The organism is Neobacillus ginsengisoli (genome assembly GCF_030813055.1).
Map to the genome: position 1 here is coordinate 461,374 of NZ_JAUSTW010000002.1, position 56,462 is coordinate 517,835.

Here is a 56,462-nt window from a genome sequence, read left to right on the forward strand (position 1 = left end):
AAGGAAAGCATACTCGCTTGCATTAGAGGAGGATTTAAAAGCAGTAATAGTTCCGGTAGATGAACAAGAGCATTTACCATATGCTGCAAATGGGAATTAACGAAAAAAACTGTCTCAAATTTTTATTTGAGCAGTTTTTTTATGTGATATTATTAACAGTTTAAAAAGTATGAGCGTGTTATTCTAGCACTTGTATAGATTTCGCAATTTAGAATTTAAATCTCTGTACATGTTTGAGGGGCAAAGGGGAAAAGTAAATTGAAAAATTAAATAAATATATTTTCTCTTTTAGCGATTTAGTTGACTAAAAGGCGTAAATTATTGTATAAGTTAATGAGGTAAGAAAGAAATTTTTTTTCACATTATTTGAATTTTAAAGGAGTTTGATTGAGCATGGCAGAAAAACAATTTAAAGTAATCGCGGAAACAGGAATTCACGCAAGACCTGCGACCTTGTTAGTGCAAACTGCGAGTAAATTCGATTCCGAAATCAATTTAGAATATAAAGGTAAAAAAGTAAACTTAAAATCAATTATGGGTGTTATGTCACTAGGTGTCGGTCAAGGTGCTGATATTAACATCACAGCTGAAGGCAGTGACGCAGAAGAAGCATTAAGAAGTCTTGAGGAGACATTGACAAAAGAAGGTTTGGCTGAATAATGACTTTTTTACATGGAATTGCTGCATCAAATGGTATTGCGATTGCAAAGGCGTATCGCCTTGTCGAACCAAATTTAGCTTTTGAAAAGATGACAATTGATGACACCACAACTGAAGTTGAACGCTTCCGTGCGGCGTTAAAAAAATCTAATACTGAGCTTGAAGCTATCCGTGACCGTGCTAACGTAGACCTCGGAGCTGATAAAGCTGCTATTTTTGAAGCGCATCTTCTTGTTTTAAATGACCCTGAATTAAATGGGCCAATAGAAGATAAGATTCAATCGGAAAAAATGAATGCGGAAGCTGCACTAAAAGAAACAGCAGATATGTTCGTTATGATGTTTGAACAAATGGATAATGAATATATGAGAGAGCGTGCGGCAGACATCCGTGATGTTACAAAGCGGGTTCTTTCCCATTTATTAGGTGTACAATTAGTAAATCCAAGTATGATTGCTGAAGAAGTTATCATAGTTTCCGAGGATTTAACGCCGTCTGATACTGCACAATTGAACAGACAATTTGTTAAAGGGTTTACAACAAATATCGGTGGAAGGACATCGCACTCAGCCATTATGGCTCGTTCAATGGAGATCCCTGCGGTAGTTGGAACAAAGACAGCTACAGAAGAAATTAATAATGGCGATTTAGTTATTGTTGATGGTCTAAAAGGTGAAGTCCATATTAATCCAACGCCGGAACTGGTTGAACAATACCGTAAAGTCCATGAGGATTATGAAGTTCAAAAAGCTGAGTGGGCGAAGCTTGTGAATGAAAAAACAGTTTCTGCTGACGGTCATCATGTAGAATTAGCTGCGAACATCGGTACTCCAAATGATTTAAAAGGGGTAGTTGAAAATGGCGGTGAAGGTGTAGGATTGTACAGAACCGAATTTCTTTACATGGGCAGAGACCAACTCCCTACTGAGGATGAACAATTTGAAGCCTACAAAGCTGTATTAGAAGGTATGAGTGGAAAACCGGTGGTTGTCCGCACCTTGGATATTGGCGGAGATAAAGAACTGCCATATTTGGATTTACCAAAGGAAATGAATCCATTCTTAGGGTTCCGTGCAATTCGTCTATGCTTAGAAGAACAAGGAATTTTCCGTACGCAGCTTCGTGCGTTACTCCGAGCAAGCAGCTATGGAAATCTAAAAATTATGTTCCCGATGATTGCTACCTTGGACGAGTTCCGTGCAGCTAAAGCAATTCTTGAGGAAGAAAAGCAGAAGCTAGTGTCTGAAGGACAAAAAGTAGTGGACAAAATTGAATTAGGGATTATGGTGGAAATTCCATCAACGGCTGTGCTAGCCGATCAATTTGCGAAGGAAGTTGACTTCTTTAGTATTGGGACGAACGACCTAATTCAATACACAATGGCTGCTGACCGAATGAATCAGCGTGTCTCTTACTTATATCAACCATATAGCCCATCCATTCTACGATTGGTCAAAATGGTTATTGATGCTGCTCATGCTGAAGGTAAATGGGCAGGTATGTGTGGAGAAATGGCAGGAGACGAAACAGCTATACCGGTTTTACTTGGCCTTGGACTTGATGAATTTTCGATGAGTGCAACTTCAATTCTTAAAGCACGTTCATTAATTAATAACTTGAATAAGTCAGACATGGAGAAACTCTCTCAAGAAGTTCTTAACATGCAAACAACTGACCAAGTTATTGAAGCTGTAAATGTGGCAACTACAAAATAAATAAACTCTTTTTACTAAAGAATTGGTCGACTGTGTAATCAGTCGGCCTTTTTCATTTTTTTAAATTGTTTCCCGTAAAATTCAGATAATTAAGTTTTTTTTGAGAAGGAAGTTAAATGTAACAAAAGAATAATAATAGGTAAGTAAATAGGCAAAAAGGCATATGATAAACGTAGGAGTCGGGGGAGGTGATAGAAAATATGGAACAAAAACCGATACATTATGATGGTAGTTTTCAACTTGGTCAAGCTGCAAATGAGTCAGTGATTAATGAGCCATTCACAATGACTGATGAAATGAGGACCAACATTGGTCGAAATCCTTATTCACTTGACGCAAATGATTAATTTGATACATAACTGGATTTGTCAGGAAACAAATCCAGTTTTTTAATAAAATAATGAATATTTTAGAGGTAATATCTTTGACATTCAGAGAAATATTTAATACAATTATCTCGAATTAAAAATATTTAAAATCAAGACTTATTTAATTCTTGGTTATTTCATTGATTTTTGATTCAAACTAAAATGTCTAAATACACAATCAGAAAGGTGATAAGAAATGGCAAAAGTATTGTACATTACAGCACACCCACACAACGAAACTCAATCGTATAGTATGGCGGTTGGGAAAGCATTTATCGATACCTATAAGGATGTTAATCCAAGCGATGAAATTGTTCATATTGACTTGTATAAAGAAAACATCCCACATATCGATGCCGATGTATTTAGCGGTTGGGGAAAACTACAATCTGGACAAGCATTTGATGCACTTACTTCCGAAGAAAAAGCAAAGGTTGGCCGTCTAGGCGAACTAAGCGAGCAATTTGTAGCGGCAGATAAATATGTCTTTGTTACTCCATTATGGAATTTCTCCTTTCCTCCAGTGATGAAAGCTTATCTTGATTCTGTTTCTGTTGCTGGGAAAACCTTCAAATATACAGAACAAGGCCCTGTTGGACTTTTAACAAATAAAAAAGCATTGCACATCCAAGCTAGAGGGGGTTTTTATTCTGAAGGCCCTGCGGCTCAAATGGAAATGGGACATCGTTATATAAGTGTGATGATGAGTTTCTTTGGTCTCCCTGCACTTGAAGGTTTATTCGTAGAAGGGCATAATGCGATGCCGGATAAAGCACAAGAAATCAAAGATAATGCCATTGCCCGTGCTAAAGACCTTGCCCATAATTTCTAATACTTTAATAACAAAGAGATAAATCCATTCTCGGATTTATCTTTTTTTCTGCCTTGAATTTTTAACAATACAATTTTTTTTTGTATAATTAGAAAGATAGAAAAGGAGGAATAGATAACATATGAATTTGAATCTAAGTGGTAAAACAGCATTAGTTGTTGCTTCCAGTCAGGGTTTGGGTTTTGCCATTGCTGAACGGCTAGTGAAAGAAGGCGTAAATGTCATGATTTCCGGTAGGGACGAGTTTAAGCTAAAACAAAAAGCAGATGAACTGGAAGCAATCGGTGCAGGTAAAGTTGCTTATCAAAAGACAGATATTACAAATGTGGAAGAAATTAAACAGCTTGTTTCCAAAACAATTGTAACCTTTAGTAGTATCGATATGCTCGTCAATAATGCCGGCGGACCGCCTGCAAGCTCATTTGAAGATTTAACCGATGATCATTGGTATCAGGCATTTGAATTAAATTTACTGTCTTATGTTCGGATGATAAGGGAAGCCCTGCCATATTTAAAACAACAAGGTGGAAAAATACTCAATATCGCTTCTTCTTCAATAAAAGAACCCATTCCGGGGCTAATACTCTCAAATACATATAGAACAGGAATTGTTGGGCTCTCAAAAACACTGGCTTCTGAGTTGGCACCGTATAATATTTTAATTAATACAATCGCACCCGGTCGCATTGCCACGGAACGTGTGAAACACTTGGATCAAATTAATGCAGATAAGCAGGGGATTAATCGGGAATCAATTGAGTTACAAGTTAAGGAAGGAATTCCTTTAAAACGATATGGGACACCTGAGGAATTTGCCAACGTTGCTGTGTTTCTGCTTTCTGATGCTAATTCATATATGACGGGTAGTTCTTTTCTAGTAGATGGTGGAATGATAAAGTCTATTTAGTCGTTTAATTACTACTACCTTAATTAACCGCTTCTTACGTTTATTACCAAGATGTTTTGGCTATGGTAAAAACATAAAGGAGTGTTCATATGTTTAGAAATTTTCGACATAATCTTGTACTAGTGGCAGTGATATTTTTTTCATCAATTATTTCCGGATGTGGGATTCCTTTCACAAATGAGATAATTGTAAACCGCTATGCGGATGCTTTGCTTACAAAAAATAATGAACTTCAATTTCGTTTTCGGATTAATAATGAAATTTTAGCCGGTCATCAATTATATAAGGTAAAAATCACGATTCACAATGACCAATTAGCTGCAGCCATCGGGAAACGTGAAATTGTTTACGGTGACGATCAGGTACTTAACGGAGAATTTTTAGAGGTAAAAGACAAAAGTGAAAAGTATATTTTTATGGCACCAATTCCTTTAAAACGAGATTTACATATTTATCAGCTTGAAAAGATGATTGAAAAAAACAAAGCGGTTTCTATTGAAGTGTTTAATAATCAAGAGGTCCTTGGACGTGCCTATTTAACAAACTTTTCTTCAGAACTTTAATTCGAGTTTATCTTTGGAGGAGCAAGGACACAATAAAAATGTGCATAAATTTGGAGATGGAGCACTCTACCGGAGCGATTAAACGTTCCGGTATTTTTATGAATTCTTTTCCTAAACAATATACAAGTGCTAAAATAAAATAGAGAAATGATAGGAAGGAAAGATAAATTTGTTAACTCCAAAAAATACGGTAATTGGATTTATAGGAATCGGTGTAATGGGAAAAAGCATGGCAGAACATTTAATGACCGCCGGCTATTCTATGGTTGTTACAAGCAGAACAAAGGAAAAGGCGGAAGCGCTACTTAATAAAGGTGCACAATGGGCGGAAACAGCAAAAGAAGTGGCTGAAAAGGCAACGGTAATTATCACGATGGTAGGCTATCCAAAAGATGTGGAAGAAGTATATTTTGGGGAAAATGGATTGATTCCCAATGGGAGAATAGGAAGTTATTTGATTGATATGACGACTTCCGCTCCTTCACTTGCTGTGAAAATATATGAAGAAGCGAAAAAGAGAGGAATTCAGGCATTAGATGCTCCCGTTTCAGGTGGAGATGTTGGAGCTAGGGAAGCAAAGCTTTCGATAATGGTCGGTGGTGAAAAAGAAGCATTTGAAGCTGTTCGCGTACTCTTAGAGCACCTTGGAACAAATATTGTTTATCAAGGAAGGGCGGGTTCCGGGCAACACACTAAGATGAGCAATCAAATAGCGATTGCCTCCAATATGATTGGTGTCTGTGAGGCTATTATTTATGCCGAAAAAGCAGGTTTAAATTCGGAAAATGTATTAAAAAGTATTACAGCCGGGGCTGCGGGCAGTTGGTCGTTAAGCAATCTTGTTCCAAGAATGTTGAAAGGGAATTTTGAACCCGGTTTTTACATAAAGCATTTTATAAAGGATATGAAAATTGCCATTGATGAAGCAGAGCACATGGGTATGGATGTACCCGGATTGTCTTTAGCTAAATCTTTATATGAACAATTAGTTGAAAAGGGCGAAGAAAATAGTGGAACGCAAGCTCTTTATAAATATTGGCAGAACTAAATCACTATGAATAAATTCCTCCTCAATTCAAGAAACTATCATAGATATCTGATTGGGAGGAATTTTGATGGCAAAACGTACGAAAAAGAATGATCCGGAACAAAAAAATAAAAAGGGCTTTGATTCTGCAAAATTAAATGAAGAATTTGCCCATGAAATGGGTTCAGCGGCTACAAATAAAATTCATAAAGATAAAGCTAAGAAGGAAAAGGCACCGAAAAATAACGGAAAATATAATGGACAATAAATGGAAACACCCTCATTAAAGTGAGGGTGTTTCCATTATTTTTTTAGGTACTTTTCAATACGGTCCAGTCCGAGTTCTAAAGTTTCCATGGAACAGGCATATGATAATCGAAAATAACCTTCACCGTATTCAGAAAAGGCACTTCCCGGAACGACAGCCACTTTTGATTTATTAACAAGCTCAAGAGCAAAATCAAAGCTGTTTAATGGGATAGAGCTTGGAATCTTGACAAAAAAATAAAAAGCGCCATCAGGCTTGATCACAGATAGGCCCATGGAATGAAGGCGGTCAAAACAATAGTCTCTTCTTCCTTCGTATTCTTTTTTCATTGGAAGAGCATCATCGATTCCCTTTGTTAATGCTTCAAGTGCAGCTTTTTGAGCAATCGAATTGGCACAGGATACATTATATTGATGAACTTTTAATATATGTTTTGTAATGTTTTCCGGAGCAAACAAAAAACCAATCCTCCAGCCTGTCATTGAATGGGATTTAGATAAGCCATTGATGACAATCGTCTTCTCTTTTAGAAACGAAGCAATGGATTTATGTGATTGATCAAAAGTGAGTTCACTATAGATCTCATCGGCGAGAACAAATATATTTCGTTCCTGTAAATAGCTCGCTATCTCTTGAAGCTCCTTTTCCGTGAGACTTACACCGGTTGGATTTGAAGGGTACGGGAGAACGATGCAACGTGTTTTATCGTTAATAAATGGTTTAATCATTTCTAATGTGAAACGAAATTGATTTTGTGTAACATCCACATGGACAGGAATTGCACCGCAAAGGCGAATAATCGGTTCATAACCGGGGTAAATAGGACCCGGTAGAATTACTTCCATTCCTTCTGTTAAAATAGTTCGGAAAGCAATATCAATTGCCTCACTGGCACCCATCGTAACAATTACTTCCGATTCAGGTTTATAATGTATCCCATATCTTTCTGCTACAAAATTGCATGCAGCTTCTCTTAATTCAAGGATTCCAGCATTGTGCGTATAGGAGGTAAAGTTATCCTCAATCGCCTGTATCCCTGCTTTTTTCACGTGTTCCGGAGTGGGGAAATCAGGCTGCCCGATTGTAAGTGAAATCAGATCATCTATATGGGATACTAAATTGAAAAATTTTCTAATTCCTGAGATTTCTAAATCTCTAACCTTTTGATTTACTAAGTGTTCCACCTTGTTCATCCTTCCCTTAAACTCAAATTACTGACGTACATTTTCCAAGAATAATACTGATTATAGACTGATTTAGAAAAATATTCTACCATGTTTAGTTATTTACAAGGTAATGGCGTTGTTTTGGGAATAGATTGAGAAATCAAAAAAAAAACGGTCTGAATTTATATCAGACCGTTTTAGGGGGAAGGGGAGTTATATATCAAATAAGAGAGCTAAATTACTAACAATTAATATCCGTAGTCCCAGTCAACCTCGTCTTCATGCCAGAAAACCGGTGACACAGCTCCGAAATCTACTACTTTATTTTCGAGACTGCAGCTGCAATGTTTACAGCCGCATTGATCTTTTATTTCTTTGAAAACTGATTGATCAATGTCTTCGATATACATGATATTTTGCTCTTGAAAAAGAATTGCTGTTCCTTTCATGATAAAAGCACCTCTTTTAAAATTTACTACCTCGATTTTCGTTATTGTTTCCTCTTTATGATTTCATTGTAAGATTGTTTTTCTTGTGAGTCTATATCTTTGTGATAGTGTTCACAAAAACATCACGAACTTGGGGAGATATAATGAAAAAGCCGGAAAATCCCGGCTTTTTCATTATATTAGGAATATCTTTCACCTAATTTTTTGAAGATTGGTTTTTGGTAAGTGCGCTGATTTCGGTTGTTATTTGATGGAGGTTTGGATTCTGAGATACCGGTATAGGATTGTAAAATCGCTTTTGCTTGATTTAATGATAGTGTTGCCTTTGGGTTTCTAACACGCCCATCCAATTTACCTAAATGAGGAAGTTCAGTAAAGTCTACTCGAATAGGAGGGATATGAAAGGTGTATCTTCCGCATTCTACTAGCACATCAGACTGCTGTTGACTATTATGCGGGTTTTCTGAGAAATGAAGCCCTATTTTTTTGGCTTTACCTTCGTCAATCAATTTTTTTAATGATTCATGCTTTAATTTATATAAAAACTTGGGATTTGGTGCTGTTTTTGCGTGACGATTCACAATAAATACAGCTTGAGCGAGGTTTTCGATGGTTAGGTCAAAATTAATTCGGGGGCGATTCTTATCGTGACTCAAAATTTGTTCTCCTTTCTATCTTAAAACACCATCATTATACCATTTTATTTCCCAATTTAAAAATATTCTAAGAAATTTTTTAAAAAATGTTGTTGCAGCTTATAAAATAAGGGAAAAAGATTTCCTGAATGAAAAATCCTTATCACTATTGTGGATAAGGATTTTTCATTCGGTATTTTCTGATTTCAATGTAAAAACGGTTAGTTCAGGCTTAGCCATAAACCGAAACGGAAGCCGGGTTGTCCCAATTCCTCTGTTTACATACAAGGATAAAGGCTTGATTTCGCCGATGGAATAGATCCCCTCAGGATACTTTCGTGCAAATGGGGGTTTTACGAGTGCGCCAACAAACGGAATCTTTACTTGTCCTCCATGGCTGTGCCCGCTTAACTGCCAGTGAATTTGATAGTTTGAGGCAGTGTCAGCGAGGTCCGGAGCATGGGAAAGTAATAATTTAAACGTATTATCAGGAACATGTTTTTGGGCTAAATCCAAATCAGGGCTCCCCAGCATGGCATCATCAATTCCGATTAAAAAAATGCTGCTGCCATCCCTTAGTTTAATAGGTCTGGACTCGTTTAAAAGGACAGTGAAATTGGCTGCCTGCATAATATTCCGATAAAGCTCAGAACCGTATCCGCCGTGATCATGGTTGCCGAAAATGCAATACTGCCCGAGAGGTGCATTTAATTGCTGTAAAATCGGCACTATCTTATTGATTTCCCTATATTTATTCGGCTCGTCCATTAAATCGCCTGTGAAAAAAATCAAGTCAGGTTGAATAGCGTTAATTCTTTTAATTAATCCTTTAAACTGGTTAATATTATATTGGAAACCAAGATGAGTATCGCTAAATTGGACAATTTTTATCCCATCAAAGCTTTTAGGGATTAGGGAATGTTTAATTTGTAGTTCGTTTATATCAAGCAGTGAGGGCTCAATTCGATTAGCATAAAAGTATCCGCCTGAACTCATTCCGAAAACAGTAAGCAATGTACCTAATGTACTTTTAAGTAGCGATCTCCTTGTTATTTTTTTAGACATATATTCTACCAACCTATCTCCTTTTTTAACTTATATATACTAACAAACAATTTTTTGAAAATGAAGAGTCAATCGTATTGTCTTTAAAAAAAGTATCGAAAGCAGGGGGTTTTTTCCGGAAACTCACTTTAGGGAAAAATTTGACTTGATAGTTTAATATTCAATTCCCATTTATTTAATACCAAAAAGAATGTGTACGAAATGAAGAGTCTTTGGAATAAATTAGGTCCGTATAAGGAGGGGGAACGGATGCTCCTTTTTTGACCTTGGTTTTATCATGTATTTGTAACCGATGTGTTATGATGGTATTCTTTTGGAAACGAACGGGAAACGGTGATTATGCGTATTATATATAAGGGTATGGTATAATGAGAAAAATTCTTTTCTGGAGGTACTTAGATGGATGCATTGGATATCCTGACGGATCTTGAAAATGTCATTCCTTTTTTTCAACCGATTTTTAGTGCCGATGAACAACGCGTAATTGCTTACGAGGTATTGGGAAGGTATTGCTCTGAAGGAAATATTATTAGCTTGGGCCCCTTTTTTCAAGATGATCAAATTCCTGATGAATATAAATTTGAAGTAGATTTGTTGTTAGTGAAAAAAGCACTGGAAAAAGCCTTGGAACTTGAAGATGATGTCAGTATTTTTTTAAATCGAAATGCAGATTTATTAATGTATGGGCATGGAGAACCATTTTTACAGGAGCTTTTAGAATTTGAAAAAAAGGGATTGCAATTAAAAAGAATCGTTCTTGAAATTTCTGAACGGAATTACAAAGGAGATATAGGTCAAATAGATCACTTGCTGCAATACTATCGGACTTATGGTATTGGAATAGCCATTGCTAGAATCGATAGTCAAAGTAATTATTTTGAACGAATTGGACAGCTTGAACCTGATATTTTAAAAATTAATTTACAAGCATTAAAATCGACGGGAACCGGAACTAACTTTAATGATGTATTGTTCACATTATCATTGTTAGCAAGGAAAATCGGTGCCACCCTATTGTTTGAAAATATAGAAATGAGTTATCAGCTTCAATTTGCTTGGAAAAATGGAGGCAGATATTATCAAGGCTACTATCTACATCCACCATCACCTGAGTTTATTCCGATAGACTTATTAAAGCATCGGTTAAAAGAGAAATTTCATGATTTTATTTCCTATGAAAAAAGAAAATTGGAGGCTGTTTATACAACAGCAGAATTTTTCCAAGTAACAATACAAGAAATTGTTATGAGAAATAGAAAGGCAAGTTATGAAGAGTTATTTCAAGCTTTAATAAAGGAAATGGATCAAATTGTTTTTCGTATGTATGTTTGTGATGAGGATGGGTTTCAAAAATCATCGAATATTTTTAAAGGTCAAAATGGCTGGAGTACACAAACAGAATATATGCATAAAAATTGGAGCTGGCGCCCGTATTTTCTGGAGAATATTATTAAAATGAGGAATGAAAAAAGAGGAATTTTGTCCGACTTGTACAGTGATATTGAAACAGGGGAATCGATCCGTACTTTTTCATTTCCGATGAATGGGAATGAATATTTATTTATGGATATCTCCTATCAATATTTATTTGAACATGATCAATTACTATGAGGTTCACTGAATAGAATGCTTCATGGAGTGGTACTTTAGAAGTAACCACTTCTGAAGGAGAAGAAAGCTCATGAATCTTTTTGTTAATATCCTGGCCATTGCTATTTTTGGAATTCTGGCAGTAGCACTTATTTTTACATGGTCTGAGGCAAGACAGCAGAAAACTGTTGATGGTGAAATTGATTCCCAATTACCAAAGCCGGTACAGCATAATGTCTATATGCGCAACCCCATTTTTTTATCATACGGCATCTTTTTTGCCCTAGTGCTATTTATTATCCTTTTTGTTGCCATTACGTATTTATGATAGGTCTCTATATTGAGGCCTATTTTTATTTGGGGCCGGACCATAATTATAAGTCAAAAGACATGTTTGAATCCTCCTAAAATAACGACATTTATAGGAGGATTCTGAATAATTAACAGGTATATTGTTTGAATATGTCTTATTCTGCTGATTTATTACGAAAGATATATTTATTCTAGAGGAATATTTATTGATAAAATCAATATTAATTTAAGTTGAGCGATAATGGAAGGGGGAAAGATTCATGAAGAAATTATTCTTTTTTTTAATTATATTTTTATTAATTATGCCTTTATCTTCACAAGCAAAAACTAATTTAAACAATAGAAATGATGTTTTTGATTTTTTACACGGTGCTTTCGAAGCGCAGGTATCTTTAAGTAATCAGTTCCGGACAAAAGAAGAGATTACCGATATATTAAATCCCTATTTTTCCCATCAATTTCAGCAGGCCTTTTGGAACGAAAATATTGTTAAAGAGGGAGGAAAGTATATAACCTATGGCTCTGATTTTGCCCAATATTACATACCCTTTTACCACTTTTCTAATAAAACAAAAGTTGTCATTGGTTCAGATGAGATTTATGTCTTTGAATATTTTCCCGCCAGTACAGAAGGTCCCGTTGGTTATAAAAGCCATTATGAGGGGCTGCTCCTGAAAAAGATCTCTGATGATTGGAAGGTGGATAAATTTTTGTATAATAATATTCCTAAAAATATTATAGAAAAAGCAAAAAATAAAACAAAACGAAGTAGGGTGTTTTCAATTCTCCATTATAGGCAGCTTTTTTATTAAAATGTCGAAGTCAAATTCAAGAGTAAGTTTTAATTTTTTAAGACTTTTATTAAAAAATATCATTTTCTTTCATTTTTGCTTGGACAAATGGGCTCTGTTATTTTATTCTTTTAATATTGGTATAAAAAAATTTTAGATATAAAATTCTGAAAATAATCCATAAGGATAGAAATATGCCAAAAGAGAAATATAACAGTAGGAAGTTTGTTTGTGTTTGAAAGGAGATAAGCATATGTCACAGCTTCAAGGTATATTAACCCGTTTAAAAAACCTTCAGGAACAATCGGGCGGAGGGGAACCGGCACAACGCTATTTCGAGGTAAATGGTGAAAGAAAGTGTCAGGTAACATATCATCCCAAAACGGAAACATTTGAATTGGAAGTATATAACGAAAAGGAAAAACCAAAACGTTATCAATTTGATAATGTCGATATGATTACAATTGAAATATTTGATTTAATTCAATAGGAACCTTAATGGTTCCTTTCTTTTTCAAAAGCGGTTTCAAAAGATTCACTCCCCTTGGGAACCTATGGTAAAATATATATGTGGTAAAACAAACATTGAGGAGTTTTCGGTAATGATTAGTCTTCACAGTGGGGAATTTTTAGAATTAACAATTAAAGATTTAATGATACCTTCTGAACGGGTCGCACATGTTCAGGTTGGTAATAATCTAGAACATGCACTATTAGTTTTAACAAAAAGCGGCTATACAGCCATTCCTGTTTTAGACCCGCATTATAAGCTGCATGGGTTAATTAGTACATCAATTATCATGGATTCGATTCTCGGTTTAGAAAGAATTGAATTTGAAAAGCTAGAAGAAAAAAAAGTTGAAGAGGTAATGAAAAAGGCTATCCCTCGTGTCAGAATGACCGCTTCTTTAAAAACATGCCTTGATTTACTTGTGAGCCAACCGTTTCTTTGCATCGAAACGGAAGATGGCTTTTTTGAAGGAATTTTACCAAGAAGCACCGTATTAAATCAATTAACGAAAATAGTCAAAAGGTTTAAAGAAAAGTAAAATATGTTTTTTCGGCTCCCTTATTGGGGGCTGTTTTGTTAGTTAAACCAAAAGAGGTGTTTAAATGGGAGAAATAATTGAGAAACCGGCCGCACGAAGTTCGCAAAAAAGGCAAACCAATAAACCTCTTGTATTAGCCGCCGTTATGTTAGCGATGTTTATGGGTGCTATTGAGGCTACGATTGTTTCCACAGCGATGCCTGCAATTGTCGCTGATTTAGGGGGGTTTACACTCTATAGCTGGGTTTTTTCCTCTTACTTGCTAATGAATGCGGTTACAGTTCTAATTTATGGTAAATTATCTGATTTATTTGGGAGAAAACCAATTTTATTTTTTGGAATCATTGTTTTTTTAATAGGATCATTACTTTGCGGCTATGCAACCTCGATGCAAACACTGATTATATTTCGATTAATACAGGGATTTGGTGCCGGCGCTGTCACTCCAATTGCAACAACTATTGTCGGTGACATCTATACACAGGAGGAAAGGGCTAAAATTCAAGGATATTTATCAAGTGTTTGGGGAATATCTGCTATTACCGGACCGGCAGTAGGCGGTTTACTCGTTCAGTATGTTAACTGGCATTTTGTATTCTGGATCAATATCCCTCTTGGAATTCTTTCAATAATTGGTCTTTCCCTTTTTTTACATGAGCATGTGGAAAAGAAGAAACACAAAATTGACTATATGGGCGCAATTATTTTAACGGTTGCAATCTCTTCTATAATGTTTTTACTTGTTGAAGGAGGGAGCCGCTTTCCATGGGGTTCATGGCAAACGTTTAGCCTCTTTGCATTGTTTGCAATTGCGATTATTGGTTTTGTTTTTCAAGAAAAGCGTGCAAAAGAGCCGATCATGCCATTTACTATTTGGAAGGAACGCTCAATTTTTATTGCGAATATTACGTCTTTAACTACGGGAATTATGTTAATTGGTATTTCAAGTTTTTTACCTACTTTTGTCCAAGGTGTAATGGAACAAACTGCAATCGTCGCTGGATTTACTTTAACCGCTATGTCAATTGGTTGGCCGATTGCCTCAACGCTTTCCGGAAGGATGCTAATAACCATTGGTTATCGGGAAACTTCGATCATTGGGGGCGTAACATTAATCTTAGGGAGTATCGCTTTTGTGACAATGTCTGCTTCTTCCGGTCCTGTTTGGGCAGCATCCGGTTCGTTTTTTGTCGGTGTCGGAATGGGTTTGACTTCAACTGCATTCATTGTCTCGATTCAAAGTAACGTTGGCTGGCAGCAGAGAGGAATTGCTACGGCGGCTAATATGTTCATGCGAAATCTCGGGAACACGATTGGTGCTGCTTTGTTTGGTGGAATTCTTAACAATCGCTTGAGTAATTACTTATCAAAGAATGTAACTGATACAGTCAAAGGGTTAACAGTGAATTCAGCCAATTTCCTTTTGAAAGAAAGCGAGCGGAATAAGCTGACAGAAACGGTGAAAACTATCCTCCAAGATGGGTTAACACTATCTTTACATACTGTTTATTATGTTGTTCTTACATTTGCAGTATTAAGCTTAGTTTTCATTTTTTTTATACCGAAAAAAGATCAAAGCTCTGTTTAATTTTACAGAGCTTCTTTTTTTTAAAACGTTTTTAATGAAATTTATTATTTTAAAAATTATAATTAAGAAAAACATATGAAGAGGGATGCCTTTGTCCTCATTATCGGAATTTCAATTATTATCGGTTTTAGCGCAAGAAATGAATATGCGCAAAGCTTCAGAACGGCTTTTTGTGTCTCAGCCCGCACTTTCACAAAGATTGCAAACAATTGAAAAAGAATGGGGAACAAAATTATTTATTCGCTCGCAAAAAGGCTTATCCCTTACCCCTGCAGGCGAGCACGTGATTCAATTTGTCAATGAGGTGCTTCTTAAACAGGAAAAGGTTTGGGAAACCATCCACTCTCTCCAGGCAGGAGTTTCCGGAACATTAAAAATTGCAGCGGCTTCTATTGTGGGACAAAATTGGCTTCCGCAAGTATTAAAGAAGTTTATTGATACCTATCCGCAAGCCAAAATTTCCCTGTTAACGGGTTGGAGCAGCGATATTTTAAAATGTTTATACGATGATCAAGTACATATTGGGATTATTAGAGGAACTCCTGATTGGAAAGGTGTTAAAATACATCTTTTCAATGATCCGTTATATTTAGTTGATCGGGAGATTACAAAACCTGAACAGGTGTTAGAAACGGATCGTCCCTTTATCCAATTTAAAAGTGACTCCAATTACTATCAGGAAATTCAAGATTGGTGGATGCGAAACTTTAAAACTTCTCCAAAGCGGACCATTGTGGTAGACCAAATTGAGACGTGCAAACAAATGACCTTTAATGGAATCGGATATTCTATTTTGCCGGCCATTACCCTCAATAACACTGAAAAAAATCTTTTTAAAATTCCACTGGTTGATCAAAATAATGACCCGCTTAAAAGGGATACATGGCTATTAGGGTATGAGTCTGCCTTCCAACTAAAGCAAGTTCAAGCATTTGTGGACTTAATAAAAGAACATACCGATGAATCACTGGTCTAAAGGGATTGTTTTTTCTTGTTTTCATTTCTTTTGTTTGTTAAAGTATTTTTTAGCAAGGACAAATAGGGGGTACTCATATGAAAATGATGGATGCAAATGAAATTATTGCTTTTATTGGGAATAGTAAAAAATCTACTCCAGTCAAGGTTTACTTAAAAGGGGATCTGACAGGGCTTGAATTTGGCAGCGATGCAAAGACTTTTATCAATGGGAACTCCGGTGTAATTTTCGGTGAGTGGTCCGAAATTAATAGCGTATTAGAAGCAAATAAAGAAAAAATAGAAGATTTTGTCGTTGAAAACGATCGACGTAATTCAGCTATCCCATTATTGAATACAAAAAATATTAACGCACGTATTGAACCGGGAGCTTTTATCCGTGATCAGGTTGAAATTGGCGATAATGCCGTCATCATGATGGGAGCTGTTATCAATATTGGTTCAGTCATTGGCGAAAAGACGATGATTGATATGAATGTTGTTTTAGGCGGAAGAGCAACAGTTGGGAAGAATTGTCACATTGGTGCAGGTACAGTATTAGCAGGTGTAATTGAGCCGCCGTCTGCAAAGCCTGTAGTCGTTGAAGATGATGTTGTAATTGGTGCCAATGCTGTAGTTCTTGAAGGGGTAACGATTGGAAAAGGTGCCGTTGTTGCAGCGGGAGCTGTTGTTATTGATGACGTCGCACCATATACTGTTGTAGCAGGTACTCCGGCTAGAAAAATTAAAGATATTGATGAAAAAACAAAGTCTAAAACCGAAATCAAACAAGAACTCCGTAAATTATAATCATAATATATGTTAGCGTGGAGTGATCCACGCTTTCTTTCTAGTATCGGGAGTGAAGAGATGAATACTTATGTGAAAATTCGCCGCGACCTTCATCAAATACCTGAATTGGGGTTTCAGGAGTTCAAGACTCAGGACTATTTATTATCCTATATTCAATCCTTACCTCAAGAAAGAATTGAAATCAAAAAATGGAAGACGGGTTTGTTTGTCAAAGTGTATGGCATGAGTCCCAAGAAAACAATTGGATACAGAACAGACATTGATGGCTTGCCGATAGAGGAACAAACAGGTTTACCCTTTTCATCTACACATAATAACCAAATGCATGCATGTGGACATGATTTACATATGAGTATTGCTCTCGGTGTGCTCACCCACTTTGTTCATAATGAAATACATGATGATCTTCTGTTTATCTTTCAGCCGGCTGAGGAAGGGCCGGGTGGTGCAGAGCCGATGTTAAAGTCAGAAATCATGCAACAGTGGAAGCCTGACATGATTTTTGCTTTGCATATTGCACCTGAATATCCTGTTGGAACGATTGCATTAAAAGATGGATTATTGTTTGCCAACACCTCGGAGTTATTTATTGATTTAAAGGGGAAGGGCGGTCATGCTGCATATCCGCATCAAACGAATGATATGGTTATTGCAGCTTGTACCTTAGTCAACCAGTTTCAGACTATAGTTTCAAGGAATGTTAACCCGTTAGACAGTGCTGTAATAACGATAGGTAAAATAACAGGCGGAACAGTTCAAAACATCATTGCCGAAAAAGCAAGGCTTGAAGGAACGATTAGGACATTATCTCCTGAATCAATGAAAAAGGTAAAACATCGAATCAAGTCCATAGTAAAAGGCATTGAAACCGGCTTTGAATGTGAAGCTGTCATTGACTATGGCTCTATGTATCACCAGGTATATAATGATGAGCACCTAACAAATGATTTTATCAATTACTTGAAGCAGGAATCGACCGTTCAGGTAATTGAATGCCGGGAAGCAATGACAGGTGAAGACTTTGGTTATATGTTGGATGAAATTCCCGGGTTTATGTTTTGGCTCGGCGTAGATTCACCATTCGGTTTACATCATGCCAAATTAAACCCTAGTGAAGATGCGATAAATGTAGCTGTAAATATCATGACAAGCTATATTACTCATAAAGGAAACGAAGAATAAAAAAGCCGTTTTTAAAAAGTAATTAACACAGTTTTTTTTAAAATTTTGTGGCCTTTTTTCGATTATTCTTTTTAAAAAAGGGTAAAACTTAGTAAGGGTAAAATTAAATTATAATTAATAATAAATATTTATTTAAATTAATTATAATTTAATATTGACTCAAAAAAATTATTATCCTATAATGATTATAGTCAGGAGATAGCAATGTATATTGCTATAAAATCAATCTTATTTACATATTTGGAGGGATTTAGTTATGCCGGAACGTATGGTTGGTAAACAAGCGCCGCGTTTTGAAATGGATGCAGTTATGCCTAATAAAGAATTTAAAAAAGTTAGCCTCGAAGAAAACATGAAAAATGATAAATGGACTGTATTATTCTTCTATCCAATGGACTTTACCTTTGTTTGTCCAACAGAAATTATTGCATTGTCTGATCGTTATGATGAATTTGAAGATCTTGATGCAGAGGTTATAGGTGTTTCAACTGATACGATTCATACTCACCTTGCTTGGATTAATACTGACCGCAAAAACAATGGTCTTGGCGAATTAAAATATCCATTAGCAGCTGACACAAACCATGTTGTTTCACGTGATTATGGGGTTTTAATTGAAGAGGAAGGTATTGCACTTCGCGGTTTATTTATCATCAATCCGGAAGGTGAATTAATGTACTCTGTTGTTCACCACAACAATATTGGCCGTGAAGTTGAAGAAGTATTACGTGTACTTCAAGCGTTACAAACCGGCGGACTTTGCCCTGCAAACTGGAAGCCTGGACAAGCAACCTTGAATGTTTAATTATATCAGCCAGAAAGACCTAACCAAGGTGTTAGGTCTTTTTTAAAATAGGGGGGATTTTGAATGAAACTTCGTGAACCAATGCCTGAATTAACCGGTGCCACTGAATGGTTAAACGGTGAAGTGACGAGGAATGAATTAGTTGGTGAAAAACCTACACTTATTCATTTTTGGTCCATTAGCTGTCATTTATGTAAAGAAGCAATGCCGCAGGTAAATCAATTCCGCGACACTTACAAAGATAAATTAAATGTAGTTGCAGTTCATATGCCAAGATCAGAAAATGATTTAAATATTGAGGAAATTAAACAAGTTGCTGCCGAACATGGAATCAATCAGCCAATCTTTGTTGACAGTGATCATAAACTAACTGAAGCCTTTGAAAATCAGTATGTACCGGCCTATTATGTTTTTGACCGCGAAGGAAAGCTCCGCCATTTTCAAGCAGGCGGAAGCGGGATGAAAATGCTAGAAAAAAGAGTAAACCGTGTATTAGATGAATTAGAAAAAGCCGAATAAATGAATACACTTAATGGACTGTTCGTTTTAAAATGAACAGTCTTTTTTTTCTGTAACCCTTTCCTATTTCCAGCGTCAAAATAATAAATTAGAAAATTTTTACTGATGGATCAAAATAGAGAAAAAGGGGTGTTGTGAAGATGAAAAAACTTATAAAAATGGTACCAATTTTTATCATTACAATCTTTATTTGTCTCTCAGGCTGCAGTTCCGGCAGTAAAAGTGAATCCGGAAAAATGAGTGCAGGAAATCAAAAAATGCTTGATTCTGTAAAATCCGGGGCACAGGAGAAAATGGCAGTATTTCCAGGAGAAACAGCAAAAAAAAGTCAAACAGATACTGCCAAATTAGAAGTACCTAATCAAATGGTTATCTATAACGCAACCCTACAGTTACGGGTTAAGAAATTTGAACAAACGTTACAAACGATAGAGGAAGCTGTCAGTAAATATGGCGGTTATATTGCCGAGTCCAATTTGTCTAAATCAGGAACAGAGCAGGTTAGCGGGAGTATCAAAATCCGCATCCCGCAAAAGCATTTTCAGGATTTTTTACATGATGCGGAAGGCCAAGCGGCTGAGGTTATCCAAAGAAACATAGCAGGTCAGGATGTAACGGAGGAATATGTTGACCTGGAATCTAGATTAAAATCAAAACGAGTTGTAGAAGAACGGTTGACTACATTTATGAAGACTGCAACAAAAACCGAGGATTTATTAAAGATTTCTTCAGATTTAGCTGCTATTCAGGAAGATATTGAAATTATCGAAGGGAAAATGAAATTTTTAGAAAATCAAACCGCACTCTCAACGGTTAACATTACTCTCTATGAAAATAAAGTCATCGTACCTGACATCGAAAAAGATAATTTAAACACTTGGGAGAAAACCAAAAAGCAGTTTATGAAAAGTACTAATTTGCTATTGGCGGGCCTATCCGGTTTTGTAGTTTTTATTATTGGCAACCTGCCGATTCTCTTGATTTTACTGATCCTTGGATTGGTAGTATATTTTTATTACAAGAAAAGAAGAGGGCAAAAAAATCAGGAATAATAAACAGCACAAAAAGAGAAGCCGCAGCTTCTCTTTCTTAGTGCATATCATACTTCCATAATAATAGGTAAAATCATCGGTCTACGTTTTGTCTTTTCATAGAGGAAAGGTGCTAATGTGTCAGTTATTTCATTTTTAATTTCTGACCATTGGCTAGTCTTCCGCTCCATAACTTTATTTAAATGCTTTGTAATTAAATTCTGAGCGTCATTAATTAAATCTCCGGATTCTCTCATATAGACAAATCCACGCGAAATAAGGTCGGGGCCGGAAGCAATTTTAAATTCCTTCATGTTGATACTGACTACTACTACCACTAATCCTTCTTCCGATAAAATTCTGCGGTCGCGTAAGACAATATTTCCGATGTCTCCGACACCGCTTCCATCAATATAGACTGAACCAGATGGTATTTTACCTGCCACTTGTGCGGTATCCTCTGATAAGGCTAAAACCTCTCCATTATCCATTATAAAACAATTAGATTCTTGGACCCCGCAATCAACCGCTAGCTTCGCATGCATTCTTTGCATACGGTATTCACCGTGTATTGGCATAAAAAATTTTGGTTTTATTAAACGGAGCATAAGCTTTTGTTCTTGTTGCCCCCCATGTCCGGAAGTATGAATATTACTTAACTTTCCATGAATAACTTCCGCACCTGCTCTGTAAAGCATATTAATGGTTCTGCTCACACTTATTGTATTACCTGGAATTGGTGATGATGAGAATACAACCGTATCACCGGGGATAATTTGAATTTGCCTGTGCGTTCCATTTGCAATTCTTGAAAGAGCCGCCATTGGTTCGCCTTGGCTTCCTGTACAGAGAATCGTAACCTTATCTGCAGGCAATCGGTTAATTTGATTTGCTTCGATAAACGTTTCCTTTGGTGCATTAATATAGCCTAACTCCAGGCCGATATTAATGGCTGCTTCCATGCTTCGTCCAAAAACAGCTACTTTTCTTCCATTTACCACTGCAGCTTCTACTACCTGCTGTAGTCTATGAATATTTGAAGCAAAAGTAGCAAAAATGATTCGACCATCAACCTTACGGAAAATATCATCAATACTTTCACCAACACGTCTTTCTGACATGGTGAAGTCAGGGATTTCACTATTTGTACTATCAGAAAGTAAACACAAAACGCCTTCTTTACCAATTTCAGCCATTTTGGTTAAATTAGCCGGTTCGCCAACAGGGGTAAAATCAAATTTGAAATCGCCTGTATGGACTATTTGACCTGGAGGGGTTTTTACCACTATTCCGTAGGAATCAGGAATACTATGAGTGGTTCGGAAAAAAGTAACGGATGTTTTGCGGAATTTAATGACATCGTCTTCTTTAATTTCAATCAGTTTTGCATTTCTTAATAACCCATGCTCTTCCAGTTTGTTTTTAATTAATCCCAATGCAAGTTTTCCACCATAAATAGGAATATTTATTTCTCGTAACAAGTATGGTATTCCGCCAATATGATCTTCGTGCCCGTGGGTAACGAATAAACCCTTTATTTTTTCTTCATTTTTAATTAAATAGGTATAATCAGGAATTACATAATCAATTCCTAAAAGCTCATCCTCGGGAAACTTAATCCCGGCATCGATTAAAATAATTTCATCCTGAAACTGAACTGCATAGGTGTTTTTGCCGATTTCACCTAAACCGCCAAGGGCAAAAACGGCAGTTTGATCATTTTTTACAAATTTCATAAATTATCAAATCTCCAATACTTTATAGTCTTCATTTTGTTGTTCATATTCTAAATAAGCTCCTTTAACTGCTTGTACAAATTCAACGTTAAATCCTCGGTCAGCTATTTTTGTACGGACATCTCTTACTGATTCTCCTTCAATATAAAGAACCTTTGTTTTCTCTCTGACAGGGACCTGATTAATACTTTCTTGATAATATACTTTAAATATCATGTAATATCGCTCCTCACTCGTTCATAACTTTTTCTATTATATAAAATAATTACATCTTTTTCATTTATTTTCTTCTTTGCCCTAAAAAGAACCTAAAAAGGAAGTAATTGGTCATATAGTGAAAAGTATGTAAAAAGATCACTGTAAATAAATTTACAATAAGGAAGGAGCCCTTCGCAAGTTTGAAGGGCTCAAAAATTTAGGCAATGGTTTTTTTTCGCAGTAAATCTTTCCACTGTTTTAAGAGCTTCTTTCTTAGCTTCTTCAACATAGTGGATCATCTCCTTACCTCTTATTTTAAACGATCCTTGTCCAATGTAAAGCAAGCCATAGTAGAATATTGTAGTTTTTTTAAAAATGAAAGATTTTTTGCTATTATTATATGTTAAAAATGCAGTTTCTTTCATGGTTAAACATGGAATTCATGCTTCTGACCCGGAATTGACAAATATTTAAGGAAGGTTTAGTGTTTTTATACAGGTAAATCATTGGAGAAAGAGGAAAAGCAAGAACATGGGGAAATTATATAGTGCTTTATTTGTTTTAAGTTTAATTTGGGGAACGTCCTTTTTGTTTATTAAAGTCCTTTTGTTAGAAATGGGACCGTCTGCGGTTGTTTTTGGCCGGTGTTTATTTGGTACTCTAATGCTGTTAGTCATATTACTTTTAAGTAAGAGGAAAATTAAATTTAAACAAATACCTTGGCTCAGCGTATTAATTGTTGCTTTAACAAATAACACACTTCCATGGCTGCTGATTTGTACAAGTGAAACCAGACTTTCATCCGGTATGGCATCGATCATTAATGCTACTACGCCAATCTGGACATTAATCATCGGTTTTTTATTTTTTTCATTACCACTTAAGAAAAACCAATGGGTAGGAATCCTTATCGGTTTTATAGGTATATTTATTTTATCCGATTTTAAGCTGGGAGATCTTTATAAGGGGAATACTATTGGTATTTTATTAATGACAGGCGCCACCTTTTGTTATGGATTGGGTGCTCAACTGTCCAAAAAGTATCTTTCCACATTATCTGTAATTGAAACATCGTTTTTTACATTAGCAGTTTCTACTGTAATTAGTTTTATTATGATGATGTTACTTACACCTCAATCGCTTTCCATTTTTCTAAATGTGAAGCTGCTAGTGCCTTTGCTTGGACTAGGTTCATTTGGTTCGGGTATTGCCTATCTTCTATATTATTTTCTTGTAAAAAGAGGAAGCCCGGAATTTGCCTCACTCGTTACTTATCTTGTACCCGTATCAGCAATTATTTGGGGTGGGCTGCTATTAAATGAGGAGTTTCATTTATATATGCTGATAGGTTTACTGGTGATTTTTATAGGTGTATATATTTCTTCTTTAAAATCTAAACGAAAATCAAACGAGAGTGCAGTAGCATAGATTCAGCAAAGGAGTCATGACAAATGAAGAAAATTGTCTTTTTTGATATAGATGGAACATTGCTTGATCATGAAAAAAAACTTCCTAATAGCACGAAAAAAGCAATCAAGCTTTTAAAGGAGAATGGTATTTTTGTTGCAATTGCAACAGGCAGGGCGCCATTTATGTTTAAAAGCTTACTCGAGGAGCTGGATATTGACTCCTTTGTTAGCTTTAATGGTCAATTGGTAATTTTTGAAAATGAAGTCATCTATGAAAATGCTCTTAATCAACAGGAACTTGAACGATTTTTACACGATACAAAGAAAAAGGGACATCCATTAATATTTATGAATGAAAAAACAATGAAAGCTACCGTTACCCATCATTCTTTTATTGAAATAAGTATGGGAAGCTTAAAGCTGCCCCATCCCGGTGAAGATGCATCCTTCTATGTCGAGCGAAATATTTATCAGTCTTTACTTTTTTGTGAGGCTAAAGAAGAACAGGAATATTTTCAGGAATACCAACAATTTGATTTTATCAGATGGCATCCGTATTCTGTGGATGTATTGCCTAAAGGCGGTTCAAAAGCAGAAGGTATTAAAAAAATGATTGAACGATTAGGTTTTGATTTAAAGGATGTATATGCATTTGGAGACGGATTAAACGATCTGGAAATGCTTAAGGCGGTTGGGACGGGAATTGCTATGGGGAATGGAGTTCCGGAAGCAAAAGAGCTTGCAGATTTAATTACATCTGATGTTTCAGAGAATGGTATTTGGAATGGATTAAAAGAATTACAGCTTATTTAACTTTAAAAGAGGCTGACCTTTGGGCAGCCTCTTTTCTTTACCTCTCGATACCAATGGCCCCTTCGACAGGTTTAAAAGGGTCCTGTTTATTAATATAATCATAAAACATAATTCCGTTTAAATGGTCAATTTCATGCTGAAAGCAGATTGCAGGCAGTCCTTTTAAACGGAGTTTTACCTCTTCACCATTAATATCCCATCCCTTTAAAGTGATTCGTGCATACCTTGGGACATAACCGGGTATAGATTCATCTACCGATAGACAACCTTCGCCTGAAAGCAAATATGCTTGCTCAACTGAATGACTTACAATTTTTGGATTAAATAAAGCATAGCTATAAAGGTTTCCATTGTCGTCATAAACATGAACCGCTATCATCCTTTTTGAAACATTAATTTGCGGGGCAGCCAATCCGATTCCGGGGCGTAGGCCATATTGGGCAGCCATGTCCGGATTTTGGCTGTTTTTCACATATTCTAATAAACTTAAGAGTATTTGTTTATCTTCATCAGATGGTGGCATTGCTACTTCTGCTGCCACTTCCCTAAGTGTAGGATGGCCATCTCGAATGATATCCTCCATCGTTAACATGATCCATTCACTCCTGTATAAAACTAAATTATTGCTAACAATAGTCTATCAAACAATTTATGAAAAGTTAACATCTGAAATGAAAGATGATTTTAAAAACGAAAAGAGGATACGATGGGCAAGGGTAATCAAAGAATGAAAAAGTAATGATATACAAATTTTTACACCGAGAAATATTGTTAATTAATCTAAGTATCGATATAGTATGAGTTGTAATAAGTAAGGGGGTGCATTGTGTCGATTTTTGGCAATAGTCGTTTCATTTTTTCAATTTTTACTGCGATAATCTTATTATCCGGCTGCTTGAATCAAAAGACTCCTGTCGAAAAAATGTATGATGTCTTAGAAAAAGTAGTGTCTTCGGAAAAAGGGTTTGAAGAGCAGCAGGAACCGCTAGTTTCATTAGAGAAGAAAGAAAAAGAAGTTTATGATCAAATGATTGGACCGGGAATAAAACAAAATGAACAAATTGTAAAGCTTGCTGATGAAGCACTTTCAATGGCGGATCAAAGAAAAATTCATATGCAAAAAGAAACGGACAGCTTAAGAAAATCTGAAAAAGAATTCAAGCAAGTAGCAGGTATTAAAGATACAATTGAAGAATCGGAACTGAAGAAAAAGGCCAATGAATTGTATGAAATTATGATCAAAAGATATAGAGCGCATGACATGTTATTTAACGAGTACTCTGAGGCTTTAAAATACGATAATGAATTGTATAAAATGTTTAAAAGTAAAATCCTTCCCCTTAGGGACCTGGAAGCACAAGTGAAAAAATTGAATAAAACCTATCAGAAGGTTTATGATGCCAATGAAAACTTTAATAATCTTACAAACCGATATAATGAAAAGAAGCTGGAGTTTTATAAAAAGTCAGGGATTAACATGAATAAGCAATAAAAAATCGGCTTTATATGCTGATTTTTTTATTGCTTTCCTATAACAAGTGAAAAAACTTTACAATCTTATATAACAGATCGGAAAAATGAATGGTACAGCGAGTTAGCGGAAATGCAATATTAATAATATGATTATGATGAAAAATTATAATGCATAGTAATTGACTAGGGGATTTTGTTGGTGTACACTCATTAAGGATATATCAATTGTATCAATTTTGTTCCGAAAATTATTGATACAGAATAAAATGAATGATGGGAGAAAGATACTGCGTTTTATGATGACTTAATGTGGAATGCTAATAATTAATCGGATTCACAGAAAAAAGTCTGCAGGTCTTAATTCATCATTAGATTCCTTTACAAAACTGATAAAATCGAGTGGATATTTAAAAGCATTCTTTTATTAGGTTTTTGGGTAATCTAACACAAGTGGAATTTATTTTAACATTCTTGTTTTAAAAGAAAGGAAGAGGTGACCTAGATGGCTTCTAAACTTAAGAACGCCCAACTCGATTCGAAAAAAGTACTCGAGACAGTAACAGATCAATTTCAAACACTTCAAATCCTGAATGAAGAAGGCGAAGTTGTAAACGAAGCAGCAATGCCTGACTTAACAGATGAACAGCTACAAGAATTAATGCGCCGCATGGTTTATACACGTATTCTTGACCAAAGATCGATTTCTTTAAATCGTCAAGGGAGACTGGGTTTCTATGCCCCTACTGCCGGTCAGGAAGCATCACAGTTAGCATCCCAATTTGCTCTTGAAAAAGAAGACTTTATTTTACCCGGATACCGTGATGTACCACAATTGATCTGGCACGGATTACCGCTGCATCAAGCATTTTTATTCTCACGCGGACACTTCCAGGGAAATCAAATTCCTGAGGGAGTAAATGTTCTTTCTCCGCAAATCATTATCGGTGCTCAATATGTCCAAGCAGCCGGCGTTGCACTAGGAATTAAGAAGAATGGAAGTAAAGCTGTGGCCATTACATATACAGGTGATGGTGGAGCTTCTCAAGGGGATTTCTACGAAGGAATTAACTTTGCAGGTGCATTCAAGGCACCGGCGATTTTCATTGTACAAAATAACCGCTTCGCGATTTCAACTCCTGTTGAAAAACAATCAGCAGCGAAAACTGTTGCTCAAAAAGCAGTAGCAGCCGGTATTCCAGGTATTCAAGTTGATGGAATGGATCCATTAGCTGTTTATGCTGCTACACATGATGCACGTGAACGCGCAATCAATGGGGAAGGTCCTACTTTAATTGAAACACTAACTTACCGTTATGGTCCACATACAATGGCTGGTGATGATCCAACTCGCTATCGTACTGCTGACCTTGATAATGAATGGGAAAAGAAAGATCCTCTTGTTCGTTTCCGGAAGTTCCTTGAAAAGAAAGGTCTTTGGAGCGAAGAAAAGGAAAATCAAGTAATCGAGCAAGCAAAAGAAGACATCAAAGAGGCAATCAAAAAGGCAGACGCAGCTCCTAAGCAAAAAGTGACTGACTTAATGTCGATTATGTTCGAAGAAATGCCTTCTAACCTGAAAGAACAATATGAAATCTATAAAGCAAAGGAGTCGAAGTAAGTCATGGCTCAAATGACAATGATTCAAGCAATTACTGATGCACTAAGGACTGAATTGCGCAACGATCCAAAAACATTATTGTTTGGGGAAGACGTTGGGGTAAATGGCGGTGTATTCCGTGCCACTGAAGGTCTCCTAAAAGAATTCGGCGAAGATCGCGTATTCGATACTCCTCTAGCTGAATCAGGAATCGGTGGTTTATCAATCGGATTAGCTTTAACAGGCTTTCGTCCTATCCCCGAAATTCAATTCTTCGGATTTGTTTTTGAAGTAATGGATAGCATTGCCGGACAAATGTCCCGTATGCGTTACCGTTCCGGAGGACGTTATAATATGCCAATTACAGTACGCTCTCCATTTGGAGGAGGAGTACATACTCCTGAGCTTCACTCGGATAGTTTAGAAGGATTAATGGCTCAAACACCGGGCTTAAAAGTTGTTGTGCCTTCTACACCTTATGATGCAAAGGGATTACTGATTTCATCCATTCGTGACAATGACCCGGTTGTATTCCTAGAGCATTTAAAATTATATCGTGCTTTCCGCCAGGAAGTTCCTGAAGGTGAATACACGATTCCACTTGGAAAAGCAGATGTAAAACGAGAAGGAACGGATTTATCTATCATTACTTACGGCGCAATGGTTCATGAATCATTAAAAGCAGCAGAAGAACTTGAAAAAGAAGGTTTTTCAGTAGAAGTTGTTGATTTGCGTACCATAAGCCCTCTTGATATAGAAACCATTATCGCTTCAGTGGAAAAAACAGGTCGTGCAATTGTTGTTCAAGAAGCACAAAAACAAGCCGGTATTGCAGCTACAGTTGTTGCAGAAATCAATGACCGCGCTATTTTAAGTCTGGAAGCTCCGGTATTACGCGTAACTGCTGCGGATACAATTTATCCTTTTTCACAAGCTGAATCTGTTTGGCTTCCTAACTATAAAGACGTAATTGAAACAGCTAAAAAAGTTTTAACATTTTAATTAAATTTGCAAGAAATTTATATACAATAGGAGGATGAATCTAGTGAGCGCAACTGCCACATCATTCCAATTTAAAATGCCTGACATCGGTGAAGGTATTCATGAAGGTGAAATCGTCAAATGGTTCATTAAGCCAGGCGATAAAGTTCAAGAAGATGACGTACTATGCGAAATTCAAAATGATAAAGCAGTGGTGGAAATTCCTTCCCCTGTTGAAGGAACGGTTCTTGAGGTTTTAGTGGGAGAAGGAACTGTTGCAACGGTAGGGCAAGTCCTTGTCACTTTTGATGCTCCAGGGTATGAAAACTTGCAATTTAAAGGCGATCATGGTGATGAAGAGCCGAAACAAGAAGAAAAACCGGCTGCTCCTGCACCTGAGGCTAAAATAGAGGCAGCACCTGCACCAGCACCTGCTGCAGTCGGAGCAGGTACAGCACCACAGGCGGAAGTTGATCCAAACCGCCGTATTATTGCCATGCCATCTGTTCGCAAGTATGCACGTGAAAAAGGTGTTGAAATCCGTCTTGTTACCGGAACAGGTGATAACGGTCGTATTTTGAAAAGTGATATTGATGCATTCTTAAGCGGTGGTGCAGCAGCACCTCAAGCTGCAGCGGCACCAGTTGCAGAAGCACCGGTTGTTGAGGCACCAAAAGCAGCGGCGCAGGTTCCACAAGGTGAATACCCGGAAACCCGTGAGAAAATGAGCGGTATCCGCAAAGCAATTGCAAAGGCAATGGTTAATTCGAAGCATACTGCACCACATGTAACATTAATGGACGAAGTGGATGTAACAAAACTTGTAGCACACCGTAAAAAGTTCAAGGAAGTTGCAGCAGCGAAAGGAATCAAGCTTACTTTCTTACCGTATATCGTTAAAGCTTTAACAAGTGCTTTAAGAGAGTTCCCGGCATTAAATACATCACTTGATGATGCAACAAGTGAAATTATTCATAAGCATTACTATAACATTGGAATTGCAGCAGACACGGAAAAAGGCTTGTTAGTTCCTGTTGTTAAGGATGCTGACCGGAAATCAGTCTTTACTATTTCGAATGAAATTAATGATTTAGCTGGCAAGGCACGTGACGGTAAACTTGCTCCAAACGAAATGAAAGGTGCATCATGCACAATTTCAAACATTGGTTCAGCAGGCGGTCAATGGTTTACACCTGTTATTAACCATCCTGAGGTTGCTATCTTGGGCGTGGGCAGAATTGCTGAAAAACCAATCGTAAGAAACAGCGAAATTGTTGCTGCTCCAGTATTAGCACTTTCTTTAAGCTTTGACCACCGTATGATTGACGGTGCCACAGCGCAAAATGCATTAAATCATATTAAACGATTATTGAACGATCCAGAACTATTGTTAATGGAGGCGTAAAAAAATGGTAGTTGGAGATTTCCCAATTGAAACAGATACTATAGTCATTGGTGCAGGTCCCGGGGGGTATGTCGCAGCTATTCGTGCGGCACAGCTTGGACAAAAAGTAACGATTGTTGAAAAGGAATATGTGGGCGGTGTTTGTTTAAATGTAGGATGTATTCCTTCAAAAGCACTAATTGCCGCAGGCCACCGCTACGAAACAGCGATGCATTCAGATGCATTTGGTATTACTGCCGAAAATGTAAAAGTTGATTTTTCAAAGGTTCAAGAATTTAAAGCAGGAATCGTGAATAAGTTAACCGGCGGGGTAGAAGGCTTATTAAAAGGAAATAAAGTGAACATCGTTCGCGGTGAAGCTTATTTTGTCGATGCTAATACACTTCGGGTGATGGATGAAAATTCTGCTCAAACGTATACCTTTAAAAATGCGATTATTGCAAGTGGTTCTCGTCCAATTGAGCTTCCTGCTTTTAAATATTCAAAACGTGTCCTTAATTCAACAGGTGCACTTAATTTAAATGAGATCCCGGAAAAAATCGTTGTCATCGGCGGCGGTGTAATTGGGATTGAACTTGGCGGTGCTTACGCAAACTTTGGCAGCCAAGTAACTGTCTTAGAGGGTGCGGATGAAATTTTAGGTCTTGGCGTTTTTGATAAACAAATGGCTGCACTGGTTAAGCGCACAATGAAGAAAAAAGGTGCAGAATTCTATACAAATGCATTTGCTAAGGGTGTAGAAGAAACTGAAAACGGTGTGGTTGTAACATTCGAAACAAAAGGCGAAGAGAAGAAACTCGAAGCTGATTACGTATTTGTAATGGTTGGACGCCGCCCTAATACAGATGAAATGGGCTTAGAACAAGTTGGTGTAAAATTAACTGACCGAGGTCTTATTGAAATCGACAAACAATGCCGTACAAATATTAGCAATATTTACGCCATTGGAGATGTTGTTCAAGGGCCACAATTAGCACATAAGGCATCATATGAAGCGAAAATTGCCGCTGAGACGATTGCCGGCCATTCTTCTGAAATTGATTACTTAGGAATTCCTGCAGTTGTCTTCTCTGACCCTGAACTAGCTTCAGTTGGTTACACAGAAGCACAGGCTAAAGAAGAAGGAATTGAAGTAGTTGCTGCCAAATTCCCATTTGCAGCTAACGGTCGTGCTTTATCACTAGATAGCGGCGATGGCTTCTTAAAATTAATCACTCGTAAAGAAGACGGACTTGTGATTGGAGCACAGATTGCCGGCGCTAGCGCATCCGATATGATTGCAGAACTTGGTCTTGCGATTGAAGCCGGAATGACAGCAGAAGATCTTGCCATGACGATTCACGCACATCCTACGCTTGGTGAAATTACAATGGAAGCGGCAGAAGTTGCACTTGGAAGCCCGATCCATATCATAAAATAATGCAAAAAAAGTCCTTTCCGATTTATCGGAGAGGACTTTTTATTACTTTTGGAGAATTGTTTATAATAGATTGTCGGTAAGAAACAGAATCATCATTAAATTGTACACTAATTTTGGTTTGCCAACAATTTATTTCAAAAAGAAAAATAACTCCTCTTTCCAAAACATATACTTAACAATAAAGTCATCATAATTAAAATCAAAACAATGCTTTAAAAGTGGTGATAAATATGAGGGTCTATATTGTAATGATACTGCAATTTATCGTATGGAGCGGTTATTCATTAATTGAATGGTTATCAAAACATGACCAACTGATATACAAAGTCATTATGTTTTTTATATTCTTTTATTTAGCTTTTTTAATCGGAAATAAGGTAACGAAAGCACCCCGTCAAACTCTTTTTCTCACCGCACTAAGCTTAGTAATTTATACATCGATACATTATACGATGGCACTTTTTTTACATTAAAAAAAAGCCCCGATTGGGAGCTTTTTGGCAGGATCTCTTATTTTCTTGGATAAAAGTACATGATTCTTTCATTAAAAAGATGAAGCTCACCTTGTAATTTTTTTGCGAGAAATTTACAAAATTCATTCGCTTTACCTTTATCGCCGAAAGTGGACTGTTCAGGTAAAGTAATCTGAATATAAGTTTGTTCTCTTTCTTCACCATTCTCTTCCCGGACAGTTTCTTTATCAACACCTATTAAAATAGCATAATACCGATCGTGGTTAGAGTGTAAATAAAACCACTTTCCCTTACCTTCTTCTTTTTCTTTTATTTCATATGGGAAGGCAGAATTTTCAAATTGCCAATCCAATTGATCACCGGTTTTTCCGGTAATGTCTTTATAATAGTAAAAGAGTTCTTTTACATCTTCGATCGATACATCCTGTTTCGCAGATGAAGGCACAAGCTTAATAAAGGCGTTTTTAGCCATCATCATTCCCCCTTACTAGTCCTGAATTATATCCCTTTCTATTCTAGCATTGGAAAAACAGTAAAGACAACACTTACAAAAATAAGTTTCTTGTTAATTTTGTGAATATCTATTATAATAATATTCTAAACAATCAAAATTAATGGAGGGGTCCAATGGAATTATTTGAAAAGATGTATGATGAACATGAAAATGTTAAAGTAAGGTTTATTGGATTTACGACAGAAAATTCCCGTTTTGATTTTGGAATCATTTACACGAATATGTTTTTCGGCAAACCCCTAGTAGTCTGTATGCAAACTGGCCGTTCCACTCTCCTCGATCCAAAAGACATTGAAGACGTCGATTACCTTCAAAATGTATTCCGGATTTCTGATAAACAACAAGCAGCAGACCTAGCTGATTTTTTCAGCGAAACTCTCCCTTCTATCCCTTTTGTCACCCAATATGAATAATATTACTCAATTTGGCCATTTAATGGCCATTTTTTTTTGAAATATATTTTAATGTGATATACAAATTAGGCTTGAAAAATTAAATGTGATATATTATTATTAGTTTAAAGAAACCTAAAACGCTTACATTATTATTGATCATTCAAATATGAAAAGGGGAATGAAAAGATGGGCACAATCGTTTGCCAAGCTTGTAACTCTACTATTGATCATTTTGAAGATGAAAAAGTAACAGTTCTATATTCTAAATGTAATTGTTGCAACGATCATCATGTTGAGGAAGAAGTATAAATAATTGTAAATAATTTATGAAAATAGAAACAGGATTCCGTTATCGGAATCCTGTATTTTTATCTTATGGCCTTGTATTCTTTAATCACTCGAATTGTTTTAATTTCATCATCTTCAGGTCCCTGAACAGGCAGGCCGACTTCAAGATTTTTGCGAATGTAATGAAGGTTTTCTTTTGTTATAATCTCACCCGGGATAAAAATTGGTATACCCGGCGGGTAAACCATGATAAATTCAGCAATGATTCTACCTTCAGAATCTTCAAAAGGAATTACTTCTGTATCTGAATAAAAGGCATCTCGCGGTGTTAACGCCAAGATGGGGATATCGGGTAATAAGACTTGTAAGGGTTCAACCTTATCAACTCGGTGTTCACACTCGTCGGCAAGATCTTTTAAAGCATTAACTAATATATTTGCTTCATTTTCCGTATCTCCAATAGTGATTAAACAAAGGATGTTATATAAGTCAGACATTTCAACTTCAATATTATGTTTATCTCTTAACCATTTTTCTACTTCATAACCCGTTAATCCTAAATCTTTAACCGAGATAATCAACTTGGTCGGATCATAATCAAAGGTAGAATTTGAGCCTAGAATTTCTTCACCAACGCAATTTAAATGATCAATCTCGTTGATTCTTTGTCTAATGGATTGAGCTAATTTTATTGTCTTGCTAATTAATTCATTACCCTCTGTTGCTAAGCGTTTACGTGCTACATCGAGTGAAGCAAGTAAAAGATATGAGGTTGAAGTTGTTGTAAGCATGCTTAGGATAGATTGTACGTGCTTTGCCGATACAAGTCCTTCTTTTACATTCAGAATAGAGCTTTGCGTCATCGACCCACCTAATTTATGAACGCTTGTTGCAGCCATATCAGCACCCGCCTGCATAGCAGACAACGGGAGTTCATCATGAAAATGGATATGGACACCGTGGGCTTCATCAACAAGAACAGGGACATTATGGGAATGAGCAATTTCAACAATTTTTTTTAGATCTGCAGAAATACCAAAATAGGTTGGATTTATGACTAGAACGCCTTTTGCATCCGGGTGCTGTTCAAGTGCTCTGCCAACTGCTTCAGGTGTAATTCCATGAGAAATTCCTAATTCTTCATCAATTTCAGGATGAATAAAAACGGGAATGGCCCCTGAAAAAACCACTGCCGACATAACTGATTTATGCACATTACGCGGGACAATGATTTTATCTTCAGGTCCGCAAACAGCCATAATCATGGCCATAATGGCTCCGCTTGTGCCTTGAACTGAAAAGAAGGTACGGTCTGCCCCAAACGCTTCTGCGGCAAGATCTTGGGCTTGTTTAATCATCCCTTTAGGCGCATGCAGATCATCAAGCGGTCCAATATTGATTAAGTCAATTGAAAGAGCGTTATCACCAATAAAATTTCGAAATTCCGGATCAATTCCGGCGCCTTTTTTATGACCGGGAATATGGAATTGAATCGGATTCCTTTTTGCATGTTCTACTAAACCGCTAAATAACGGTGTTTGATTTTGCGACAATTTATTATTACACCTCTTTATTCAAAAATACGCATATTATTGCAAGATAAAAAATAAAACAAATGAATTATAGCACTAATGCCAATCCTTGCAAAGATATTTGTGTATTGAAGTTGAATCTTTTTATATTGTTCAAGTTATTTTCCCATTAAAAAAGGAAAATTAACCTTTTTCAACGAAATTACTGGTAAACAATTAATTGGAGGGCTTTAAATGAACTGGAAAACCCGAATCACAGATACTCTAAACATCCATTACCCAATCATACAAGGAGGACTTGCATATCTGGCATATTCGGAATTGGCAGCAGCGGTATCCAATGCCGGGGGACTGGGTCAAATTACGGCAATGTCTTTAGACAATCCGGAACAGCTCAGAGAAGAAATCCGGCAAGTGAAAAAGCTGACAAATAAACCATTTGGTGTAAATTTTGCAATCGGTCAGCACGGGAGGCCGTTTTCTGACTTTTTACGAGTAGCGATAGATGAAGAAGTCCCTGTGGTTTCAATGACAGGCGGGAATCCTGCTCCGATTTTTGAACAGTTAAGAGGAACACCGATTAAGAAATTGGTCCTTGTAGCCGCCAGGAGACAAGCTGTAAAAGCCGAAGAACTTGGAGCAGATGCGGTAATGGTAGTGGGGCAAGAAGGAGGCGGGCATCTTGGCCGAGAGGATGTTGGAACAATGGTGCTTATCCCTCAAGTTGTGGATGCTGTTTCCATTCCTGTAATTGCTTCCGGAGGAATTGGAGACGGCAGAGGTCTTATGGCTGCGCTAAGTTTAGGTGCAGAGGGAATTGAAATGGGAACAAGATTTATTGCCACGAAAGAATGTGTTCATGCACATGATGTTTATAAGAAAATGTTGGTTGAGGGTACTGAGTCTGATACAGTAGTCATTAAACGAACACTGGGGACCCCGGCGAGAGTATTGACAAATTCCTGGGCTGATAACATTCTTGAAATCGAAAAAAATAACGGTGGGTACGAACAGCTAAAGGATCTTATTTCCGGTAAAGCCAATGTTCGCTATATTCATAATGGTGCAGTAAATGAAGGGTTTGCCTGGGCCGGACAGGTTATGGGGTTAATAAAAGATGTTCCAACAGTAGATGAACTTTTTAACCGAATGATTAAAGATGCAGAACAAATTCGTGAAAAGTGGGGAAAATAAAGGTATTATACATTTGAAACGATAATAATAAGCAGGTGAAAATATGGAATACCAATATCCAATTGATTACAGCTGGACAACTGATGAAATTGTCGATGTGATTAAATTTTTTGAAGCGATTGAAAGAGCATATGAAAAAGGAATCGAACGCGATGAAATTATGTATGCTTATCGTCGGTTTAAAGAAATTGTTCCAAGTAAAGCGGAAGAAAAAACAATTTGTGGTGAATTTGAAGAAATCAGCGGCTATTCATCCTATCGTACCATTAAAAAAGCAAAAGAGGCTGCTAGTGGTGATAAGATATTGATGAAATAAAAATGCTCCCTTTGGTGGCTGTTGACAAACTTTTGTCAACAGCCACATTTGGGAGATTTTTTTATTCTATGCCTTGTGCCAGTTTATACAGAGGTGCCACTTTATTAAATACATTTTCAATATGTTGAAGTAAACTCTCCGAACCCAATTGGACAGCTTCTTCTCTGTTAATTACATAACCGCACAATATTTCAGCTTTCTTTATGTTCTGCAACCGTTCAAAATAGGAAAGTAACTCAGCCTTTGATAATTGTCCATGCTTAATCGTATCCGGTTTCATATGATCAACGGACCAAACATAATCCTTTGGAATATCTTTATAAATTTTATTCAATTTTTTAGCTAGTCTTGCCCCAATTTCTTGCTTTTGCGGTGCCTCATAAATAAGTGCAAACCATATAAATAAATGGGTATTCCACAAGCCTATTTGAAAATGCGGGAGCATTTTGTAACCGCGAGGATTATTGGCAAACGCAACCCATGTATCTTTTGGAGGATTAATCGTTCTCCTTGCATGTTTAGCAACATGTACAAACATTTCATCGCCTGTTACTGCAGTTAAGGATGGTGAAAAATAGTGCCCGAGACTTTCCAATTTAGGTCGAATTAATTCCTTTAATGCTTCCATTCGTGCGTCTAAACCATCTATTAAGAAAACATCAAAATCTTCATTTGTAAAGCCTGTAAAATTCATACAAAAACCCCCTGTGAAACATCTGTCAATAATTGTAGCATACCATCGAAGTATTCAAGAAATTTGTTGCTTATATAGGTTAATGCACATATTTGTTGCAACCGCTCGCGCTAACTCATACTATACAGTAAAAAAAAATTTGAAAAATTAGTTAATAAAGCGTAGGAAGGGGTGGAGAAACATGAAGCAATTGATGAATACATCACTTAAAAAAGCGGGAGAAAAAGAAAGAACTGCTGTATTAAGACTGGAAATGGATTATGAATTAGCAGTTTTATTTGAAGCCATTGAAGAAAAGAACGAGAAAAAGATGAAGGATTGCAAACAAAAATTAGAAAAAATCCGCCAAGAATTGTTGCGATTAAAAGCTCTTTGATTGTTAGAATGTATTTCATCAAAGGGGAAACTTTTTGGAATGAAACAAATTAGAATGATCATCGTACTTATCTAAAACGAACTCCAGAAATGAAAAGGGAGTTCGTTTATTATTTTTCCAAAATGGAAATCACAAGTAAAAATTGATCATAGTGAGGGAAGTCTAATAGTTGATGGGTTAAACCATTTTGATTAAGCTAGAGGTACCACTCTTTTTTTCTAAGTTGTTACATAGAATGGAATGTGAAAAAATTTCGGTAAAAAGGAGGATTTCTATGAATTGGGAAAGCATCGATGCCCTTGCCAAGCAATGGGTAAAAGAAGCAGGGGAAAAAATTAGGTCTTCTTTTGATAAGACGCTAAATATACAAACAAAAACTAATCCTAATGATTTGGTTACGAATATCGATAAAGAGATCGAACAATTTTTTATTAGTAAAATAAGAGGGGTATATCCAAATCATAAAATTATGGGGGAAGAAGGATTTGGAGATGAATTTACCAGTCACGAGGGAATAGTTTGGCTGATCGATCCAATTGATGGAACGATGAATTTTATTCATCAGCAAAGAAACTTTGCCATTTCACTAGGTGTATATGAGAATGGAATCGGAAAAATAGGTCTAGTTTACGATGTTGTACATGATGAGTTGTATCATGCAATTCGTGGAAGGGGGGCATACATGAACGGTATGCCCTTGCCCCAGCTTAATGAAACAACTGTAAAAGAAGCAATTATTGCCTTAAATGCTACATGGGTAATGGAAAATAAGCGTATTGATCACAATCTAATGATACCTCTTGCCAGAGATGCCCGTGGAACAAGATCATACGGAACGGCCGCACTTGAGATGGTGTTTGTAGCAACCGGCAGAATCGACGCCTATATTTCATTAAGATTAGCTCCTTGGGACGTTAGCGGCGGTTCTGTGATTGTTGAAGAATTAGGCGGTGTTGTGACTAATTTAAGGGGTAGGAAACTTGATTATCTTGGGCAAGATTCACTGCTAGTTGCTAAGCCCGGACTCCATCAAACAATTTTAAGGGATTATTTAAAGGAAGGAAAGTGGTAAGACAAAGAAAAAGCGCCCTTCATGGGCGCTTTTTCTTTGTCTTATAATTCACCATTTTCACGCATTTTTCTTTTGGTTTTAAATCCCATCCCCATGATAAGTATGACAGCCATAATACAACCTAATGCGCCAATAATACTTTTTTCAGCTATTGCGATTCCAATTCCCATAATACTTGCGGCAGCGAGAATGGCATACACAACAAATATCCATTTTATTTGTTTCATTTTTATATCCCCCACTGTTATCGAAATAAGCTTTTAAAATGTTTTTCCTGCTTGGTAATATTAATGTTTTTTCCTACATCCTTCATTCTACATAAAAACCTTTTAGGTTTCTACTCTAAATGTGGTATAATGTTTTAGTTGTATAAGGGAAACTATAAATAGCTTTATTTTATGAATAGAGGTAGGAGTGAATTTTTTGAAAATAAGAGAAGATATCCGTAATATCGCGATCATTGCCCACGTTGACCATGGAAAAACGACACTGGTTGATCAATTGCTAAAACAATCAGGGACGTTCCGTTCCAACGAGCACGTTGAAGAACGTGCAATGGATTCCAATGATCTGGAAAGAGAGCGCGGAATTACCATTTTGGCTAAAAACACTGCGATTCAATATAAAGATACAAGAATCAATATTTTGGATACTCCCGGACACGCTGACTTTGGCGGTGAAGTAGAACGGATTATGAAAATGGTTGATGGAGTATTGCTCGTAGTCGATGCATATGAAGGATGTATGCCGCAAACACGTTTTGTTTTGAAAAAAGCTTTAGAGCAAAATCTAACACCGATTGTTGTTGTGAATAAAATCGACCGTGACTTTGCTCGCCCGGCTGAGGTAATTGATGAAGTAATCGATTTATTCATCGAGCTTGAAGCAACGGAAGATCAACTTGAGTTCCCGGTCATTTATGCATCTGCAATAAATGGAACAGCTAGTACTAATCCTGAAAAACAAGATGAGAACATGCAATCCTTGTATGACTCGATTGTTGAACACATTCCGGCACCCGTTGACAATAGTGATGAACCGCTTCAATTCCAGGTAGCATTGCTTGACTATAATGATTATGTCGGCAGAATCGGAATTGGCCGTGTTTTCCGCGGAACGATGAAAGTAGGGCAACAGGTAGCGTTAATGAAATTAGACGGTTCCGTAAAACAATTCCGTGTCACCAAAATTTTTGGCTTTTTTGGTTTAAAACGCGAAGAAATTCAAGAAGCAAAAGCAGGCGATTTGATCGCAGTTTCCGGAATGGAAGATATTAATGTCGGTGAAACAGTTTGTCCAATTGAGCATCAAGATGCCCTGCCGATTTTAAGAATTGACGAGCCGACACTTCAAATGACTTTCGTTGTAAATAACAGCCCTTTTGCAGGTAGAGAAGGAAAGTATTTAACATCAAGAAAGATTGAAGAAAGACTTCGTGCGCAACTGCAAACGGATGTAAGTTTACGGGTAGATAATACAGATTCACCGGATGCTTGGATTGTTTCAGGCCGCGGTGAGCTTCATTTATCGATTTTAATTGAAAACATGCGTCGTGAAGGCTATGAACTTCAGGTTTCTAAGCCTGAAGTAATCGTAAAAGAAATAGACGGCGTTCGCTGTGAACCGGTTGAGAGGGTTCAAATCGATGTTCCTGAAGAACATACCGGCTCTGTAATGGAATCAATTGGTGCTCGTAAAGGTGAAATGATCGACATGATAAACAACGGTACTGGTCAAGTCCGCTTAATCTTTAATGTGCCGGCACGCGGTCTAATCGGATATACAACCGAGTTCTTAACGATGACTCGCGGTTATGGAATTATCAATCATACATTTGATAGCTACCAGCCGATGCTGCAAGGGCAAGTTGGCGGCAGACGTCAGGGTGTATTAGTCTCCATGGAATCAGGAAAAGCTTCTACGTATGGCATAATGCAAGTAGAAGATCGCGGAACAATATTCGTCGAGCCGGGAACAGAAATTTACGAGGGAATGATCGTGGGAGAGCACACTCGCGAAAATGACATCACTGTTAATATTACAAAAGTAAAACAAGCAACGAATATTCGATCAGCTAACAAAGATCAGACATCTGTCATTAAAAAGCCGCGCATTCTGACGTTAGAAGAATCGCTGGAATATTTGAATGAGGATGAATATTGTGAGGTAACTCCTGAATCCATTCGTCTCCGTAAAAAAATACTTGATAAAAATGAACGTGAAAGAATGGCGAAAAAGAAAAAATACGCTGAAATGAGTTAACTTCTTTCTGATTGAGGAGGTTTTGGATGTGAATGTTGCAGAGCGCCTATCCTTCTTTGCTGCTCTTTATAAAGTTAGCGAACAGCCAAAACTAGGAATGTGGCTTCTTTATTTAACTATAGTGGCTCTTTCCATTGTGGTGTACAAACTTGGTTTTGCTAAGAAATTACCGCTGGGAAAATCAATTGTAATATATATCTTTTTATGTGTTGGTTGTACACTTCTCACTTTTTTAGGAATCTTTTTACCTGTTGCAGAGGGGCTTGTTGTTGCTGCATTGATTTTAATAATATATAAAATTCGCTTACATCAATCGAAAAAACAGCAGGCTGAGGCTAAATAACGGGGGTTTTACCTGAATGAAATCCTTACAGGATGTATTATATAATTGGCTTACCATTAAGGTCGTTTGTGACGCCCGTCCTGATGACACAGCGGCCAGGGATACAAAGGATCTTTTTGATGAGAAATTAACGAGGGAGCATCAGGTTTCAGAAATTGATGTTACGATGGATGAGACCATGTACTATGTTTCATATCTTCATGGTGGAGAAACAAAGAAAACACGCTTTCCTCGTGAATTAATTGAAGTCATGCTGAACCAAATTAATCAAGAGCCTGAAAAATATCAAAATTATCCACTGGAAGATTAAAAAAACCTCAAGTTCCTCCAATTAGGGAGAAACTTGAGGTTTTTCACTTTTCTTATTACCAATCATCCTTCTCAGACCGTGCACGGTAAAATCGAAAATTACCTGAATCGATACGTGCTTTTGTTTTTTCAGAAATTCTTAAGCTGCAGTCATTACACATATATGTATGGATAGGACGATTCCTGAGGCGCTTGGCTTCCAAGGATTCGTCTTCAATTCCTTCAATTTTATCGCAGATTACACATTTTACTCTCATTAAGCACCTCATATTAATTCTTTATATCCGAAAGTTATCTATAGTATATCATGGCACATGGACAGTAGGTAAATCAATTGTGTTTAGGTTGATGAAAAAAACCGATAGTAGTAATATGAGAATAACTGTTTTTTAAACAGAGCTTCAAAATAAATTAAGGGGTTGTAAAAATGGTAAATCAGGTTGAACCAAAGCTTATTAAACCGTTATACGATGAACTTCAAAAAGAAAGATTCGTGACTTTAGCAACGGTTGATTATGAAACTGGAGGCCCTAATGTTAGTGCTATTTCCTGGGTGTTAGCAAAAGACGACAGTACTATTTATTTTGCTGTTGATAATCGTTCAAGAATTTTAGAAAATATCAAAAAAAATAACCAAGCAGTGCTTAATATAATTGCAAATGAATCTACATATTCAATTCAGGGAGAAGCTCAAATCAAAGAAGAAAGAATTAATGATGTTCCTTTAAAGCTTGCACTGGTTGAAGTAAGCATTCAAGCTGTAAGGGACGTTATGTTTTATGGGTCAAAAATTGTCACCGAACCCCAGTATGATAAAACATATGATAAAGATGCTGCTGCAAAATTGGATAAACAGGTAATGGATGCCATGAAAAAAGCTTAGTTTTCAACTAAGCTTTTATTTTTTATTATTGGATTGTTCCTCCTGCTGCCGTTTTAAATTCTTTTGCTCGTTTGCCGGAAGCTTATTATTTTGTTTGTCGGTAGCATTTTTAGGATTAGGTGTTATTAAATCTCCAGGTATTTCAGGCATCAATCGTCCCGCAACGTCTGCTAATTCCTCCATAATTCCTTGGACCGGTCTGCCCTTTTTTATATCTGCTGATATTTCTTTTAACCTTTGGGCAGTATCCGCATCAGCAACAACGATTGACTTTGCACCGTAGGGGTCCTTTTTTAAGCTTTCAGCAACAGAGTACTTAATGGATCCGACTTGAGAACGTTCCAGCTTAGAGTTTACATCAATTCCAACAATAGCATAAGGCCCAAGCACTACTGCAGTTGCATCCTTCACATTGGGAATACTAGTAGCCAGCATGACTAGCCGTTTAGAAATTTCCTGTCCTGTTTTTCGGTCAACATTTTCGATATAACTGTTTTTTACGTTAACTAAATTTTGATTCTTATTGTTTTGTATATCTTTATTAGTGCTGCATCCGGCTAAAATTAATAATAACGCAGTTGGTATCAATATCTTTTTCATCCGATGTCCACCTCCAAGAGCTTTTTAAATGGTTAACAATAAGAGGCATTTTGCAAAATTTCATTTCTGATTTGAATGGTTTTACTAACATTTATTCTGCGGAACTCCTTCTATCTTTATTCCAATAAACATATATTTTACCAAAGTCCTATCTGGCAAAAGGTTTATTCCAGCCAGAATAAACAAGCCAAACAACAAGTGAAGCGGGGGCGTCGCTTTGAGTAAAATATACGTGTTAGATACAAACGTCTTGTTACAAGACCCGTATTCCATTTTCTCTTTTGAAGAAAATGAAGTAGTCATTCCCGCAGTGGTTCTCGAAGAGGTGGACTCAAAGAAGAGGTACATGGATGAAGTGGGGAGAAATGCGCGACATGTATCAAGATTAATTGATGGACTTAGGTCCTCAGGAAAACTGCATGAAAAAATCCCGCTTGAAAATGGGGGAACCATAAGAATTGAATTAAATCATCGTAGCTTTCATGAATTACAGGAAATTTTTATTGAAAAGACAAATGATAACCGTATACTGGCGGTAGCTAAGAACTTATTCTTAGAAGAACAAACGAAAGAGGATGGTAAGCCTGTTATTCTTGTTAGCAAAGATACACTTGTCAGGGTAAAAGCAGATGCAATTGGCTTACACGCTGAAGATTTTTTGAGTGATCGGGTTGTCGAAGTTGATCATATCTACACAGGATTTCAAGAGGTTTATTTACCTGTTGAACTTTTAGGGAGATTTTATGAAAAGGGGGAGCTTTTTCTCTCGGAAATTGCTAATCACCCATTTTATCCTAATGAATTTTTGATTATGAAGGATGCTCTTGGAAGTTCGGCTTCTGCAATTGGTGCGGTAGATAAAACAAGCAAGAAGGTAAAAAAACTTATATTAAATCAGGAGCATGTTTGGGGAATTCATCCGCGCAATGTTCAGCAAACAATGGCAATCGAGTTATTGCTCCGAAAGGATATTCCACTCGTAACGCTAATAGGGAAAGCAGGAACAGGAAAAACACTTCTTGCATTGGCATCGGGATTAATGCAAACGGAAGATTTAAAGGAATATAAAAAGCTGCTCGTTGCAAGACCAATTGTACCGGTGGGAAAAGACCTTGGTTTTTTGCCGGGGGAAAAGCAGGAGAAACTTAGACCGTGGATGCAGCCTATTTATGATAATCTAGAATACCTTTTTAATACCAAAAAGCCTGGCGAGCTTGATGCCATTTTAGCAGGAATGGGTTCTATTGAGGTTGAAGCATTGACCTATATTCGCGGCAGAAGTCTTCCAAAGCAATTCATAATCATCGATGAAGCACAAAACCTAACCAAACATGAAGTCAAGACGATATTAACTCGTGTTGGAGAAGGCAGCAAAATTGTACTAATGGGAGATCCTGAACAGATCGATCATCCATATTTAGATGCATACAATAATGGACTAACCTATGTGGTCGAAAGATTTAAGGATCAAGAAATTTCCGGCCATGTGAAACTATTAAAAGGCGAAAGATCAGGATTGGCTAGATTGGCAGCTGATTTATTATAAAAATCAAAGGTAAAAAAGCGGGTGTCAATTGGACACCCGTATTTATTTAACAATAAATTGTTTAACGTTTTTAATCGGCTTCTGTCGGTTCGATCCATCTCTAAAATAAATATACACAGGTCCATCAACAGTTATAGGCTTTCCGTTATTTGAAAAACCAAGTATTAGGTCGTTGGCCTTGTCAATTGGTAATTCTACATCGCCATCTGAACTTTTAATTATTAAAGAAGATGCATCATGAAAGGGCTCTGCATTAGTTAAAAAAGGTTTTATAGGAATACCGAAGGTTCCTGTTAAAACCTTTTCTTTTTCAAATTTCTTTTCGGTTTTTAAGGTAGGGGGGTATACTGCACCCTCGACAATTTCACGATCCCAATGTTTAGAAACCGCTTTCGTATACTCTTCTAATTCATTAGCATTTTCTTGTTTAGAAGTAAAATAAGTCTTCAAATCAACCCTGCGGTCATCAAAAATCCAAACTCCGGGATCTAGTGTAATCGTATATTTAACACGACCGGAAATTATAATGATATTTTCCATTTCCATTCCTCCACTTCCTAACAATAAATAAGTATAGCGTGTTTTTGAGATAAAGTCATTATCTCATTGTTCTTGCAATTTTCAGCTCTAAAAGGTAAAATTTATAGATAAGTTGAGTAATCGCTCTGAAATGGGGGGATCAATGTTGGCGTCTGAAATAATCGTGGATCATCAGGAAAAAGCATATGCCATCTTACAGGCTGACGCTGAAAAAATTTTAAAGCTTATAAAAGTGCAAATGGACAATCTCACGATGCCTCAATGCCCTCTTTATGAAGAGGTGTTAGATACACAAATGTTTGGATTATCAAGAGAGATAGATTTTGCGGTTAGACTGGGCTTAATTGATGTTAAGGATGGAAAAGCAATTTTAGATAAATTAGAAAGAGAATTATCTGTACTGCATGATGCATCCATAAGAAAATAGGAGCATAAAAACTCAAACAATGTCCTTATATTGTTTGAGTTTTTTTAATAGTAATAAAGAAATTGCCATTTCATATTCTTCTTTTTAATATCCTTTAAAAATGTTTAACTCAGTAGCTTTTCCTCAAGTATTAACGTGGATTTTCTATTATAATAGTAGTTATAAATATCAATCTTGAAAAGATGGGGAAGAATTAATGGTTAAAAAAATTCTAAAGTCCTATGATTATTCATTAATCCTCGCGATTTTCCTTTTGTCAGCGTTTGGTTTAATTATGGTCTATAGTGCAAGCATGGCTTATGCAGTACAAAGATATGGCGTTGCCAGTGATTATTTTTACCAAAAACAAAAATTATTTATGTTAGGATCTGCAGCTGTTTTTATTTTTACTGCAGCATTTCCTTATAAGGCTTTGAAAAGCACAAAATTTTTATTGCCTATGGTAATGATTTCACTTGTAGGGCTCTTCGGACTTTTTGTTTTTGGACATGTTGCCGGTAATGCGCAAAGCTGGTTTAAAATAGGTCCATTAAGCATACAGCCTTCAGAATTTGTAAAGCTTTGTGTAATAATCTATTTGGCTGCCGTTTATGCTAAAAAACAGCAATATATTAATAAGTTTAATCAGGGAGTTCTTCCGCCATTGGCTTATCTTATCCTTGCTTGCGGATTTATTGCCATTCAGCCTGACTTCGGTACAGCATTAATTATTGCTTTAATTGCGATAACAATTATTTTTTCCTCCGGCATGAATTTAAAAAATATCATGAAACTAATGTTAATGGTTTTAATTCTTATAACACCTGTTATCCTTGTTTTATGGAACAAAATTTTTTCCGTAAAGCGTCTCGACCGTTTTACTGTTTTAAGTGACCCGTTTGCAACTGCACAAAATGCCGGATTTCACTTAGCAAATTCGTATATCGCCATCGGCTCTGGAGGAATAAACGGATTAGGTCTAGGTAGAAGTATTCAGAAGCTTGGTTACCTTCCTGAATCACATACAGATTTCATCATGGCGATTATTGCCGAGGAACTGGGAATTTGGGGAGTCGGAGTTGTCATTCTTTTATTAGGCTATATTGTTTTAAGAGGCATTTACATTGCTCTTCAATGTAAGGACCCATTTGGAAGCTTACTTGCGATTGGAATATCAAGTATGGTAGGCATTCAGTCATTTATTAATTTGGCAGGTGTTTCAGGGGTTATTCCACTTACCGGGGTTCCGCTGCCATTTGTAAGTTACGGAGGTTCTTCGCTATTACAGTTAGCACTTGCTACAGGTATCCTAGTTAACATATCAATGTTCGTAAAATACGAAAAGAAATATAAAAATAAACAGGACCAGAAACTAATTAAAGAGCATCAAAAAGATGGGAAGGTTTTCTCTATATAAATAAAAAAGTTGCCGCGTATACGGCAACTTTTTTATTTATATTTCTTTATACTTATTATTTTTCCTTGATCTGGAATATAGAAGGAGAAAATAGCTTAATACTCCAAATAAACAAGTAATAAAGAAGGCATGTAATAAAGCAATGTACAGATTAAGGCGGCTAAAAATAATTGATGCACCGGCAATTACTTGCAAGGAAACGAGGCTGAATGAGATAATCCAACCCCAGTAAAGGACTTTTTGGTCTTTATAATAACGAATTGTTAAATAGGTTATATATGCAATCCAGATGAATATGATTCCTGCAGCGGTCCGATGTCCCATTTGGACCCACTCATACAGATTGTGCGGTAAAGTTGGTGCGTCGTTCAAACATAAAGGCCAATCCCTGCATACAAGACTTGCTTTCGTATGCCGTACCAGTGCACCTGAATAGATGACGACATAGCTGTAAATTGAGACAGCAACAATATGAAACCCCATTCGTTTATCGATGTAAAGCTTTTCCGCATCAAATTTCTTATCGATTTCAAAAATTAATAAGGTAAGTAATAATACGGCAGAAAAAGAAATGAGTGAAATTCCAAAATGCAGTGCAAGAACGAAGCTAGATTGTCCCCATTTTACAGCTGCTGCTCCGATTAATCCTTGAAGCAGTAAAAAGAAAAATGAGAGAAAAGAGAGAAATTTTGTTTCTCGTATATGCCCAATCGCCTTCCAGGTCCAAACAGATAAAATAAGAACCATCATTCCAACAGCACCGGAAACGAGTCTATGAGCCAGCTCAACAATTAATTGAGAGGTAATATGCGTTGGCAAAAATTGACCGTGGCATAAAGGCCAGGTTCTTCCGCACCCCATACCCGATCCAGTTTTGGTTACAAGTGCTCCGCCAATTAGAACAAAAATCATTCCGATTGTAGTTGCGACCGCTAACCACTTTAAAGAACGTCGCAAAAAATTCACCTTCTTAATAAAAGTTCAATTATTTGTCATTGGATAATCTTGACATTATAATAGTTGAAAAAAGCATGGAAAAGCAATTTTCAATGTTTAGCTTTAACTCCTGAATAAGGTGCAGCCGCTTTTCTAAGCATAACGAATTACAGCCTAAAAAGACACAATATCACACAAAATTTAGGATAACTTTTTGAAATTCTGTTGTCTACTGAATAATTTTTTATTTCCACTATTATTATAGTGAAAACTATTAATTCATTAAATATGGTCTGTTAGAAATAATATGCAGCGATTTTTTTGTTTCTTTGATAAACGATTGCCACTTACTATAGGGCTTTATTCAACATGGTTTTTAAGAGTCTACAAAATTTTTTTAAGTACATTAAAAAGAAAAATTAGGAAAATGTAAGATAATAATCTTAAATTCAGTTCGGTCATAAATTATTCAATAATTATTCGAAAAAAATTCACAAAAATGTTCGAAAGTGTGATTTAATATACAGAGAAAGTGTTTCAGAAATCACGTCTAAATGTAGCGATTTAAGCTTATAAAGATGATGAATGTAAGCTTAAATATTGAAACGCAAGGATTATTTTTGGTTCAATATTAATTGTGGCGGGATTGAATTAAGTGTCAATATGCCTCGGATTGTCTATATTTGTGATAAATAATTAGGAGGAGAATTTATGTCCAATTCAAAGGGCTATGGTGAGTCGGCAATTGAAAGTGACGCTTCAGGCCTGCAAACTGATATAGTAAAAAACTCGGTATGGAAAGACTTTACAGCTTTAATCAAAATTGGAATTGTAAATTCTAACCTTATAACGACTTTTACAGGCCTGTGGCTGGCTCTTCATTTTACAGGTCAGAGCTTTCTCAATAACCTTGATATTGTATTTTTTACAATCGCAGGATCATCTCTTATTATTGCAGGATCCTGTGCTATCAATAATTATGTAGATCGTGATATTGACCATTTGATGGAGAGGACGAAGGAAAGACCGACGGTTACGGGAAAAATACTACCTTCAAAAGTTCTTATATTAGGTATTAGCCTAATAGGTCTGGGAACACTGTCTTTATTATTTACTACGATAACTGCAACAGTAATAGGACTGCTTGGAGTTTTTAGTTATGTTTTCCTCTATACGTTGTGGTCCAAGCGTCAACTGGTTTCAAACACTGTTATTGGTAGTATTTCCGGAGCTGTACCTCCACTGATTGGCTGGGCAGCAGTTGATGGAAATCTCGATGTAATGGCATGGTCATTGTTTATACTTATGTTCGTTTGGCAGCCCCCTCACTTTTACGCTCTTGCAATGAGAAGAGCTAAAGAATACGAAGCAGCAGGTATACCGATGCTGCCTGTTGTTAAGGGTTTTAAAACAACCAAATTACACATTGTTCTCTGGGTGGCAGCGTTACTGCCAATTCCCTTTTTTCTTTCCAAATTAGGAATCCCATTTCTAATTCTTGCAACCGTTTTAAATCTTGGTTGGCTTGCATTAGGGATTTATGGATATAAAATCAAAGACGATATTAAGTGGGCAAAACTGATGTTTGTTTATTCTTTGCAATATTTAACCATTATTTTTGTGGCTATGGTTATCGTAACAGTAATTTAGTTTTTGTCAGGTATACTTTCTTGTTAAAAGAGAGAGAAAGTTTTTTAAAAGAAGCTTGGCGGCTTATATAGAAAAAGATTTATAGCCGCCTAATTCTCTTTTTGCCGGGAAAGAATATTATACATACTTCTTTGGTCAAACAGCAGTAATGATATTAATAACGAAAGAGGGGTTTGATTAAGTATGAAAAGGCTTTCAAATTGGCGTTTGGTTCCGTTTTTTGCGATCTTAGCGCTTTTTCTCTCCGGTTGCGGTAAACCGTATTTATCTACGTTACAGCCTGCCGGTGAAGTTGCAGACATGCAATATGGTTTAATGAAATTAAGCACTTTGATCATGGTTGGGGTAATTCTTGTTGTAACCATCATCTTTATTTTGGTATTGGTTCGTTTTAGAAGAAAAGACGATAAAATACCTAATCAAGTAGAAGGAAGTCATAAGCTGGAAATCATATGGACAGTAATTCCTATTCTTTTATTACTAATTCTTGCAGTTCCAACTGTGGCTGATACATTTAAACTAGCAGATGTATCACAAATGGATAATAAAAATTCAAAAGCCCTTGTTGTAAACGTTCGTGCCCATTTATACTGGTGGGATTTTGAATATCCGGGTAAGGGCATTGTAACAAGTAATGAGCTAGTTGTTCCTACGAACCAAAAAGTATACTTTAATTTAAAGTCAATGGATGTTAAACATGCATTCTGGATTCCTGCTGTTGGCGGGAAATTGGACGTTGATACAGATAATATAAACAAATTCTGGTTGGAGTTTGATAATACGAAAGCAAATGAAGCAGGAAATCTTTTTTACGGAAAATGTGCTGAGCTTTGCGGACCATCTCATGCGTTAATGGATTTTAAAGTAAAGGCTATTAGCAAAGATAAGTTTGATAGCTGGGTAACAGCGATGAAAAATGTGAAAGCGCCTCAAAAAGCAGATTCGGCCTCAGCTCAACAAGGTCAAGAAATCTTCAATAAAAGCTGTATTGGTTGTCATGCTGTAACACCGGCTAATAAAATGCCTGATACAGCACGAGTTGCTCCGAACTTAACAAATTTTGGGGATCGTTCCCGAGTAGCAGGCATATTGCCACATACAAAAGAGGAAGTTAAAAATTGGATTCGAAATCCTGAAACATATAAACCAGGAAATAAAATGGCTGGTAAATATCCACAAATGTCCGAAGACCAGCTTAATGCTTTAGCAGATTATTTAATGGGATTAAAGGTTCAGTAATAATAGGGGATTTGGTTGAAAGGGAGGTAAAATTGTGAGTACCTACGCTCAAAAAAAGGGGTTTGGAGCGACATTATGGGATTTTCTGACTACAGTCGACCATAAAAAAATCGCGATCCTATATCTTATTGCAGGTGGATTTTTCTTCTTAGTTGGCGGATTGGAAGCCATTTTTATCCGCATCCAGCTTGCAGTACCTAATAATGATTTTGTCAGTGCCGGATTATATAATGAAATATTAACAATGCATGGAACAACGATGATTTTCCTTGCAGCAATGCCGCTTATTTTTGCTTTTATGAATGCTGTTATGCCATTGCAAATAGGGGCGCGTGACGTAGCCTTTCCGTTTGTTAATGCCTTAGGCTTTTGGTTATTCTTCTTTGGAGGAATTTTCTTAAACCTTTCATGGTTTTTAGGCGGGGCACCTGATGCAGGGTGGACCTCTTACGCGTCATTAGCGGTTGCTTCAAAAGGGCATGGTGTTGACTTTTATATTTTAGGATTACAGATTTCCGGTTTTGGTACACTTATTGGAGGTATTAACTTCCTGGTAACGATCATTAATATGAGAGCACCGGGAATGACGTATATGAGGATGCCGTTGTTTTCATGGACAACTTTTGTTACCTCAGCACTTATTTTATTTGCATTCCCTCCATTAACTGTTGGTCTTGTTTTAATGATGTTTGATCGCTTGTTTGGAGCAAAATTCTTTGAAGTATCAATGGGCGGGAATACCATTATCTGGGAACATTTATTCTGGATCTTTGGACACCCTGAAGTTTACATTTTAATACTTCCTGCATTCGGAATTTTTTCAGAAATCTTCCCAATGTTTTCAAGAAAAAGATTATTTGGTTACTCATCCATGGTATTTGCAACCGTTTTAATCGGGTTTTTAGGCTTTATGGTTTGGGCTCACCACATGTTCACAGATGGATTAGGACCTGTTGCTAACGCAATATTTGCAGTTGCAACAATGGCAATCGGTGTACCGACAGGTATTAAAATCTTTAACTGGCTTTTCACAATGTGGGGAGGCAGCGTTAAATTCACAACTCCAATGCATTATGCAGTGGCGTTTATTCCATCATTCGTTGCCGGAGGGGTTACAGGAGTTATGCTTGCATCTGCTGCGGCCGATTATCAATATCATGATACTTATTTCGTTGTAGCTCACTTCCATTATGTTATTGTTGGTGGAGTTGTATTTGGGATCCTTGCAGGAACGCATCTATATTGGCCAAAAATGTTTGGTACAATGTTAAATGAGACAATGGGAAAAATCACCTTCTGGTTATTTTTAATCGGTTTCCACTTAACATTCTTTATTCAACACTTCTTAGGACTTTGGGGTATGCCGCGCCGTGTGTTCACATACCTTCCTGGGCAAGGATTTGAAACAGCGAATATGATTAGTTCGGTTGGGGCTTTCTTTATGGCTGTAGCTGTTATCGTTCTATTGCTTAACATTATTATCACTTCAGTGAAAAATGTAAGAGTTGGAAATGATCCATGGGGAGACGGTAGGACTCTTGAATGGTCCATTCCATCCCCACCTCCATTCTACAACTTTAAGCAACTTCCGCTCGTTCGCGGCTTAGATGCTTATTGGTTAGAAAAGATGGATGGTAAGAAGGGTATGACGCCGGCAGAACCATTAGGTGATATTCATATGCCGAATTCATCATTTTTACCTTTTATGATGGCACTTGGATTATTTATTGCAGCTTTCGGCGCAATGTATCATGTAAATGATAAGGCATGGGCATTGCCTTTATTGATCTTTGGCTTATTAGTTACATTTGGCTCAATGTTCATGCGTTCAGTTAAGGACGATCATGGATTCCATATTCATAAAGAAGATTTAATGGAAGATACTGAAAAGGGGGCTAAGGCATAATGCACGCAGAAGAAAAATTCACTTATGAAACATGGCCTGCTGAGCCTGAAAAATCCACCCTTGAAGCGAAAAATAAATTTTTAGGTTTTTGGTTATTCTTAGGGGGAGAGACAGTTCTTTTCGCGTCTCTCTTCGCAACTTATTTAGCATTAAAAGATAAAGTTCCGAACTCAAGCCAGCATTTGGCTAAGGATTTGTTTGAGTTACCGCTCACATTTGTTGCTACAATGCTCCTATTAACTAGTTCGTTAACGAGCGTGTTTGCAATGTATCACATGAAAAACTTTGCATTTAAAAAAATGATGCTATGGTTGGGGATAACTGTATTATTAGGAGCAGGATTCCTTGGTCTTGAGGTTTTTGAGTTTCACAAATATGTTACCGAGTTTCATCATACATTTACAAGCAGTGCATTTGGATCAGCGTTTTATACACTTGTAGGGTTCCATGGAGGACACGTTGCTTTCGGTCTTCTTTGGTGCTTAACATTAATGATTCGCAACTCCAAAAGGGGATTAAACCTTTACAACGCGCCAAAATTTTATGTGTTTAGTTTATATTGGCATTTTATCGATGTTGTTTGGGTTTTCATCTTCACAGTAGTTTATTTAATGGGAATGGTGGGATAAACTGATGACAAATCAAGAAATAAATTCAGGAAACCCAAGAGTCGACATTGAATATCGCCGTAAAAAAAGTGCCGAAGAAATGAGATACCAAATTGTCTCCTTTTCTTTGATGATTTTCTTAACGTTGATTGCTTTTGCGGCAGTCGGAATAAAAGGATTTACCGCATGGTTTACAGTACCATTCATCATTCTTTTAGCTGTTGTTCAAGTGATTTTTCAGCTTTACTATTTTATGCATATGAGTCACAAAGGACATGAAGCCCCATCTCTGTTTCTTTATTCAGGATTATTAGTGGGATTGATCACAATATTGGCGTTTTCAACTATCATTTGGTGGTAATAAGGGATCAAAATTGCTTGAAATGCACTTCTATAAAAAAGAAAATCGGCTTTTAGCCGATTTTCTTTTTGTAGGTAAATTTAGAACGTATTGGATTTAATTAAAGGGAAAATTTTAATTTGGCTTATCTAAGTTATTAGGGGTATAATAAATCATGATTTTTCAATAACATTGAGGTGATTTTCAGTGCTCAGTTTGGATATATTTGGATTTGAAGCACTTTGGAGCCCGTACTTTTTAGCTGTCTTACTTTTATTAATAGCAGCATACTTTTTGATTACTGTTAAATTTAGAACTCGGTTTCAAGGTAGTGAGCAGTTGACGACAGTGCAAGGTTTGTTATTTACCGTTTCAATTGTACTTTTATATGCAATTAAAGGTTCCCCGCTTGATTTAATGGCACATCTAATGTTCTATGTTCATATGATCCAAATGGCTGTTTTAGTATTAATGATACCCCCATTATTTATATTGGGCATCCCTGTTTGGTTATGGAGAAAGATATTTAAGATTCGATTTCTCGATTCGATGTTCAGGTTTTTTACAAAACCGTTGATTGCCTTAATTTTATTTAATATGTTTTTTTCTTTTTACCATGTACCTATGATTTTTGACCACGTGATGCCAAACCTTTGGTTACATGCCGGTTATTCTATTTTATTGTTTACAGTAGCACTCTTTATGTGGTGGCCATTAATCAATGAAGACCCCAATTATCAAACACTTAATGGGATAAAAAAAGTAGGTTATATTTTTGCAGGCGGGATTTTGCTGACACCGGCATGCGCATTAATTATTTTTGTAGATCATCCTATTTATTTGACTTATTCTGATCCTCATGTCTGGGCTCAAGCGATGAGGTTATGTGTTGGTTCATCGACATTTGCAAAACTAAATATAAGTGGACCGCAATTGTTTAGCTCGATGTCGTTGATTCATGACCAGCAGCTTGGAGGGGTACTAATGAAAGTGATTCAGGAAATCATTTATGGTGTTATGTTGGGCCGAGTATTCTTTGAATGGTACCGGAAAGATCAAGCTGATTCAGAAAAGGAAATGAAACAAATGGTAAATCCATCGATTGTAGAAAAATCTCCCATTTAATTGGGGGATTTTCTTTTTCATTGAAAAAAGTGGCTCACTGCTCTAAAATTATTGTAGAATAAAGGAAAAGAGAGGACTTTTTATGCATACCTTACCAATATTACCGACGATCAGTACTTCGTTTATCGTACTAAGTGCCGTTACAATCGCAATCGGCTGGTGGCAAATAAAGCAAAGAAAAATAGAATTACACAAAAAGACGATGCTTACGGCTGGAATTTTTGCATTAATTTTCTTTATCATCTATGCATCAAGAACCATTTTTATTGGGAATACATCCTTCGGTGGTCCAAGCAATATTAAGATTTACTATACTTTGTTTTTAGTTTTTCATATTATTTTAGCCACATCGGGTGCTGTTTTTGGTTTTACCTCGATTCTTACAGGTTATAAAAGCAAGCTGCCAATTCATCGAAAGCTTGGCCCGATAACAAGTATCATTTGGTTTTTTACGGCCATTACAGGGGTGCTGGTTTACCTTTTACTTTACGTTTTTTACAAGGGTGGAGAAACCACTTCGATGATCAAAGCCATTCTGGGTTTTTAATCTAAAAAAGTGCCTTTAAAACGGCACTTTTTTTATTTTAAGTAGGTTTTTACAAAGATCATATAGAATTATTTTATTATAAAGGGGTGAGAATGGAATGGAAGTCAAAATCCTAACAGAACAAGATTATTTAGAGTCGATGAAGCTTTCCATGTATGCTTTTCAATATAAAATTCCTGAAACAGAAATACAATCGAGAAAAGAAACGTTAAAAAATCATAAAATATTGGGAATTTGGGAACAAAGCAAGCTGGCAGCTAAACTGCATATTATCCCATTTCATATTTTTATAAATGGAGCGAAATGGAAAATGGGCGGAATTGCCGGGGTAGCGACATACCCGGAATATAGAAGAAGTGGATATGTGAAAACATTAATCCTTGACTCTTTAAAAAGAATGAAAGAGGACAGACAAATTGTTTCACTTTTACATCCATTTGATATTTCATTTTATCGAAAATTTGGATGGGAGATTTTAAGCGAGCATAAAAAGGCAACGATTGAAAAAATTAATCTTCAATTCCTTCAAGCTCAGCCCGGCTTTATTAAAAGATATTCAAAGGATCATTATCATCCGGATATTGAAAAAGTATACTGTGAATACGCTAAGGGCTATTCAGGTATGCTTGTCCGTGAAGCTAAATGGTGGGCGAATAGTGTATATGAAGATGATAACCAAATTGCTGTTTATTACAATCAATCGCAGGAAGCAGTTGGCTATATTTTATATAATGTTCAAAAAAAGAAAATGGTTGTAAAGGAGATAGCGGCTCTAAACCAAGAAGCAAAGACCGGTCTGTGGAATTTTATCTGTCAGCATGATTCCATGGTGGAAAGTGTGAGCATTAATCTTTCCTATCACGATTCATTTCCTTATTTGCTAAAGAATCCAAATGTTAAAATGGAGATTGAACCATATTTCATGGCAAGGTTAGTGGATGTGGAAGCTTGTTTGATAAAATTCCCATTTTTACAAGAAAATGAGACTATTTTCATTCATTTAGAGGATACCTTTGCGTCATGGAATAATGGCAGTTATTTAATTGGAAATGGAGAAATAAGGGCTTTTAAAGGAAAAACAGGCAGTCAGTGCGTTCATCCGCCTAAAAAGGGAATTCAATTAACCATTAATTCTTTATCTGCGATTCTTTTTGGGTACAAAAGACCAATGGAGCTTTATGAGATGGGTTATTTAAAAGGTTTAGAGTCTGAGGTTGAAAAGCTAGAAAAAATAATTCCAAATAATAAGACTGCATTCTTTGATTTCTTTTAAAAAAGTAGACGCATGAAGGATATTCATGTGTCTACTCTATTACATTAGATCGCGAATTTACTTACTTCAGCACTTACATCATCTAGAATTTTTTTGCATTGATTCACGAGCGAAGTAGGGAATACTTCACCTTCACCATATTCTACGCCATGAGGATAGTAATGTTTGCCTAATAGAGGTGTCATTAATTGAATGGTCGCTTTAAAAGTATCAACATCTCCCTCGATCGCATAGCCTTGTACACGAAGGTAAAAAGTGCCTTCTTTCATCTCAAATTTTCGATCATATGTAACCCTCTCGTAGTCCCATTGACCTGCGCGAATTAAACCGTGTTCATGCATCACTTCATCGATACGG

General features: G+C 36.6%; 65 protein-coding genes (2 of these 65 only partly in view). 49 read left to right on the plus strand and 16 right to left on the minus strand.

Annotated elements, in window-relative coordinates:
• The 9 genes from J2S10_RS07720 to J2S10_RS07760 all read left to right on the plus strand — a co-directional run.
• Positions 1–100, plus strand: the end of a protein-coding gene (locus J2S10_RS07720; protein WP_307406117.1) for a glycerol-3-phosphate dehydrogenase/oxidase. 1,592 nt of this gene lie to the left of the window's left edge; only the last 100 of its 1,692 coding nucleotides appear in the window; the start codon falls outside the window, past its left edge; its stop codon occupies positions 98–100.
• A 293-nt stretch (positions 101–393) separates the two neighbouring features.
• Entirely contained in the window at positions 394–660 is a 267-nt protein-coding gene (locus J2S10_RS07725; RefSeq protein WP_307406119.1) for a phosphocarrier protein HPr, read from the plus strand.
• On the plus strand, positions 660–2,375 hold the full coding sequence (gene ptsP / locus J2S10_RS07730; protein ID WP_307406121.1) for a phosphoenolpyruvate--protein phosphotransferase: 1,716 nt from the start codon (positions 660–662) through the stop codon (positions 2,373–2,375). The genes J2S10_RS07725 and ptsP overlap by 1 nt, the downstream gene beginning before the upstream one ends.
• Before the next feature lie 200 nt (positions 2,376–2,575).
• Entirely contained in the window at positions 2,576–2,722 is a 147-nt protein-coding gene (locus J2S10_RS07735; RefSeq protein WP_307406123.1) for a hypothetical protein, read from the plus strand.
• Between the two features lie 217 nt (positions 2,723–2,939).
• Positions 2,940–3,575, plus strand: coding sequence for an FMN-dependent NADH-azoreductase (locus J2S10_RS07740; protein WP_307406126.1), 636 nt, complete (start codon positions 2,940–2,942; stop codon positions 3,573–3,575).
• Between the two features lie 121 nt (positions 3,576–3,696).
• Positions 3,697–4,482 carry an SDR family oxidoreductase gene (locus J2S10_RS07745; protein WP_307406127.1) on the plus strand — a complete coding sequence of 262 codons (786 nt, stop codon included), beginning with the start codon at positions 3,697–3,699 and terminating at the stop codon, positions 4,480–4,482.
• Between the two features lie 89 nt (positions 4,483–4,571).
• Entirely contained in the window at positions 4,572–5,045 is a 474-nt protein-coding gene (locus J2S10_RS07750) for a hypothetical protein (RefSeq protein WP_307406129.1), read from the plus strand.
• Between the two features lie 169 nt (positions 5,046–5,214).
• On the plus strand, positions 5,215–6,093 hold the full coding sequence (locus J2S10_RS07755; protein WP_307406131.1) for an NAD(P)-dependent oxidoreductase: 879 nt from the start codon (positions 5,215–5,217) through the stop codon (positions 6,091–6,093).
• Positions 6,094–6,160: 67 nt separating this feature from the next.
• Positions 6,161–6,340 (plus strand): hypothetical protein, encoded by a 180-nt coding sequence (locus J2S10_RS07760; RefSeq protein ID WP_307406133.1) that lies wholly within the window; start codon positions 6,161–6,163, stop codon positions 6,338–6,340.
• A gap of 35 nt (positions 6,341–6,375) precedes the next feature.
• On the opposite strand, the gene J2S10_RS07765 is transcribed toward J2S10_RS07760, so the two are convergent.
• From J2S10_RS07765 to J2S10_RS07780, 4 genes are all read right to left on the minus strand, one after another.
• On the minus strand, positions 6,376–7,524 hold the full coding sequence (locus tag J2S10_RS07765) for an aminotransferase A (protein ID WP_307406135.1): 1,149 nt from the start codon (positions 7,522–7,524) through the stop codon (positions 6,376–6,378).
• Between the two features lie 230 nt (positions 7,525–7,754).
• Entirely contained in the window at positions 7,755–7,955 is a 201-nt protein-coding gene (locus J2S10_RS07770) for a hypothetical protein (protein ID WP_307406138.1), read from the minus strand.
• A 179-nt stretch (positions 7,956–8,134) separates the two neighbouring features.
• Positions 8,135–8,611: a YkyB family protein gene (locus tag J2S10_RS07775; RefSeq protein WP_307406140.1), complete on the minus strand. Its 477-nt coding sequence runs from the start codon at positions 8,609–8,611 to the stop codon at positions 8,135–8,137.
• A gap of 165 nt (positions 8,612–8,776) precedes the next feature.
• Entirely contained in the window at positions 8,777–9,655 is an 879-nt protein-coding gene (locus tag J2S10_RS07780) for a metallophosphoesterase (RefSeq protein ID WP_307406142.1), read from the minus strand.
• Positions 9,656–10,054: 399 nt separating this feature from the next.
• Between J2S10_RS07780 and J2S10_RS07785 the strand changes: the two genes are divergently transcribed.
• The 12 genes from J2S10_RS07785 to J2S10_RS07840 all read left to right on the plus strand — a co-directional run bounded on the left by J2S10_RS07785 (position 10,055) and on the right by J2S10_RS07840 (position 20,310).
• Positions 10,055–11,266, plus strand: coding sequence for an EAL domain-containing protein (locus tag J2S10_RS07785; protein ID WP_307406144.1), 1,212 nt, complete (start codon positions 10,055–10,057; stop codon positions 11,264–11,266).
• Between the two features lie 70 nt (positions 11,267–11,336).
• Entirely contained in the window at positions 11,337–11,573 is a 237-nt protein-coding gene (locus J2S10_RS07790; protein WP_307406146.1) for a hypothetical protein, read from the plus strand.
• 244 nt (positions 11,574–11,817) lie between these two features.
• Entirely contained in the window at positions 11,818–12,369 is a 552-nt protein-coding gene (locus J2S10_RS07795; protein WP_307406148.1) for a DUF3993 domain-containing protein, read from the plus strand.
• 232 nt (positions 12,370–12,601) lie between these two features.
• Positions 12,602–12,838 carry a YkuJ family protein gene (locus J2S10_RS07800; protein WP_307406150.1) on the plus strand — a complete coding sequence of 79 codons (237 nt, stop codon included), beginning with the start codon at positions 12,602–12,604 and terminating at the stop codon, positions 12,836–12,838.
• A 112-nt stretch (positions 12,839–12,950) separates the two neighbouring features.
• Positions 12,951–13,397, plus strand: a complete 447-nt coding sequence (gene cbpB / locus J2S10_RS07805) for a cyclic-di-AMP-binding protein CbpB (protein ID WP_307406152.1) — start codon at positions 12,951–12,953, stop codon at positions 13,395–13,397.
• 64 nt (positions 13,398–13,461) lie between these two features.
• Positions 13,462–14,985: an MDR family MFS transporter gene (locus J2S10_RS07810; RefSeq protein ID WP_307406154.1), complete on the plus strand. Its 1,524-nt coding sequence runs from the start codon at positions 13,462–13,464 to the stop codon at positions 14,983–14,985.
• Between the two features lie 85 nt (positions 14,986–15,070).
• Entirely contained in the window at positions 15,071–15,961 is an 891-nt protein-coding gene (locus J2S10_RS07815) for a LysR family transcriptional regulator (RefSeq protein WP_307406157.1), read from the plus strand.
• Positions 15,962–16,038: 77 nt separating this feature from the next.
• On the plus strand, positions 16,039–16,749 hold the full coding sequence (gene dapD, locus J2S10_RS07820; protein WP_307406159.1) for a 2,3,4,5-tetrahydropyridine-2,6-dicarboxylate N-acetyltransferase: 711 nt from the start codon (positions 16,039–16,041) through the stop codon (positions 16,747–16,749).
• Between the two features lie 60 nt (positions 16,750–16,809).
• On the plus strand, positions 16,810–17,934 hold the full coding sequence (locus J2S10_RS07825) for an N-acetyldiaminopimelate deacetylase (RefSeq protein WP_307406161.1): 1,125 nt from the start codon (positions 16,810–16,812) through the stop codon (positions 17,932–17,934).
• Positions 17,935–18,190: 256 nt separating this feature from the next.
• On the plus strand, positions 18,191–18,739 hold the full coding sequence (locus J2S10_RS07830) for a peroxiredoxin (protein WP_307406163.1): 549 nt from the start codon (positions 18,191–18,193) through the stop codon (positions 18,737–18,739).
• Positions 18,740–18,802: 63 nt separating this feature from the next.
• Positions 18,803–19,258, plus strand: coding sequence for a TlpA family protein disulfide reductase (locus J2S10_RS07835; protein WP_307406165.1), 456 nt, complete (start codon positions 18,803–18,805; stop codon positions 19,256–19,258).
• Between the two features lie 140 nt (positions 19,259–19,398).
• Positions 19,399–20,310 carry a DUF4349 domain-containing protein gene (locus J2S10_RS07840; RefSeq protein WP_307406167.1) on the plus strand — a complete coding sequence of 304 codons (912 nt, stop codon included), beginning with the start codon at positions 19,399–19,401 and terminating at the stop codon, positions 20,308–20,310.
• A 47-nt stretch (positions 20,311–20,357) separates the two neighbouring features.
• Here the strand turns inward: J2S10_RS07840 and rnjA are convergent, their stop codons facing one another.
• Both rnjA and J2S10_RS07850 read right to left on the minus strand, forming a co-directional pair.
• On the minus strand, positions 20,358–22,025 hold the full coding sequence (gene rnjA, locus J2S10_RS07845) for a ribonuclease J1 (RefSeq protein ID WP_307406169.1): 1,668 nt from the start codon (positions 22,023–22,025) through the stop codon (positions 20,358–20,360).
• A 6-nt stretch (positions 22,026–22,031) separates the two neighbouring features.
• Positions 22,032–22,241: a DNA-dependent RNA polymerase subunit epsilon gene (locus J2S10_RS07850; RefSeq protein WP_307406170.1), complete on the minus strand. Its 210-nt coding sequence runs from the start codon at positions 22,239–22,241 to the stop codon at positions 22,032–22,034.
• 513 nt (positions 22,242–22,754) lie between these two features.
• On the opposite strand from J2S10_RS07850, the gene J2S10_RS07855 reads away from it, so the two are divergent.
• Both J2S10_RS07855 and J2S10_RS07860 read left to right on the plus strand, forming a co-directional pair.
• A complete protein-coding gene (locus tag J2S10_RS07855) occupies positions 22,755–23,651 on the plus strand; it encodes a DMT family transporter (protein WP_307406172.1) in 897 nt (298 codons plus the stop codon).
• 23 nt (positions 23,652–23,674) lie between these two features.
• Positions 23,675–24,445, plus strand: coding sequence for a Cof-type HAD-IIB family hydrolase (locus J2S10_RS07860; protein ID WP_307406174.1), 771 nt, complete (start codon positions 23,675–23,677; stop codon positions 24,443–24,445).
• A gap of 37 nt (positions 24,446–24,482) precedes the next feature.
• Here the strand turns inward: J2S10_RS07860 and def are convergent, their stop codons facing one another.
• Complete coding sequence (def, locus tag J2S10_RS07865) at positions 24,483–25,037, minus strand: peptide deformylase (RefSeq protein ID WP_307406176.1); 555 nt, start codon at positions 25,035–25,037, stop codon at positions 24,483–24,485.
• A gap of 234 nt (positions 25,038–25,271) precedes the next feature.
• Here def and J2S10_RS07870 point away from each other — a divergent pair, with 234 nt between their 5' ends.
• The 5 genes from J2S10_RS07870 (at position 25,272) to lpdA (ending at position 31,321) form a co-directional block, all read left to right on the plus strand.
• The gene (locus J2S10_RS07870; RefSeq protein WP_307406179.1) at positions 25,272–25,937 is read left to right on the plus strand and encodes a YkyA family protein; all 666 of its coding nucleotides are present in this window, start codon (positions 25,272–25,274) and stop codon (positions 25,935–25,937) included.
• 483 nt (positions 25,938–26,420) lie between these two features.
• The gene (gene pdhA / locus J2S10_RS07875) at positions 26,421–27,536 is read left to right on the plus strand and encodes a pyruvate dehydrogenase (acetyl-transferring) E1 component subunit alpha (protein ID WP_307406181.1); all 1,116 of its coding nucleotides are present in this window, start codon (positions 26,421–26,423) and stop codon (positions 27,534–27,536) included.
• 3 nt (positions 27,537–27,539) lie between these two features.
• Positions 27,540–28,517: an alpha-ketoacid dehydrogenase subunit beta gene (locus tag J2S10_RS07880; protein WP_307406183.1), complete on the plus strand. Its 978-nt coding sequence runs from the start codon at positions 27,540–27,542 to the stop codon at positions 28,515–28,517.
• Positions 28,518–28,593: 76 nt separating this feature from the next.
• Complete coding sequence (locus J2S10_RS07885) at positions 28,594–29,901, plus strand: dihydrolipoamide acetyltransferase family protein (protein WP_307406775.1); 1,308 nt, start codon at positions 28,594–28,596, stop codon at positions 29,899–29,901.
• A 4-nt stretch (positions 29,902–29,905) separates the two neighbouring features.
• Complete coding sequence (gene lpdA, locus J2S10_RS07890) at positions 29,906–31,321, plus strand: dihydrolipoyl dehydrogenase (protein ID WP_307406185.1); 1,416 nt, start codon at positions 29,906–29,908, stop codon at positions 31,319–31,321.
• A 510-nt stretch (positions 31,322–31,831) separates the two neighbouring features.
• On the opposite strand, the gene J2S10_RS07895 is transcribed toward lpdA, so the two are convergent.
• Complete coding sequence (locus J2S10_RS07895) at positions 31,832–32,266, minus strand: DUF1885 family protein (protein WP_307406187.1); 435 nt, start codon at positions 32,264–32,266, stop codon at positions 31,832–31,834.
• A 155-nt stretch (positions 32,267–32,421) separates the two neighbouring features.
• On the opposite strand from J2S10_RS07895, the gene J2S10_RS07900 reads away from it, so the two are divergent.
• Both J2S10_RS07900 and J2S10_RS07905 read left to right on the plus strand, forming a co-directional pair.
• Positions 32,422–32,721 (plus strand): DUF3055 domain-containing protein, encoded by a 300-nt coding sequence (locus tag J2S10_RS07900; protein ID WP_307406188.1) that lies wholly within the window; start codon positions 32,422–32,424, stop codon positions 32,719–32,721.
• A 168-nt stretch (positions 32,722–32,889) separates the two neighbouring features.
• The gene (locus tag J2S10_RS07905; protein WP_307406190.1) at positions 32,890–33,012 is read left to right on the plus strand and encodes a GapA-binding peptide SR1P; all 123 of its coding nucleotides are present in this window, start codon (positions 32,890–32,892) and stop codon (positions 33,010–33,012) included.
• Between the two features lie 59 nt (positions 33,013–33,071).
• Here J2S10_RS07905 and J2S10_RS07910 read toward each other — a convergent pair whose 3' ends face one another.
• Positions 33,072–34,544 (minus strand): aminotransferase class I/II-fold pyridoxal phosphate-dependent enzyme, encoded by a 1,473-nt coding sequence (locus J2S10_RS07910; RefSeq protein ID WP_307406192.1) that lies wholly within the window; start codon positions 34,542–34,544, stop codon positions 33,072–33,074.
• A gap of 213 nt (positions 34,545–34,757) precedes the next feature.
• Between J2S10_RS07910 and J2S10_RS07915 the strand changes: the two genes are divergently transcribed.
• Both J2S10_RS07915 and J2S10_RS07920 read left to right on the plus strand, forming a co-directional pair.
• Complete coding sequence (locus J2S10_RS07915) at positions 34,758–35,717, plus strand: NAD(P)H-dependent flavin oxidoreductase (RefSeq protein WP_307406194.1); 960 nt, start codon at positions 34,758–34,760, stop codon at positions 35,715–35,717.
• Positions 35,718–35,760: 43 nt separating this feature from the next.
• Positions 35,761–36,033, plus strand: a complete 273-nt coding sequence (locus tag J2S10_RS07920; RefSeq protein ID WP_307406196.1) for a UPF0223 family protein — start codon at positions 35,761–35,763, stop codon at positions 36,031–36,033.
• Positions 36,034–36,094: 61 nt separating this feature from the next.
• On the opposite strand, the gene J2S10_RS07925 is transcribed toward J2S10_RS07920, so the two are convergent.
• The gene (locus J2S10_RS07925) at positions 36,095–36,727 is read right to left on the minus strand and encodes a YktB family protein (protein ID WP_307406199.1); all 633 of its coding nucleotides are present in this window, start codon (positions 36,725–36,727) and stop codon (positions 36,095–36,097) included.
• A gap of 181 nt (positions 36,728–36,908) precedes the next feature.
• On the opposite strand from J2S10_RS07925, the gene J2S10_RS07930 reads away from it, so the two are divergent.
• Together J2S10_RS07930 and J2S10_RS07935 are read left to right on the plus strand one after the other, a co-directional pair.
• Positions 36,909–37,103, plus strand: a complete 195-nt coding sequence (locus J2S10_RS07930) for a hypothetical protein (protein ID WP_307406202.1) — start codon at positions 36,909–36,911, stop codon at positions 37,101–37,103.
• 274 nt (positions 37,104–37,377) lie between these two features.
• Positions 37,378–38,175 (plus strand): inositol monophosphatase family protein, encoded by a 798-nt coding sequence (locus J2S10_RS07935; protein WP_307406203.1) that lies wholly within the window; start codon positions 37,378–37,380, stop codon positions 38,173–38,175.
• 41 nt (positions 38,176–38,216) lie between these two features.
• On the opposite strand, the gene J2S10_RS07940 is transcribed toward J2S10_RS07935, so the two are convergent.
• Positions 38,217–38,402, minus strand: coding sequence for a YlaF family protein (locus J2S10_RS07940; protein WP_307406206.1), 186 nt, complete (start codon positions 38,400–38,402; stop codon positions 38,217–38,219).
• Positions 38,403–38,598: 196 nt separating this feature from the next.
• Here J2S10_RS07940 and typA point away from each other — a divergent pair, with 196 nt between their 5' ends.
• The 3 genes from typA to J2S10_RS07955 are packed head-to-tail and all read left to right on the plus strand — an operon-like array spanning position 38,599 to position 41,090.
• Positions 38,599–40,437, plus strand: a complete 1,839-nt coding sequence (typA, locus tag J2S10_RS07945; protein ID WP_307406208.1) for a translational GTPase TypA — start codon at positions 38,599–38,601, stop codon at positions 40,435–40,437.
• Between the two features lie 28 nt (positions 40,438–40,465).
• Positions 40,466–40,780, plus strand: coding sequence for a YlaH-like family protein (locus J2S10_RS07950; RefSeq protein ID WP_307406212.1), 315 nt, complete (start codon positions 40,466–40,468; stop codon positions 40,778–40,780).
• Between the two features lie 16 nt (positions 40,781–40,796).
• Positions 40,797–41,090, plus strand: a complete 294-nt coding sequence (locus tag J2S10_RS07955) for a hypothetical protein (protein WP_307406214.1) — start codon at positions 40,797–40,799, stop codon at positions 41,088–41,090.
• Positions 41,091–41,145: 55 nt separating this feature from the next.
• Here J2S10_RS07955 and J2S10_RS07960 read toward each other — a convergent pair whose 3' ends face one another.
• The gene (locus tag J2S10_RS07960; RefSeq protein ID WP_307406216.1) at positions 41,146–41,346 is read right to left on the minus strand and encodes a YlaI family protein; all 201 of its coding nucleotides are present in this window, start codon (positions 41,344–41,346) and stop codon (positions 41,146–41,148) included.
• A 170-nt stretch (positions 41,347–41,516) separates the two neighbouring features.
• Between J2S10_RS07960 and J2S10_RS07965 the strand changes: the two genes are divergently transcribed.
• On the plus strand, positions 41,517–41,972 hold the full coding sequence (locus tag J2S10_RS07965) for a pyridoxamine 5'-phosphate oxidase family protein (protein ID WP_307406218.1): 456 nt from the start codon (positions 41,517–41,519) through the stop codon (positions 41,970–41,972).
• A gap of 15 nt (positions 41,973–41,987) precedes the next feature.
• On the opposite strand, the gene J2S10_RS07970 is transcribed toward J2S10_RS07965, so the two are convergent.
• On the minus strand, positions 41,988–42,572 hold the full coding sequence (locus J2S10_RS07970; protein WP_307406220.1) for a YhcN/YlaJ family sporulation lipoprotein: 585 nt from the start codon (positions 42,570–42,572) through the stop codon (positions 41,988–41,990).
• 217 nt (positions 42,573–42,789) lie between these two features.
• Between J2S10_RS07970 and J2S10_RS07975 the strand changes: the two genes are divergently transcribed.
• Complete coding sequence (locus tag J2S10_RS07975) at positions 42,790–44,118, plus strand: PhoH family protein (protein WP_307406223.1); 1,329 nt, start codon at positions 42,790–42,792, stop codon at positions 44,116–44,118.
• Between the two features lie 42 nt (positions 44,119–44,160).
• On the opposite strand, the gene J2S10_RS07980 is transcribed toward J2S10_RS07975, so the two are convergent.
• Positions 44,161–44,658 (minus strand): peptidyl-prolyl cis-trans isomerase, encoded by a 498-nt coding sequence (locus tag J2S10_RS07980; RefSeq protein ID WP_307406225.1) that lies wholly within the window; start codon positions 44,656–44,658, stop codon positions 44,161–44,163.
• Between the two features lie 145 nt (positions 44,659–44,803).
• Between J2S10_RS07980 and J2S10_RS07985 the strand changes: the two genes are divergently transcribed.
• Positions 44,804–45,085, plus strand: a complete 282-nt coding sequence (locus tag J2S10_RS07985; protein WP_307406227.1) for a YlaN family protein — start codon at positions 44,804–44,806, stop codon at positions 45,083–45,085.
• Positions 45,086–45,281: 196 nt separating this feature from the next.
• A complete protein-coding gene (locus J2S10_RS07990) occupies positions 45,282–46,481 on the plus strand; it encodes an FtsW/RodA/SpoVE family cell cycle protein (protein ID WP_307406229.1) in 1,200 nt (399 codons plus the stop codon).
• A gap of 36 nt (positions 46,482–46,517) precedes the next feature.
• On the opposite strand, the gene J2S10_RS07995 is transcribed toward J2S10_RS07990, so the two are convergent.
• Complete coding sequence (locus J2S10_RS07995) at positions 46,518–47,438, minus strand: COX15/CtaA family protein (RefSeq protein WP_307406231.1); 921 nt, start codon at positions 47,436–47,438, stop codon at positions 46,518–46,520.
• Positions 47,439–48,128: 690 nt separating this feature from the next.
• On the opposite strand from J2S10_RS07995, the gene cyoE reads away from it, so the two are divergent.
• From cyoE to J2S10_RS08035, 8 genes are all read left to right on the plus strand, one after another.
• Positions 48,129–49,067 (plus strand): heme o synthase, encoded by a 939-nt coding sequence (gene cyoE / locus J2S10_RS08000; RefSeq protein ID WP_307406233.1) that lies wholly within the window; start codon positions 48,129–48,131, stop codon positions 49,065–49,067.
• A gap of 183 nt (positions 49,068–49,250) precedes the next feature.
• Entirely contained in the window at positions 49,251–50,306 is a 1,056-nt protein-coding gene (gene coxB, locus J2S10_RS08005) for a cytochrome c oxidase subunit II (RefSeq protein WP_307406235.1), read from the plus strand.
• A gap of 34 nt (positions 50,307–50,340) precedes the next feature.
• The gene (gene ctaD, locus J2S10_RS08010) at positions 50,341–52,212 is read left to right on the plus strand and encodes a cytochrome c oxidase subunit I (protein WP_307406237.1); all 1,872 of its coding nucleotides are present in this window, start codon (positions 50,341–50,343) and stop codon (positions 52,210–52,212) included.
• Entirely contained in the window at positions 52,212–52,841 is a 630-nt protein-coding gene (locus J2S10_RS08015) for a cytochrome (ubi)quinol oxidase subunit III (protein WP_307406240.1), read from the plus strand. Before ctaD ends, J2S10_RS08015 begins: the two co-directional genes overlap by 1 nt.
• 4 nt (positions 52,842–52,845) lie before the next feature.
• Positions 52,846–53,181 (plus strand): cytochrome c oxidase subunit IVB, encoded by a 336-nt coding sequence (ctaF, locus tag J2S10_RS08020; protein WP_307406242.1) that lies wholly within the window; start codon positions 52,846–52,848, stop codon positions 53,179–53,181.
• 186 nt (positions 53,182–53,367) lie between these two features.
• On the plus strand, positions 53,368–54,285 hold the full coding sequence (ctaG, locus tag J2S10_RS08025; protein WP_307406245.1) for a cytochrome c oxidase assembly factor CtaG: 918 nt from the start codon (positions 53,368–53,370) through the stop codon (positions 54,283–54,285).
• Between the two features lie 82 nt (positions 54,286–54,367).
• Entirely contained in the window at positions 54,368–54,832 is a 465-nt protein-coding gene (locus tag J2S10_RS08030) for a DUF420 domain-containing protein (protein WP_307406247.1), read from the plus strand.
• A gap of 97 nt (positions 54,833–54,929) precedes the next feature.
• On the plus strand, positions 54,930–56,105 hold the full coding sequence (locus J2S10_RS08035; protein ID WP_307406249.1) for a GNAT family N-acetyltransferase: 1,176 nt from the start codon (positions 54,930–54,932) through the stop codon (positions 56,103–56,105).
• 44 nt (positions 56,106–56,149) lie between these two features.
• Here the strand turns inward: J2S10_RS08035 and J2S10_RS08040 are convergent, their stop codons facing one another.
• Positions 56,150–56,462 carry the 3' portion of a YugN family protein gene (locus J2S10_RS08040; protein WP_307406252.1) on the minus strand. Its footprint extends 47 nt past the window's final position, so only the last 313 of its 360 coding nucleotides appear in the window; its start codon lies beyond the right edge, outside the window — the gene reads right to left on this strand; it ends in the stop codon at positions 56,150–56,152.

Excerpts from the sequence above, each read along its gene's own strand:
- J2S10_RS07960 (WP_307406216.1), bottom strand. The coding sequence starts at position 41,346 with ATGAGAGTAAAATGTGTAATCTGCGATAAAATTGAAGGAATTGAAGAC.
- J2S10_RS07920 (WP_307406196.1), top strand. The coding sequence starts at position 35,761 with ATGGAATACCAATATCCAATTGATTACAGCTGGACAACTGATGAAATT.
- lpdA (WP_307406185.1), top strand. The coding sequence starts at position 29,906 with ATGGTAGTTGGAGATTTCCCAATTGAAACAGATACTATAGTCATTGGT.
- J2S10_RS07895 (WP_307406187.1), bottom strand. The coding sequence starts at position 32,266 with ATGGCTAAAAACGCCTTTATTAAGCTTGTGCCTTCATCTGCGAAACAG.
- J2S10_RS07980 (WP_307406225.1), bottom strand. The coding sequence starts at position 44,658 with ATGGAAAATATCATTATAATTTCCGGTCGTGTTAAATATACGATTACA.
- J2S10_RS07965 (WP_307406218.1), top strand. The coding sequence starts at position 41,517 with ATGGTAAATCAGGTTGAACCAAAGCTTATTAAACCGTTATACGATGAA.
- def (WP_307406176.1), bottom strand. The coding sequence starts at position 25,037 with ATGTTAACGATGGAGGATATCATTCGAGATGGCCATCCTACACTTAGG.
- J2S10_RS07940 (WP_307406206.1), bottom strand. The coding sequence starts at position 38,402 with ATGAAACAAATAAAATGGATATTTGTTGTGTATGCCATTCTCGCTGCC.
- J2S10_RS07860 (WP_307406174.1), top strand. The coding sequence starts at position 23,675 with ATGAAGAAAATTGTCTTTTTTGATATAGATGGAACATTGCTTGATCAT.
- J2S10_RS07925 (WP_307406199.1), bottom strand. The coding sequence starts at position 36,727 with ATGAATTTTACAGGCTTTACAAATGAAGATTTTGATGTTTTCTTAATA.
- J2S10_RS07855 (WP_307406172.1), top strand. The coding sequence starts at position 22,755 with ATGGGGAAATTATATAGTGCTTTATTTGTTTTAAGTTTAATTTGGGGA.
- J2S10_RS07990 (WP_307406229.1), top strand. The coding sequence starts at position 45,282 with ATGGTTAAAAAAATTCTAAAGTCCTATGATTATTCATTAATCCTCGCG.
- J2S10_RS07800 (WP_307406150.1), top strand. The coding sequence starts at position 12,602 with ATGTCACAGCTTCAAGGTATATTAACCCGTTTAAAAAACCTTCAGGAA.
- J2S10_RS07830 (WP_307406163.1), top strand. The coding sequence starts at position 18,191 with ATGCCGGAACGTATGGTTGGTAAACAAGCGCCGCGTTTTGAAATGGAT.
- J2S10_RS07740 (WP_307406126.1), top strand. The coding sequence starts at position 2,940 with ATGGCAAAAGTATTGTACATTACAGCACACCCACACAACGAAACTCAA.
- J2S10_RS07900 (WP_307406188.1), top strand. The coding sequence starts at position 32,422 with ATGGAATTATTTGAAAAGATGTATGATGAACATGAAAATGTTAAAGTA.
- J2S10_RS07760 (WP_307406133.1), top strand. The coding sequence starts at position 6,161 with ATGGCAAAACGTACGAAAAAGAATGATCCGGAACAAAAAAATAAAAAG.
- J2S10_RS07850 (WP_307406170.1), bottom strand. The coding sequence starts at position 22,241 with ATGATATTTAAAGTATATTATCAAGAAAGTATTAATCAGGTCCCTGTC.
- cbpB (WP_307406152.1), top strand. The coding sequence starts at position 12,951 with ATGATTAGTCTTCACAGTGGGGAATTTTTAGAATTAACAATTAAAGAT.
- J2S10_RS07780 (WP_307406142.1), bottom strand. The coding sequence starts at position 9,655 with ATGTCTAAAAAAATAACAAGGAGATCGCTACTTAAAAGTACATTAGGT.
- J2S10_RS07770 (WP_307406138.1), bottom strand. The coding sequence starts at position 7,955 with ATGAAAGGAACAGCAATTCTTTTTCAAGAGCAAAATATCATGTATATC.
- J2S10_RS07880 (WP_307406183.1), top strand. The coding sequence starts at position 27,540 with ATGGCTCAAATGACAATGATTCAAGCAATTACTGATGCACTAAGGACT.
- pdhA (WP_307406181.1), top strand. The coding sequence starts at position 26,421 with ATGGCTTCTAAACTTAAGAACGCCCAACTCGATTCGAAAAAAGTACTC.
- J2S10_RS07745 (WP_307406127.1), top strand. The coding sequence starts at position 3,697 with ATGAATTTGAATCTAAGTGGTAAAACAGCATTAGTTGTTGCTTCCAGT.
- coxB (WP_307406235.1), top strand. The coding sequence starts at position 49,251 with ATGAAAAGGCTTTCAAATTGGCGTTTGGTTCCGTTTTTTGCGATCTTA.
- J2S10_RS07815 (WP_307406157.1), top strand. The coding sequence starts at position 15,071 with ATGCCTTTGTCCTCATTATCGGAATTTCAATTATTATCGGTTTTAGCG.
- J2S10_RS07810 (WP_307406154.1), top strand. The coding sequence starts at position 13,462 with ATGGGAGAAATAATTGAGAAACCGGCCGCACGAAGTTCGCAAAAAAGG.
- J2S10_RS07935 (WP_307406203.1), top strand. The coding sequence starts at position 37,378 with ATGAATTGGGAAAGCATCGATGCCCTTGCCAAGCAATGGGTAAAAGAA.
- J2S10_RS07825 (WP_307406161.1), top strand. The coding sequence starts at position 16,810 with ATGAATACTTATGTGAAAATTCGCCGCGACCTTCATCAAATACCTGAA.
- J2S10_RS07955 (WP_307406214.1), top strand. The coding sequence starts at position 40,797 with ATGAAATCCTTACAGGATGTATTATATAATTGGCTTACCATTAAGGTC.
- J2S10_RS08015 (WP_307406240.1), top strand. The coding sequence starts at position 52,212 with ATGCACGCAGAAGAAAAATTCACTTATGAAACATGGCCTGCTGAGCCT.
- J2S10_RS07905 (WP_307406190.1), top strand. The coding sequence starts at position 32,890 with ATGGGCACAATCGTTTGCCAAGCTTGTAACTCTACTATTGATCATTTT.
- J2S10_RS07795 (WP_307406148.1), top strand. The coding sequence starts at position 11,818 with ATGAAGAAATTATTCTTTTTTTTAATTATATTTTTATTAATTATGCCT.
- ptsP (WP_307406121.1), top strand. The coding sequence starts at position 660 with ATGACTTTTTTACATGGAATTGCTGCATCAAATGGTATTGCGATTGCA.
- J2S10_RS07915 (WP_307406194.1), top strand. The coding sequence starts at position 34,758 with ATGAACTGGAAAACCCGAATCACAGATACTCTAAACATCCATTACCCA.
- J2S10_RS07930 (WP_307406202.1), top strand. The coding sequence starts at position 36,909 with ATGAAGCAATTGATGAATACATCACTTAAAAAAGCGGGAGAAAAAGAA.
- ctaF (WP_307406242.1), top strand. The coding sequence starts at position 52,846 with ATGACAAATCAAGAAATAAATTCAGGAAACCCAAGAGTCGACATTGAA.
- J2S10_RS07835 (WP_307406165.1), top strand. The coding sequence starts at position 18,803 with ATGAAACTTCGTGAACCAATGCCTGAATTAACCGGTGCCACTGAATGG.
- J2S10_RS07735 (WP_307406123.1), top strand. The coding sequence starts at position 2,576 with ATGGAACAAAAACCGATACATTATGATGGTAGTTTTCAACTTGGTCAA.
- J2S10_RS07970 (WP_307406220.1), bottom strand. The coding sequence starts at position 42,572 with ATGAAAAAGATATTGATACCAACTGCGTTATTATTAATTTTAGCCGGA.
- J2S10_RS08030 (WP_307406247.1), top strand. The coding sequence starts at position 54,368 with ATGCATACCTTACCAATATTACCGACGATCAGTACTTCGTTTATCGTA.
- cyoE (WP_307406233.1), top strand. The coding sequence starts at position 48,129 with ATGTCCAATTCAAAGGGCTATGGTGAGTCGGCAATTGAAAGTGACGCT.
- J2S10_RS07785 (WP_307406144.1), top strand. The coding sequence starts at position 10,055 with ATGGATGCATTGGATATCCTGACGGATCTTGAAAATGTCATTCCTTTT.
- rnjA (WP_307406169.1), bottom strand. The coding sequence starts at position 22,025 with ATGAAATTTGTAAAAAATGATCAAACTGCCGTTTTTGCCCTTGGCGGT.
- dapD (WP_307406159.1), top strand. The coding sequence starts at position 16,039 with ATGAAAATGATGGATGCAAATGAAATTATTGCTTTTATTGGGAATAGT.
- J2S10_RS07840 (WP_307406167.1), top strand. The coding sequence starts at position 19,399 with ATGAAAAAACTTATAAAAATGGTACCAATTTTTATCATTACAATCTTT.
- J2S10_RS07790 (WP_307406146.1), top strand. The coding sequence starts at position 11,337 with ATGAATCTTTTTGTTAATATCCTGGCCATTGCTATTTTTGGAATTCTG.
- J2S10_RS07725 (WP_307406119.1), top strand. The coding sequence starts at position 394 with ATGGCAGAAAAACAATTTAAAGTAATCGCGGAAACAGGAATTCACGCA.
- J2S10_RS08035 (WP_307406249.1), top strand. The coding sequence starts at position 54,930 with ATGGAAGTCAAAATCCTAACAGAACAAGATTATTTAGAGTCGATGAAG.
- J2S10_RS07885 (WP_307406775.1), top strand. The coding sequence starts at position 28,594 with ATGCCTGACATCGGTGAAGGTATTCATGAAGGTGAAATCGTCAAATGG.
- J2S10_RS07750 (WP_307406129.1), top strand. The coding sequence starts at position 4,572 with ATGTTTAGAAATTTTCGACATAATCTTGTACTAGTGGCAGTGATATTT.